The organism is Metabacillus rhizolycopersici, from assembly GCF_020075705.1.
This window is the reverse complement of the sequence record NZ_JAIQUM010000041.1, coordinates 1-50,800: the sequence shown is the minus strand read 5'-3', so window position 1 is coordinate 50,800 and position 50,800 is coordinate 1. Positions and strand designations below refer to the sequence as shown.

Genomic DNA, 50,800 nt, shown 5'->3' with positions numbered 1-50,800 from the left:
AAAATCGTTTTGAAATGAACGATTATTACACAAATTCAGTTGTTCAGGAAGCAAATGCTTTGATGAAATCTCAAAGTGAACTTAAGAAAATGTACATTTCTACGAAAGAAGAACAAATCAAATCCGTCAAAAAGAAAATCAAATCGACAAAGAGTAGAGTAACCACTTTAACAAAAATCAAACACTCGTTCATCAAAGGAAAACCATCCTTCAATAAAACCTCTTGTGAACAACAAAAAGGAAACTTTTTTGTCGTGGAGTTCAAAAAGAAAACGGATATTTACTATCATGCATATCAATTTGAACATCACTATTTAGATGTCCAAATAAAAGCTCTTAAGGACCGTTTAGGTAGATTAGAATTCCGTTTAGATCGACTTCAGAAACAACTTAAAACGTTAAAAAATAATGAAAAAAGTGTGATTTTTGGTGGCAAAAAGCTGTTCAAAGGACAGCACACCTTACATCATTATCGAAATAACCATGAACTGTGGTTAGAGGATTGGGAACAATCTCGTTACAGTAAAATGACAATTAGTGGTCGTAAGGACGCAAAGTATGGGAATTTTGTCTTTATGTATGTTTCAGAGGCAAAAAATCTCCATTTCACCACTCTAAACGGTGTGGCAGTTGAAATACCGAATCTTGTCTTTCCTTATGGGCAAGAAGACGTTGAAAAAGTCATTCAAACACAAGTAGATAAGCCATCTAATTTGAAAAAGGAACATGGAGATGCAATTGCTTGGTCTGTTGAGGATCACGGTGAGTATTACATATTTAAATGCATATTGGATATTCCTGAAAAGGAAAACATAAACCACAGTAAATCTGATGGTGTAGTTGGTGTGGATTTGAATGTGGACCACATCGCCTGGTCCAACATGAATGTGAAGGGTCAATTGATTAAATCGGGTGTATTTGAGTTCGATTTAGAGGGAAAATCATCGGGTCAAGCAACAAAAATGATTGAAGCAGAAGCGATACGATTAGTAGATTTAGCTGGTAAACTCAATAAACCGATTGTGATTGAAAAGTTAAACACAACGAAATCGAAAGGATCAAATCCATACGGGAATAAAAAGGCGAATAAGAAAATGTCCATGTTTGCTTATCGTAAGCTTATTTCAACAATAACAAACCGTGCGAACAAAATGGGTGTGGCTGTATGTGAAGTAAATCCGGCCTATACAAGTCAAATCGGTAAAATCAAATCTATGAAGCGATTTGGTATTAGTATTCACCAAGCAGCTTCTTATGTCATTGCGAGAAGAGTAATGGGATTCAAAGAAAAGCTTCCACCAGTGTTGCATTCCCTACTACCAGAGAAGATAGTAGGTCTACATCATTGGGCGCAATGGAAGTGGGTTTCAAGATGCCTATCTGACGTACATACCCATTGTTTGTATCAGATAGAACTTTCTATTCCTAGCAAGCATTACTCGATGAGTGATCTTTTTCCTCCAGGGGCTCTCCCAGACTTGGTGGGAAAAGGTTTGTCTAAGAAAGAAAGTAGAAAACCCATTGCCTAGTTGAACGGGCAATGGTCTACTAAGTCACTTAGTAAGTCCTTTATAGGAATCCCCTTCCTCAAAAATTAGGTAGAATTTTAGGTGGGGGTAGTTCAATGTATTTGTGAGGGAGCTCCTTGATTATTCAAGAAAAGGGTGCCATCATGCAACATGAATTGCTTGGTATTAAGGTAGAGGTCATATTAAAGTTATTCCATAATTGGCGCGATCGTGGAGCAACACAGGTAGAAAAATGATTAAACTTTTTTATAAAACCAAAACTTAAATTTGCTAGATAAGAATCCATTTTGATCAATATTTTTTTGAAAATGGATTCTTTTTATTTATCGTAAAATGCTAGCTTGTGAGGTGCATTTGCCCAAGAAGCACAACACATCAATAAATAACGTAAAAGGGCTGACTCCAAAAATAGAGTCAGTCCTTTCATAATAATATCAGAATTTATAAGTTTTGGCTTCGAGAATTAGTCCAGCTGCCCTTCTTAGGTCTACAGCCACGCATGAATAGAAGGCAAAGTACGCCTTCTATTCATGCGCGTCTTATGTCTGTCGGGACTGATCAAGGCACTTCCGCTTTTCTTTTAAACTTTGTACACTTAGCAGTTACTTCCCCCGATATATCTCCAAAATGTACCGTGCTTCGCTTGGACTCTTTCAACTGTTTGTGAAAGGACAAGTTTTTTTAATTCCTTTTCTACCTCTGAAATCGTCATATTATAGACAGTGGCAATTTCAGCGGAAGCAACGAATTGGAAATGCTGTAAAAAGATTTTTAACGGTGGTGTATGTGATGGTTTTATATCCTCACCAATCATTTCCTTTAATACATGTACGTACATATCATAAGAATAATAGCCTGTTATTTTAATACCCTCTTCATCTACATCATGGCTGAAAAATGCAAGTGTCGGTATTTCGTGTACATCCATTTCTGATGTGATTTTTAAATCACATTGTAAGGCATTTGATGCACTTTGAGAATGGAGATCTACTTTAAATTCTAAAACGTCCAAGCCAATAATTTCTGCGATTGAAATTAACATTTCTTCATCTGAAATGTTTTGGCTCTCGATGAATAGCATTTCTTGTAACTTACGTAAATAACGAAGACCTGCTTTTCTGCCTTGTAGTTCAGCAGATTTAATTGCTAGCGATGCAATAAATGGCGTTGATAAGGAAAGTTCCATCCATACATTTCCATCACATGACATGCCGGTTCGACTAGCTGTTTTTTCCCAAGCCTGTGCAAGCTTTTCAGGCCTTTTTCTCTTCGTGATATTCAATGTTGCTAGGCGACCACTAATCACATGCTTTAGTGTGAATAATCGTCCATATTCAATTTGTAGTTTTTTAATAATGGGCTCTAACGCCCAACATTCAGGGCAGAGAGGGTCGATGAACATATAGATTTCTAAAGGCTTTTTTGGATGCCCACTACAATGAGAGAAAAAGAGGGAAGTATCCTTTTTCTCACGATTGTTTATCATAGTTTTTAACCTCTTTCTGTACATTGTCAACATCTGCAGTATTCACCATATGATGCGCAGTAAGTTGAAGACGATGTAGAAGAAAATCCTTTAATTCATCCTCTAATTCAACTTCCTTCATCGCTTCCTTCATGCAACTAATCCATGCATTCGCTCTAGCTGGAGTAATTGGAAACGGAAGATGTCTAGCTCTTAACATAGGATGTCCGTGTTCTTCAGTGTAAACTTGAGGTCCTCCTAAGTACTGCGTCAAAAATTGCTTTTGTTTTCGTGCTGTTTCCGTTAAATCATCTGGAAAGATTGGAAACAGTAAAGGATGCTTTTGTACCTTTCCATAAAAGGAATCAACAAGCCGCGAAAGAGTTTTTTCACCTATCGCTTCATATGGTGTTATGTTTTGGTTCGTCATGTTGATAACTCCTTTATAGTGTTTTGCTTAAATTAGTGTATCTATTATAAATTCCATTAGTACGAATAGAGAATGACTTCTGCAAAAAAATAGTTACATTGAACTACCAATGTATATTTATTTTATCAAGGGTTATAGTTTATCTCAAATAAACCGCTCGGACGACGTTAATAATTTAGTCTTATTATATGTTAAAGGCAGGTTTGTATGAGGGAAAAGGTGCTGGATTCTTTTGAAATCATCGCACTGTTTTGTAATGACTTTACCTTCCTGTGTATACTCGACAATCATATCTCTTTCAAATACAACAAAAACACTCATTTTTAAATTTCTGTAAAAAATATCTTGAATTATAGAAAATTTTTTTGATATATTTAAACAGACTGGTTGGTATGTGGGGTGTGCCACGGAAATGGATAGAAAATCGCTGATAATCGAAATCACGACAAATTTTTTTCAACAGAAAGGATATAATGACGGCTTCAATCGAGGGTGGAATGATGCTTTGTTTAACCCAAAAAAGTGAACCACTAAAAATTATTTCGCAGGGATTACCAAATTTATTAAAGGAGTTCGAATAAGTGAATACACAAATTAAATCAGAATCGATAACGAAACAACAAATCAAAACAGGCCCGATAATGGCTGCTCTTTTAGTCGCAGGCTTTGTCGGACTTTTTAGTGAAACGGCATTAAATATTGCTTTTACAGAATTAAGTCAAATATTTAGTGTTGATGCAACAACGATTCAGTGGTTAGCAACAGGCTATTTCTTAACACTAGGTATTTTAATACCAGTAACAGGTATTTTGATGCAAAAATTCACCACACGTCAAATGTTTCTGACTTCTGTCCTACTCCTCCTTATAGGGACCATTTTAGCCGCAATATCACCTACATTTGGATTTGTATTGACGGGACGTGTTATTCAAGCAGCAGGATTAGCGATTAATTTACCTTTAACACAAAATGTTATTTTTGCGATCTATCCACCACATAAACGTGGTGCCGCTATGGGGATTATGGGCTTAGTTATGTTAGCTGGTCCAGCATTAGGCCCAACATTAGCAGGACTTATTTTAGACACCTTATCATGGCAGTGGATTTTCTGGTTAACCACACCTTTCTTACTGTTTTCTCTTATCTTTGGGATCAAGTTTTTGCCGAATGTGAACGAAGTACGTAACGTTTCAATTGATGCCTTATCGGTTATTCTTTCAACCATTGGATTCGGTGGTATTGTGTACGGATTTAGTGTATCTGGTGCCGGCTGGACGAGTGCACCGGTTCTTGGATCTATCATTGTTGGACTTATTGCAGTCATTCTTTTTGCGATTCGTCAAATGAAAATGGAGACTCCTATGCTGAATTTACGAGCATTTAAATATCCAATGTTCATTCTTGGAGCCGTTATGAGCTTTATCACGTTCTTCAGTATGTTATCAATGCTTGTTATTTTACCAATGTATATGCAAATGGCTTTAGTCATTGCCGCGTTTACAACAGGTCTTATCCTTTTACCAGGTAGCTTACTGAACTGTGTATTAGCTCCAACCATTGGTCGTTTATTTGACAAATATGGTCCGAAAGCGGTGATTACACCGGGAACGATTTTAGTAGCTATTAGTTATTTAATCTATGCCCAATTTGGTACAGAGACAGCATTATGGATGGTTGTAATCACTCATATTGTCATGATGCTAGGTATCGGGGCAGTGCTTGCTTCCACACAAACAAACACGTTAAATTCGCTTCCTAAACAGTATTATCCAGATGGAATTGCGATCACTCAAACGATCCAACAAGTAGCCGGTGCGGTTGGTATTGCCGTCATGGTATCGCTTTTATCATCAAAACAAGGTAGTTACTTAGCAACTGGAAGTGAATTGCCACAAGCGGTAGCAGAGGGATCATCATTTGTGTTTACAATCGCTTTAGTATTATCGGTCATTAATTTTGTATTGTCTTTATTTATGAAAAAAACAGTCCCAGCTGATGTAAAAGTAACATCTCCTGTGAAGGCAACTGAACTTGTACAAGACAGAGTGTAGAATTTCCATTACTAGCATTTTTTAGAGATAAACAGCTTTCAAATTATGTTAAAAGGAGACTAGACAGATGGCAAATCATTATAAAAATATTGTAGTGGCTGTAGACGGTTCAAAAGAAGCTGAATACGCATTTCGTAAATCAATCGATGTTGCGAAGCGTAACGAAGGTTCAATCTTAAACATAGTAAACGTAATCGATACTCGTTCATTCGAAGCTTACGAACTTTCAAGTGTTGAGCGTGCACAGCAGCGATCAGAGGAACTTTTAAATGGCTACAAGGAGCAGGCTGAGGTTGAAGGTATTGAAAACGTAAAGGTAGTAATCGAACACGGATCTCCACGAAATATCATCACGAAAGAGCTTGCTAACTTAGTCGAGGCTGAGTTAATTATCTGTGGTGCTACGGGGTTAAATGCGGTTGAACGTTTCTTAATTGGTTCTGTATCTGAAGCAATCGTACGTTCAGCTAATTGTGATGTTTTAGTTATCCGTACACCTGAGTGATTGTCTTACCCTTAATTGAAAATACGTCATTAATGATAAGATAGAACAAACTCAATTATATCAATCCTTGTTTAAAACGATTTCTATCAACTATGCCAAGAGTACCCCTTCTTCAAAAACAAATGTTTTAAGGAGGAGGAATTGGCGGTTTTTAATTGTTTTCTTCTTTGGTATAGTAGCAAGAAGGATTGGTATGAAGGGGGTGTACGATGAAAATGGATACAAAATCGCTGATAATCGATATTGCGACAACTCTTTTCCAGAAAAAAGGATATTTAGGCGTAGGATTAAACGAAATCTTAAAAGAATGTAACATGTCAAAAGGCTCGCTCTATCACCACTTTCCAAATGGAAAAGAAGAATTACTTATCGCTTGTCTTCATTCATTGGATGAAACGATTACAACGCATATGAAAGAGATATTCCGGGATTATCCAACTACTCAAATAGCTACACAAGCGATGATCGAGAAATTGGTCATTAAATTTGAGCAAGAAGGGATGATTATTGGTTATACAATTAGCAGCATCGTTAGTGAAATGGGAGCATTAAGTGAAGCGGTCAGAAATGCCTGTGCTCTCTCTTTTACAAGGATTCAAGAGATTTATTTGAATAAGTTGGTGGAAGATGGGTTTTCAGAAGAAAAGGCTCATTCAATTTCTTTAATGCTGACGGCTTCAATTGAGGGTGGAATTATGCTTTGTTTAGCTAAAAAAACAAGTGAACCACTAAAAATAATTTCGCAGGGATTACCCAATTTATTCAGGGAGCTTTAATAAGTAAATAACCAAATCAAAGCAGGCCCGATAATGACTGCTTTTTTAGTAGCAGGATTTTTTGGGTTTTTTTTGTGAAACGGTATTAAATATTGCCTTCGGAGAATTAAATCAATAAAGGTAATGTTTTTTTGCTATTTTCTTAACTTGATAGCTATGAGGACAGCCTCTTATTGTTGTCCTGAAATCAATCATTCTAACGGAATTTTAATTATATTAAAATAATGAAAAAAATTGACGTTTACGAACGTGTTTAGAAGCGAAAATGAATGTGTCCCTTTTGTTGTTCCTTGAATTAGTGCTAATCCGATAGTTTAAAAAATCTGTTTATATGCATTGTTTACTGCAAAAAGCATTTTTTTTATACAAATTAAAACTTATTAAATGAAGAGATAGAGTTCAAAAATTTTCAAAGCAATACAAGGGACTTTGCACCCGAACCAAAAATTAAGAGTACACCCAATATGTCTAAGACTTAAAGATTAGAACTCTGCCATCTTTTTAATAGTAACGTTTTTTTGTATTAATATTTTCTAAACAGGTTAGCTTAGAATCAAGCACTTTATGATATAATTTCAGGAGAATATAATTAAAATATTTGAAAAAATATAATTATTTGTAAATTTTTAATATACAGCAGAAGAATTGAAGGGGCTTTTTCGTAGGATAAGAAAGTATAAATTTTTTTGACTAAGTTTTCGTGTCCAGCTCCAGCGCCTAGGCACTCAGGAATTGAAGGCAAAGAACACCTTCTATTCCTGAGTGCCTTATGCTATGCCTGAGGCTGATCAAGGCGCTGGCGCTTTTCTTATCAAAAAAAAAAACCGGACAAATCAATTGATTTGTCCGATTTAAAAAAGCTTTATTTATCCTGGTTAACAAAATAATGACTCTTTCGGTATACCATGGCTTCCATTGTTGCGATTAATTCATTTTCATTTTGCACATCGATTTTGTACCAAGCAAGTTTGTGGTTTTTCTTTATTTCTTTTGCCTTTGCGGTTAAAGTCTCGCCACGATTACCGGCTGATATAAAGTTAACATTCGTTGTGACGCCAACGGCTGTTTTACCATAGGAGTTACTCGCCGCGGCAAATACGTAATCAGCAAGTGAAAAGATAATTGCCCCGTGAACCGTTCCGTGCGCATTAAGCATGCGGTCATCTGGAATTAATTCTGCTTCCGCTGTGCCAAGTCCGAGTTTGGTTAGCTTCATACCGAGAAAAGAAGCGAAGGGCTCGTCTTTTAAAACTTGCTTAATTTCATCGTAATGTAACTCGTGAATGACGTGATCATCTAATTGAATAGTCATAGGAATCTCCTTTTCTTAATGATTTTTTGCTGAGCTTATACCATATCCAGTGTTTGCTTTGAATAGTACTTCCGCAAATGTACTTTCGTCTGTCTTTGTTTTAGACAATACTGTACCTAAATATGCACCGATAAAACCAAGTGGCACAGTAAAAATAGTTGGATTGCTCATTGTGAAGATTGGATCTCCTGTGAAAATTCCTACTCCAGGCTGCGGGTTCCATACATTAGGGCTAAGCATAACTAATACAAGTGAGCTGATTAACCCAACCAACATGCCGGTGATTGCTCCAGTTGCATTAAAGCGTTTCCAGTAAATTGTGCAAAGAATGACTGGTAAGTTGGCGCTAGCCGCGATACCTAGTGCAAGGACTGAAAGGAAAGCAACATTTAGCGATTGTGCGAACAATGCGAGCACGATTGAAATAGCTGCTACACTAACTGAAGCAATACGAGCTACAAGAACTTGCTGTTTTTCGGACATTTTTCCGTCTTTGATAATTTCTCCATAAATGTCGTGAGCGAAAGCGGATGCTGACGTTAAAACTAGACCAGATACTACTGCTAGAATAGTAGCAAATGCAATGGCTGAAACGAAAGCGAATAAAAATTCACCGCCGACGGTTAATGCGAGAAGCGGTGCGGCCATGTTTCCGGCAGAGTTTGCTTCAACTATACGGTCAAAGCCGACAAAAGAAGCAGCACCGAATCCAAGGAAAATGGTCATAATAAAAAATGCGCCAATAAACCAAGTTGAATAGACAACAGATTTTCTTGCTGTCGCTGCATCTTTTACAGTAAAGAAGCGGACAAGCAAATGCGGTAGCCCTGCTGCACCAAGGACAAGTGACATATTAAGTGAAATCATATCAAGTCCATCTGTGTATTTATTACCTGGATTTAAGAAGTTATTTCCTAGCGGTGTTGCAGTCTGAACGTGATGAAACATTTCTGCGATATTAAAATTAAAGCGCGAAAATACAATAAACGTTAAGATAGTAGATCCGCCTAGTAAAAGTGCGGCTTTCGTGATTTGAACCCAGCTTGTCGCTCTCATTCCACCAAAAATAACGTAAATTGTCATTAATATTCCGACGAGAAGAACAGAAAGACCGTAATCAATGCCGAGTAGCAGTTTTATCAATCCACCTGCACCGACAAGCTGAGCAATCATATAAAAAATAGAAATGACGAGAGTGTTCGCTGCTGCGACCCCACGTACCTTTTTTGACTTAAAGCGTGCGGAAATCATATCGGCAAGCGTGTATTTTCCAAGGTTACGAAGCGGCTCAGAAACAAGGTATAACAAGACGAGAAACGCAACTAGATTACCAATGCTCATGTAAAAGCCGTCGAATCCAATTAGCGCAATTGCCCCAGTAATCCCAAGGAAGGAAGCAGCGGACATAAAATCACCAGCTACGGCTAGTCCATTTTGCCATGCAGTCAATCCGCCACCAGCTGTATAAAAGTCGCTAGCGTTATTTGTTTTTTTAGAAGAATAGTATGTTATTGTAAGCGTTAACAAAATAATACCTAAAAAAAGTGTAAGAGATAACGGGCTCATTCTTCAATCTCCTTTCGATATGTAGTTAAGATGTTTTGGGCTAACTTGTCATACTTTTCTGACTTTTTTAAGTATACAAGACCAAAGACCCAAACGACAATAAATTGAAGAAGTGCGTATACCCAAGCCCATGTGATATTGAAAAAGGCTTCTCCGTTTAATATATCTGTGTAAGCAGCTAAAACTGGTAAAACAAAATAAAAAACAAGAAAGAAAGTAGTGACAGGGACAATAAATCTTTTTTTCCTTTGAAGCAAATCCTTGAATTCCACAGTTTCAATCAATTGACGATACGACTTGTTCTCAACTTGTTCTTTGGTTAAATTGTTCGTTTTTACTTGTAATTCCATAATATCCCCCTGTTCGTAATACGTTTTTAAAACGGAAGTGACATAAAATGATATATCACTCTCGATAAAACTATCACAAACCAAATGGTATGTAAATATTAAATTGTATTAATTTTCAGAATATTTTATTCAAATTACAACGAAACCATATTGACAACATAGAAATGTCGTATTAATCTAAAATTACATTACTGATTTTTTTGTCTTCGTTTTAAAATCGTTATAAAAATGCAAAAACAATTGAGGGGGACTGAAACAATGTATAATCCAGAAGTTGAAACAGCTAATCGTGCAGAAATGGAAAAGTTACAGCTAACACGTCTTCAAAAAACGGTAGAAAATGTATTTGAGAATGTACCATTTTACAAAGAGAAGTTTGATGATCTTGGTATTAGACCAGAAGATATTCAACAGTTAAGCGATGTGACAAAACTTCCATTTACAAAAAAGCAAAATTTGCGTGATCAATATCCATTCGGTCTATTTGCAGTTCCTTTGGATGAGGTAACTCGTATTCATGGATCATCTGGAACGAGCGGGAAGCCGACAATTGTAGGTTATACAAAAAATGATATTGAAAACTGGTCAGTCATTGTTGCTCGTGCAATTGTCACTGCTGGCGGAAGGAAGTCTGATATTTTTCATAATGCTTATGGCTATGGATTATTTACAGGTGGGATGGGCCTCCATTACGGAGCAGAGAAGTTAGGCGCTGCAACTGTACCAATTTCAGGCGGAAACACCGAGCGGCAAATTACAATAATTAATGATTTTAAGCCGAGGGGAATTTGTGGCACGCCATCTTATATTCTAAATATTGCTGAAAAGATGGAAGAAATGGGGATGGACCCTAATGAAAATGGAATCGAATATGGTATTTTTGGAGCCGAGCCTTGGTCCGAAGAAATGAGAGCAACACTTGAAAAGAAACTAAAATTGAAAGCGGTTGATATTTACGGGTTAAGTGAAATTATGGGACCTGGTGTTGCGATAGAATGTCATGAGGCACAGGATGGACTACATATTGCGGAGGATCACTTCTTGGTTGAAGTTATTAATCCAGATACACTTGAACAGGTAGAAGATGGAGTAGTTGGGGAACTTGTGTTTACTAGCTTAACAAAGGAAGCGTTACCAATTATTCGTTATCGCACAGGAGATCTTGCTACTATTACTAGAGAAAAATGTAAATGCGGACGTACGACAACAAGAATGTCCCGAATAATCGGTCGAACAGATGACATGATTATCGTCAGAGGTGTCAACGTTTTTCCATCTGAAATTGAGCGAGCATTATTGCAAGTGGAAGGACTCGTTCCTCATTATCAGATTCACCTTGTTAAGAAAGGCACGATGGATAGTGTTGAATTGCATGTGGAAATTGAAAGCGGTTTCTATGATAGAGTTGGCGGGGACTTAACACATGTCGATGTTCATAAATTGAAGAAAACGGTCCAGCACCATATGAAGACTACCTGTCTAGTTACAATGGATATCGTTGTTAACATTCCAAAAGGTATTCCGCGTTCTGAAGGAAAAGCGATTCGTATTGTTGATAAGCGAAACAGTGCTGTGATGAGTCTATAAATGGAGGAGATAAAATGAATAAACAAAATAACCTAGTTGATGTAACGATTATTGGCGGCGGGCCAATTGGACTCTTTACAGCATTTTATGGCGGTATGAGACAAATGACGGTCAAAATAATTGAAAGCTTACCGCAACTCGGCGGACAGTTGGCTGCATTATATCCAGAAAAATTTATTTATGATGTTGCAGGCTTTCCGAAAGTACGTGCCCAGGAATTGGTGGATAGTTTAATAGAGCAAATGAACGAATTTGAACAGGAGATCTGTCTGGAGGAGTCGGTTGAAACAATCGAAAAGCAGGAAAATGGAATCTTTAAGCTGACAACAAACAAAGACATTCATTTTACAAAGACGATCATTATTACAGCGGGTAATGGTGCATTTCAGCCAAGAAAATTAAAAATTGAAACAGAAGAAAAGTTTGAGGGGAAAAATCTTCATTATTTTGTGAATGACTTAAATTCGTTTAGCGGCAAAGATGTTGTTGTGTTTGGTGGCGGTGATTCAGCTGTTGATTGGGCTCTAATGTTGGAGCCTATTGCTAAAAATGTATCGATTGCACACCGACGTGATAAATTTCGCGCACATGAACATAGTGTTGAACGTTTAACAAAATCAGCGGTTAACGTTATGACACCGTATATCCCTGTTGAATTACGAGGAGAAGAAAACATTGAATATGTCGTACTCGAGAATGTGAAAAATGGTGAGGAGACGATCCAAAAGGTAGATTCAGTTATGGTGAACTATGGATTTATCTCATCCTTGGGGCCAATCAAAGACTGGGGACTTAAAATTGAAAAAAATTCGATAGTCATTAACTCTAAAATGGAAACGAACATTCCTGGCATTTATGCAGCGGGAGATATTTGTACGTACGACGGAAAAGTAAAGCTTATTGCAAGTGGATTTGGGGAGGCGCCAACCGCGATAAGCAATGCAAAAGTATATATTGACCCAGATTCAAAAGTTCAGCCGCTTCATAGTACAAGTTTAATGGAGGAAAAGAAAGAACACATCTTGAAATAAAAAATAGGAGGATGGCGGTATGGCGAAATATACAATTGTAAATCAAGAAACGTGTATAGCATGTGGTGCATGTGGAGCGACAGCACCGGAAATTTTTGATTATAACGATGAGGGGTTTGCATTTGTTCTTCTCGATGGGAATAATGGAACAGCAATAGTATCAGAAGATTTGCATGATGATCTAGAAGATGCAATGGATGGCTGCCCGACAGAATCAATTCTAGTGGAGTCGTCACCGTTTAAAGTACCAGTTGAATAGATAAAAGTACTACCATTGCTTTTTATTATTAAAAAATGACGGAAAATTCTTGCTTTTTATATAACAATAAAATATAATAACGTTAAATAAACGTTATATTAAAACAAAGGGGAGGATTTGGAATGAGCGTTCTTTTAGCGGAAATGACAGAACAAGAGAAGATGGAACAATTTGTCGCTAGGATTGAGAATGGAGAGAAAATTGAAGCTGATGATTGGATGCCGGATGAATATCGGAATACATTAATCAAATTAATTTCCATGCACGGCATAAGCGAAATTATGGGAGCGCTTCCTGAAAAGGAGTGGGTGCCGAAAGCTCCGACCTTGCATAGAAAGCTCGGAATCATGGCAAAGGTTCAAGACGAAATGGGACACGGACAATTATTACTTCGTGTAGCGGAAGACTTATTGAAACCATATGGCAAAAAGCGGGACGATTTGATGCAAGATCTTTTTTCTGGAAACCTAAAGTTTCATAACGTTTTCCACATGGAAACGAAATCGTGGGGAGATGCAGGGTTGATCGGTTGGCTAGTTGACGGAGCAGCTATTATTACGCAAACAGATATGCTTGGTGCCTCGTACGGTCCATATGCCCGTGCATTACAGAGAATTTGTGCAGAAGAAGTTTTTCACGCTCAACACGGGGAAGCAATCATAATGGCGCTGGCTGAAGGTACAGATGAACAGAGACAAATGGTTCAAGACTCGATTAATTATTGGTGGGAATCACTGTTACTTTTCTTCGGTCCACCAAGCAAAAATGAAATGGGTGTCTCGAAACAAGATGTGACCTTAAAATACCGAATCAGAACGGGAACGAATGAAGGGTTACGTCAAGCCTTCTTTAGTAAATATATTAAGCGGATTCACTCACTTGGTTTTACTATTCCGGATGAAACACTACGATTCGATGAAGAAACGGAAAAATGGATTTATCAACAGCCTGACTGGAACAAATTGAAGCAGATTGCTAGAAATGAAGGACCTCGTTCACAGGCACGATTGAATCTGAGAAGAATTTCTTACACAACTAACCAATGGGTACGTGAAGCATTAGCGCCGAAAGTCATTTAAGGGAGGGAAAGCAGCATGGAAACTAGGCAAGAAACTTATTTTGAAGAATTCGAAGTCTTTAGCCGCAAGACACAAACTGCTCCGGTCCAATATCAATTTAACTTACTAGCGCCGAATGAAGATATTGCAATCATGATGGCGCAGGAAAACTTTATTCGACGCGAAGCAGTGGAGGATATCTGGGTTGTAAAGCGTCAGAATATACGTAAAATGACTTCGGAGGAAAAGAAAACGCTTCAACGATTGGATAATAAAGATTACCGCACAACAAAAGGATATGGCTATTTAAAGAAAAAGTGGCGGAAGTACGAACAAGAAATGCTTGATGAAAAGGAAATTATGTCTTGGGCAGGAGGCGTGAAAAATGGCAAATAACTCATCATTAGAGAATACCGTAATCAAGGAATTGCTATTCCAATTAGCGGACGATGATTTCATTCATTCATATCGTGGATCTGAATGGTTAGGTCTCGCTCCACATATCGAAGAAGACGTAGCATCTTCCTCGATTGCCCAAGATACAATGGGGCATGCAGCCATGTTCTATCAATTATTAGAAGAACTTGACGAAGGAAATGCTGATCAACTAGCTCATGACCGTCCAGCAAATGAAAGACGTAATGCGGTTATTTTGGAACTTGTTAATGGACCTGGCCACTATATGGAAGAACCAGAATATGATTGGGCTTTTGCAGTAGTGCGAAATTACTTTTATACCCAAGCTAAAATGATTAAAGTTCAATCTTTACAGTCAAGTTCATACAAGCCACTGGCTGAAGTTTCTGCAAAAGTGCAAATGGAACTTTACTATCATCTAATGCACTGGAAAACATGGTTTGTTCAACTGTTAGGATCAGGCCATGAAGAAGCTGTTTCTCGGATGAAAGCAGCAATTGACAAAACGTTGCCAGATTTCCAAGGTGTTTTCTCACTTGGGGAAAATGGAAGTGAAATTGTGGAACAGGGTTTGATTGAAAGCGAAGCGGCTTTGCTGAATAAGTGGAATCAGGCCGTTGCACCTGTATTAGAAAGCGTCGGGTTACAAGGAGCTGTTGAAGTAGGAATGGCTCAAGGTGACGGACGTAATGGGAAGCACACGGAGGATTTAGTGAAAGCGCTCGAAACTTTATGTGAAGTCTATGAAAGTGATAAAGCAGCTTCCTGGTAAAACTGGAGGAAAAGGGGGAGGGGGACTATGTCTACCGCATTGTTAACAACAGAAGACATTTATCAAATACTAGAAAACGTAAAAGATCCCGAAATCGATACAGTCAGTATTCTCGATTTAGGAATGGTAGAGAACGTGACGGTTTCTGGTCCGGAGGTTTCTGTGAAAATACTGCCTACCTTTCTAGGGTGTCCAGCACTTTCTATTATTCAGAAAAATGTGGAAACGACTATTAAACAGCTGTCAGGTGTTGAAGCTGTAAGTGTGGAATTTCTACGTTTTCCATCCTGGACTTCTGACCGGATCTCGGAAAAGGGGAAAGCGGGATTAAAGGCATTTGGAATTTCCCCTCCGCCAAGACAAATGAAAGAAGATGGATCGTGGCACGTAGATTGTCCGTATTGTGAATCAACATATGTCACGATGGAAAATATCTTCGGACCAACAGCATGTCGTAGTATTTTATATTGCAAATCATGTAAAAACCCATTTGAAGCAATGAAACCAATGATTAAATTTATATAAAATTTGGAGGGAATAATTATGGTAAAGCTAATAGCGTTATATAAACAACCGGAAAATAAAGAAGCATTTGATGAGCATTATTTCAATGTTCACGGTCCGATCACAGAAAAAATTCCAGGTCTTCAAAAAATGGAAGTGACGAAAATAGTTGGCACACCAATGGGGAAAGACTCTGACTATTACATTCTATGTGAAATGTATTATGAAACTCATGAAGCACTTCAGCAGGGTATGCGGTCCCCAGAAGGAAAAGCATCAGGAAAAGATTTAATGGGCTTTGCTGGGAATCTTGTAACGATGATGATTGGTGAGGAAGTGTAAGATGGGAATGTTTCAATATATTGAAACATCGATTGAAGATAACATCGGTTTTATCTTTTTAAATCGCCCTAAACAGTTGAACGCGCTAAACCGGACGATGGTCGCTGAAATTGTTTCGGCAGTGGATGCATTCGACCGTGATACCGAAGTGAAAGTAATCCTATTATCTGGTCATGGAAAAGCATTTTCAGCTGGGGCAGATATCGATGAGATGAGCAATGACAATCCCGTAAGTTTAGAATTGTTAAATCAATTTGCTGATTGGGACCGCTTAAGTCTAGTTAAAAAGCCTATTATCGGTGCAGTCAAAAGCTTTGTATTTGGCGGTGGATTTGAACTTGCTTTATCATGCGATCTACTTATCGCGGCGCATGATACCCAGTTTTCCTTTCCAGAGGTAACACTTGGAGTTATGCCTGGCGCTGGTGGAACACAAAGACTGACGAAACTGGTAGGAAAAACAAAAGCCCTTGAATGGATTTTGACTTCCGAAAGAATCAATGCACAAACAGCTTTAAACTATGGCATTATTAATAAAATTGTCGCCCCTGAACTATTGATGGAAGAAGCCATCGACTTTGCCAAAAAGATTGCAGTACAGCCTCCTTTAGCTGTCAGAATGATCAAAGACTCTGTTAATAAGGCAGTAGATTACAGCTTATATGAAGGAATGCAGTATGAACGTAAGAATTTCTACATACTTTTCGCTTCAGAAGATCAAAAGGAAGGAATGAAAGCGTTTGTAGAAAAACGAAAGCCTAATTTTACAGGCAGATAAGGAGTTATGCAATGTACGAAACAATCACTTTTCGGATTGAAAACGGGGTGGCTTGGCTCAGTTTAAACCGACCAGATAAACTAAATGCTTTTACATCACAAATGAATAAAGAGATCCAACAGGCTATTAAAAAGTCGGCAAGTTCAGATGAAGTTCGTGCGATTGTCATTACTGGAGAAGGCAGGGCCTTTTGTTCAGGGCAGGATTTAGCGGATGTGGATGAAAGCATGAATTTAGGACAAATACTCCGTGATCAATACGGTCCGATGATGAAGCAGATCGCATCCTGTGAAAAGCCAATTATTGCGGCAGTAAATGGTGTGGCTGCAGGGGCAGGATTCAGTTTGGCATTAGCATGTGATTTCCGACTTGTATCTGAAAAGGCTAGTTTTTTAAATGCTTTTGTCAATATTGGGCTGATACCTGACTCGGGGAATCTGTATTATCTTTCACGGATTGTTGGCCACGCTAAAGCATTGGAACTATCTGTGTTTGGCGAAAAAGTACCTGCCGACATGGCGGAAAAAATGGGTCTCGCCACAAAAGTAATTGGTGTGGAGGATTGGAACGAGCAAGTGACAGCCTTTGCTGAGAATATTGCAAACAGGCCAACGAAAGCGATTGGCTTAATCAAAAGATATTTAGAGGCCTCCTACCATCTTTCCTTAGAAGAATATTTGGAAGTAGAAGCGGAAGGTCAAAGGATTGCTGGATTAACAAAAGATCATATTGAAGGTGTTACAGCGTTTGTAGAAAAACGAAAAGCTCAATTTATTGGGAACTAACATAAAAAGGGAGTGGAATGACATGGTAAAAGTACAAGAAGCAAAAACATTTGAAAAGGCAGAAATTAAGCGTGATTATTACCACTTAGTGATCAATGGTGAAAGAGTTGAAAGTTCAAATGGAGCGACGATTGATGCTTACAACCCTGCCACTGGAGAAATTATTGCCAAGGTTGCAAAGGCTACACAAGCAGATGCAGAAATAGCGGTACAAGCGGCACGTGAAGCATTTGATAACGGAAAATGGAAAAGAACGCCGATCAATAAACGCTCTCGTGTTTTAAATAAAATTGCAGCGATTATGCGTTCCCGTTTTAATGAATTAGTAGAATTAGAAGTATTAAACAGCGGTAAATCCATTACAGCTGCACAAGGTCAAGTTATGCAAGCTGTTGAAGTTTTTGAATTTTATGCAGGTGCGATTATCAGTCATCGTGGCTCAGTAAATAATATGGCAGGTCAATTCCAAAACTATACAGAAAAAGAACCACTAGGGGTTTGTGCACAAATTATTCCTTGGAACTATCCAATGATGATGGCAGCGTGGAAAATTGCACCGGCCATCGCGGTTGGTTGTTCTGTTATCGTGAAGCCAGCTTCGTTAACTCCGTTGACTGCTATTGTTTTAGGAGAAATCTGTATTGAAGCTGGAGTTCCTGCTGGTGTTGTTAATATTACTCCTGGTTCTGGATCAGAAGTTGGTAATTATCTAGTTGAACATCCGAAAGTAAATAAAGTAGCATTCACAGGTTCTACGCCAATTGGTAAAGATATCATGGGAAAAGCTTCTGAAACGTTAAAGCGTGTAACCTTGGAGCTAGGCGGGAAATCTCCGAATATCGTATTCGAGGATGCTGATATTGAAGCGGCTGTAGATGGTTCCGTATTCGGTATTTTCTATAATACAGGACAATCTTGTGAAGCGAGATCACGATTATACGTACATGAGGATATCTATGACGAATTTGTTACTAGATTCGTAGAAAAAACAAAGAAGCTTAAATTAGGCAATCCGTTAGAGAAAGAAACACATGTTGGGGCAGTTATTGATCAGGGTCAACTAGATGTTGTTGAGAGCTATGTTCAATCAGCTATTGCTGATGGAGCTGAAATCTTAGCAGGTGGAAAGCCAGCAATAGTTGAAGGATTCGAAGGCGGATATTGGTATGAGCCGACGATCATTGCTAATGTAAATCATGAGATGAAAGTAGTAAAAGAAGAAATCTTTGGGCCAGTTGTCGTGATCATGAAGTTCAAAGATGAAAAAGAGGCAATTAGACTAGCAAATGACACTGAGTTCGGTCTTGGTTCCGCTCTTTGGACGAAAGATGGCGGTCGTGCAACTCGTGTGGCTAACCAAATCGAAGCAGGAATTGTCATGGTAAACTGCCCATTCTCGGCTTTCCCAGGAACACCATTCGGTGGTTATAAACAATCAGGATTCGGACGAGAGCTTTGTATTGAGACGTTAGATCTTTATACAGAAACGAAAAGTATCATTTCTTATTATGGAAGTCGTCCACTAAATCCATTCGGCATTTAATACGGTATCACCCTCTGTTGGGATTTAACTAGGAAAAAAAGAGATTGAATTAGGGCTGGCTAAAAAATATTTCAGAAACGTTATTCGGTTTATCTGGATGATAGTCTGAAATAATCGCAGCCAGCCTCTATTTTTTGGAAGGAGAATGTTAGATGATTACAAATTTAGTAGTCGTAGGCTCTGGAGTAATGGGCAGAGGGATTGCCTATGTTGCAGCAACTGGAAATTTTGATGTAACATTAGTAGATGTGAACCCATCTGCATTAGAAAGTGCGAAAAAAGAGATTGAGAGAGTCTTTGAAAAAGGTGTAAGCTATAATAAAATTACCATTGATGAAGCGAATGCAGCAAAAAGTAAATTATTCTATTCTTCCAATTTAGAAGATGCAGCTTCACAAGCAGATTTAATCATCGAAGCTGTTCCAGAGCAGGCAGAAATTAAGAAAGCTGTTTTTGAAACAATCGAAAAACATGCGCAAGCTCACTGCTATTTTGCTACGAATACTTCCACTATGAGTCCCACTGAAATTGGTTCCTATGGGAAGCGACCTGAACAAACGATTGCCATGCATTTCTTCAATCCTGTACAGAAAATGCCACTAGTCGAAATTGTCCGTGGCTTGGAAACGAGTGATGAAACAGCAACAGCTATTAAAGCGGTTGCTGAGAAAATGGGAAAAGAGACAGTGGTTATTAATGAGTTCCCAGGTTTTGTAACGAGTCGTATTAGTTGCCTAGTTGGAAATGAAGCGTTTTATATGCTCCAAGAAGGGCTTGGAACACCTGAAGAAATTGATAAAGCAATCAAGCTTGGGTTGAATTATCCAATGGGGCCATTTGAATTGGTGGATTTAGTAGGACTTGATGCCCGTTTAAATAATTTACGTTACTTACATGAAAAGCTTGGTGAGAAATATCGTCCGGCTCCACTTCTTGAACAGTATGTAAAAGCGGGAAGGCTTGGTCGTAAATCTGGTAAAGGTGTATACGACTATACAAAAATGGGAGAGTTGGTGAAAAAATGAGGGACGTTGTGATTGTTGATGCAGTGAGAACACCTATTGGGAAATATAAAGGAGCTTTAAAAAGTGTACGTCCAGATGATCTTGGAGCGATTGTAATTAAAGCGCTAACAGAGCGGAATCCTGGGCTACCACCGGAGCAAATTGAAGATGTCATCTTCGGTAATGCGAATCAGGCTGGAGAGGATAACCGAGATGTGGCAAGAATGTCAGCACTTTTGGCAGGACTTCCGGTGGACGTAGCTGGAACAACGATTAATCGTTTGTGCGGTTCAGGACTAGATGCGGTGATGTATGCAGCACGATCGATCGCTGTAGGGGAAGGCGATATTTACATCGCTGGGGGAACGGAAAGTATGACAAGAGCGCCATATGTCATGGCAAAACCTGAGATTGACTTCCCACGGGGGTCGATGGAGCTTCAGGATACAACAATCGGGTGGCGATTTACGAATAAAAAGCTAGAAGAGATGCATGGAACAGATTCCATGCCGAAGACAGCTGAAAATGTCGCACAGCGCTTCTCAATTTCACGGGAAGATCAGGATCAGTTTGCTCTTCAAAGTCAGCAACGGGCAAAAAAGGCAATGGAATCTAATCGTTTTGCGGAAGAAATCGTACCAGTTCGTTTCCATGATCGCAAAGGTAACGAAGTTGTTATCGATCAAGACGAGCATCCACGTCCTGATACAACGATTGAAAAACTTGCGAAACTTCGTCCAATTTTTGAAGGAGGCACAGTTACAGCAGGTAACGCATCAGGTGTAAATGATGGTGCATCCGCTTTGCTATTAATGAGTGCGGATAAAGCAAAAGAACTTGGGTTAAAGCCACTTGCAAAATATGTGGTTGGAGCAGTTGCTGGTCTCGAGCCGGCTGTTATGGGCCTCGGTCCAATTTACGCTACGAGGAAAGCGCTTGATCGGGCAAACTTATCAGTAAATGATCTCGGTCTTATCGAATTAAATGAAGCTTTTGCATCACAGGCATTAGAGTGTGTGCGACAGCTTGAGCTTGAACAGGATAAGGTAAATGTAAATGGCGGTGCAATTGCATTCGGGCATCCATTAGGTGCAAGCGGAGCGCGTATTTTGACAACGCTTTTATATGAGATGAAAAAACAAAATGTGCAATATGGATTAGCGACAATGTGTGTAGGTGTCGGTCAGGGGATAGCCGCCATTATTGAAAATATAGATTAAGAACGAAAGAGGCTGCCTCAAATACGAGAAAAGGCCTCTATTTTAAAAGATAAGAGTATAAATTTTTTGACTTAGTTTTTGTGTCCAGCGCAAGCGTCCGTCCCCGAAGCACAGGACGTGCAAGTGCAGTCAATGCGACAGGACGTCGCGTTCTTGACTGCCTCTTGGGTCTAAGCCACTCAGGAATTGAAGGCAAAGAACACCTTCTATTCCTGAGCGTCTTATTTGCCCGAGGCTGAACAAGGCGCTTGCGCATTTCTTAAAAAAGAGAGGGATTGTTCATGAAAAACGTCTTATTTGAAGTGAAAGATCATATCGGATATGTAACAGTAAACCGCCCGGACGTATTGAATTGTTTTAACTATGATACACTTCGCGAGCTGCAGGTGGCTGTTGATTCTATACATGTAGATCCTGAGGTACGCGTCGTTATTTTTACAGGAGCAGGTCAAAAAGCATTTAGCGCCGGTGCAGATTTAAAAGAAAGAAAGACATTGAATGAAGCGGAAGTAAGACGAAATGTGAAAGCGATTCGGGATGTTTTTAACAGTATCGCAGCCTTACCACAACCGACAATCGCAGCTGTTAACGGTTACGCGCTGGGGGGAGGTTTTGAATGGCTATTATCGTGCGACTTTGCAATTGCAGCAGCGGGTGTATCAATGGGGTTGACTGAAACAAGCTGGGCGATTATTCCAGGTGCAGGTGGGACACAGCGTCTGCCGCGGCTGATTGGTGAAATGAAGGCCAAAGAATTAATTTTCACGGCGAAAAAAATCTCATCTCAGGAAGCGCTCGATCTTGGGATTGTATTAAAAGTAGTGCCACGAGAAGAGCTTTCTGATGTATGTAAACAATTTGCTGACAGTATGATGAAAAATGGACCTGTAGCGTTAAAACAGGCGAAATATGCGATCGTACAGGGAATGAATACGGATTTACAGACAGGGCTTGCGATTGAAGCGAAGGCTTATGAGCTGACGATTCCAACAGAAGATCGGATCGAGGCTCTCAATGCGTTTAGTGAAAAGAGAAATCCTAAATTTTCAGGAAGATAATAATACGCTTCCAAAATATGATATAATAGATTATATACGTTGTGTTCAAAAAGTGTAATAATAGGGAAAACAGAAAGAGTGAAGTAGTATGGGTGCAAACACACAATCGATGATTTTCACCATTTATGGCGATTATATACGTAATTATGGAAACAAAATATGGATTGGCAGCTTGATTCGATTATTGAAAGAGTTTGGGCATAATGAACAGGGCGTTCGGGTCGCTATCTCTCGGATGGTGAAGCAAGGCTGGATTCAGTCGGAGAAGCAGGGAAATAAAAGTTATTACTTTTTGACTGACCGAGGAGTTAACCGGATAGAAGAAGCTGCAAACCGGATTTATAAAATGAACCCTAGTGAATGGGATGGGAAATGGCGTATTTTAATGTATACGATTCCGGAAGAAAAAAGACAAATTCGTGATGAACTTCGTCAAGAGCTTTTATGGAGTGGATTTGGAAGCTTCTCCAATTCGTGCTGGATTTCGCCGAACAATCTTGAAAAAGAAGTGAAGCTTTTAATTGAAAAGTACGATATAAGTGAGTACGTTGATTTCTTCGTATCGGATTATATAGGACCGAAAGATAATCAATCACTTATGGAAAAAAGCTGGCCACTTGAAGAAATCAAGAGTAAGTATGAAGAGTTCATTTCTAAATATAGTAAGCAATTTATTGTCCATCAAAGTGTGATAAGCAGGGGAGAAATGTCCGACTCAGAGTGTTTTGTGGAAAGAACGAAACTAATTCACGAATACCGAAAATTTTTGTTTATTGACCCAGGCCTGCCAAAGGAACTTTTGCCGCCAATGTGGAGTGGAGACCATGCTACGTTGTTGTTCAGTCAATATTATAAAATTCTAGCTGAACCAGCCAGCCGTTTTTTTGAAGATGTCTTTCAAAAGGATAATGATTTACGTAGAAAAGATAAATCATATGATGCGAATGATCATTTCTTGATAATTAAATCAAAATAGTAAAGCTGCCGCAAAAGTCAACGAATGTAGGACTTTTCCAGGCAGCTTTATTGGTTTTGATGAAAGTCTCGCATTAAAAAGATTAGGATAGGACAAAAAATGTTTTAAAGCGGGCTAGTTCCACCCGTAATTGAAGCAGGGCTAGTAGTTATAACAAAAAATCCAGTTATGTAACTCTGAAACTACTTATTTAAGGATTTCTTTAAATTCTCGACCTTTTTGTACATAAGAATCAATGGATAGGCGAATTAATTCTAGGTCCTTATCTGTTAACTCTCGGACCACTTTTCCTGGCGAACCAACGACTAGAGAACGAGGGGGGATCTTTTTGCCAGATGGGATCAGTGTATTCGCACCAATAATGCATTCTTCACCGATTTCGGCATTATCCAAAATGGTCGAGCCCATGCCGATAATTGAGCGTTTTCCGACTTTGCAGCCATGCAAAATGACGTTGTGTCCGACCGTGACCTCGTCTTCTATAACGACAGGACATCCACCGTATAAGTGAATGGTAGCGTTATCTTGGATGCTGCATCTTGCACCAATGGCAATCGAATCATCATCCCCCCGTAAAACAGCATTAAACCAGATTGTAGATTCTTCTTTTATCGTAATATCACCAATTATGTGAGCCCCAGGTGCTACGAAAACCGATTCATGGATGGAAGGGGTTACACCATTGTAAGGAATAATCATATCATTCTCTCCTTTTTTAAAATATCAGAATTGTCTTTCTATTAATAATAGTATAACATAAATTCCATAGGGGGTTTTAAAAATGAAACATATATGTGAACTTTTATCTATTCAATATCCAATCATCCAGGGGGGGATGGGGAATATTAGCAATGCACAGCTTGCGGCTGCTGTTTCAAATGCTGGAGGTCTAGGTACTATAGGATGTGGTACGATGACTCCTGCTCAGGTTGAAGCTATTATTCTTGAAACAAAGGCAAAAACAAAAAACAGTTTTGCCGTGAATATACCAATTAATGTTAGTCCTTATACAGAAGAAATGATCAGTCTTGTATTAAAACATGAAATACCAGTCGTGTCATTATCGGCGGGCAATCCGGCTCCATTTATTCCGCTTTTGCAAGAAAATAACGTAAAAGTAATTGTGATTGTCGCGTCTGTCAAACATGCGCAAAAGGCAGAGGCACAAGGAGCCGATGTGTTGGTGGCAGAGGGGTTCGAAGCTGCAGGCATTAATTCAAATATGGAATTAACTACATTTACGCTCATCCCACAAATTAGTCGCCATGTCACAATTCCGGTTGTGGCCGCAGGGGGGATTGGAGATGGTAATGGTTTGGCTGCGGCTTTAATGCTCGGAGCAGTGGGAGTACAGTTAGGCACCCGCTTGATTGCAACGAAAGAAGCACCATTCCATTCATCTTATAAACAAAGGCTTCTGGATGCTGCAGATAACGAAACAATTATTTTGGGAAGATCGATCGGACAAGTTAGACGCGTATTAAAAGCACCATATGCCGATCGCATAATTGAATTGGAACAAAGCGGACTGGTTCCTGAGCAATATAGTAAAATGACATCTGAGGATTATCATATTAATGGTGCGATCCAAGGAGATACTGAAAATGGTTTCATGAATAGCGGTCAGGTAGCCGGACTCATTGACCATATTCCAACAGTGAAAGAACTGCTCGAAGGCATGATAAAAGATGCTCGAACCCAAATGGAAGATCGATTAAACGGCTTTACTGTGACAGTAGGATAAAGTTGAAATACGCAAACAGAGATAGCCATTTTTTCGCTAATGAACTAACGCCACTTACCATTCTGTGAAAACATCTACTATGACAGTGATTGTTAGATAGAAACTGCACTTTTTTTAAGATAAGAGGGAGTATAAGTTTTTATACTTAGTTTTGCTGTCTAGCGCAAGCAGCCTAGCCCCTCGAGGTCATAAGCCAATCAGGAATTGAAGGTAAAAAACACCTTCTATTCCTGATCGTCTTATGCTTGTCGGAGCTGAACAAGGCGCTTCCGCTTTTCTTAGTCATCAACGACTGGCTAAACAGTGAAAGTAGAGGTGATTTTTCGTACATAATTTCGTGTTTCTTTAAATGGAGGGATCCCACCATATTTATCAACGTTTCCAGGACCAGCGTTGTAAGCAGCTAAAGCTAATGAAACATCACCATCATAACGCGTTAGCATCTGCTTTAAATATTTTGTTCCACCTTCTACGTTTTGAACGGGGTCATAAGGATCAAGAACGCCGAGTGAGCGAGCTGTTGCTGGCATTAATTGCATGAGGCCCATTGCACCAGCTGGGCTTTTAGCAGTTGATTTAAAACCAGATTCTTGTTGGATGACTGCTCGAATCAGCTTTTCATCAATTCCATACTTTTCGGCAGTTTTCACAATAATTTCATCTATGCTTCCAGATTGGATAGGAGATGATTCGCCTTTGGTCGATGACAAGCCGACGAATGAAGACGGGGTTGCTTGCATATTTGAAAAGGAGTTTATGTTCATCGGAACGATAGACTCTTTCGGTTCATTGCCAACAGATGATGAACTTAAAAAGGATTGCAAGAGCTCTTCAAAGTCTGTTTCAAAATTGGAAGATTGTCCTGTAACTTTTTTATTGTCAAAGTTGCGTAAGGCTTGTAGCTCTAATAACGTTTTATAATAGTGCATTTTTATATCCAGAATTCTTACCCCATTTCCTCATATTTTTGCTCATAAAAACGGCGAACCTTATTTTTAGTATGACGGATTGGAATATCGAGTTCGTTTAATAATGTTTGGAAATCCATTTTCCCTTCGACTTCGTTCTGCACCTCATATTCAAGCTCATAATCTTCTACCGTTAAATAGTTACTATGGTCGAGAACAAGTAAACCATTTCGGTATTTTTTTTCCGCTCGAATTGTCGCAAGTGTTCCGAAATAGGTCATCTTATTAGCGTCTACACCTAAATGGAAAAGACGTTCGACAATTTGTCCTTTTACTAGCTTTCCTGTTTTGATCATTTCAGAAGCGACTTCCTCTGTGATCATTTGATGTGTTTCTAATAAACCAACTTTTGCCGGTTCCTTTAATGTCATAACAAAGTGCTCTAGTTTTTTTCTGATTCGAAGTGCAGCTTCAAGTTCTTTTAAAGAAAATTGAGGTGTATCAAAATAATGGTTTTCTTGCAAAATAAATTCATTATCTTCTATTTGAAATGCAGCTTTTATTTTTAAAAATTCAGCTTCGGTAAGTAAATTTTTAAATTCAATTTCAATTTCTTGTGACATGTTTAAAATCCCCTTATCTAACCTGTAGTAATTTGTATAGGTTTCAATGCTTTCAATGCTCTTTCCTTATTATCTCTTGAATTAAAACAACTCGCAATGTTATCATGTGACTTTTTAATATGGTAAAATAATCATGAATGTGCAATGGGAGGAGAAACATATGAATACACGAATTGAACTAACAGAAGCAACAATTGAAAATAATAGGTTAATCCTACAGTCCGCTTCCTTATCAATAGAGGCAGAACAATTAAAGGCAAAGGGACAAATGCTCGCTGATTCTGATCAATTGGCTTTCATTTATATTTTAGAATCACCCGATGAGTTTGTCTATGCTGGATTACCTCATACGATTTGGACAAAATTAAAAGAAGCAAAAGAGAAAGATCTACCTGTGATCTTACAAATAAACGAAAATGAAATAGAATTGACTGATATTGTTCCTGAGCTTAATTATCTTTTGGAAAATATCAAGGGGAATGCGAATTATGGAGAGGAAATGGAGAACAAGGTAGTCGAGTTGTTTTTCTAATACTTGACCATTAAGGTGACAAGGGAGAGAAAATGGGCTAGGTATGTACTTGGTTTTCGTATCACTTGCCCAAGGCTAAACGAGGAACTTTCGCTTTTATAGAATGACTTTAAGCGGTTTCTTAAGGGGGATTTTTATGCAAAATAATGAACAATGGAAGTTATTTTTGGCTCCATATAAACAGGCGGTAGAGGAGCTAAAAGTAAAGCTGCGAGGAATTAGAACACAATATGAACTGCAACATTCGAATTCGCCAATTGAATTTGTCACTGGCCGTGTAAAACCACTAGCGAGTATTCTAGATAAAGCGAAACGCAAAGGAATTCCGTTGGAGGATTTGGAAGTCGGTATGCAGGATATAGCTGGAATTCGAATGATGTGTCAGTTTGTGGATGATATAAAAGTAGTTGTAAATATGCTCAAAAATAGAAATGATTTAGAAATTATCGAAGAACGTGATTATATTACGAATAAAAAGGAAAGTGGTTATCGTTCTTATCATATTGTCGCTAAATATCCGGTCCAAACGGTAGAGGGTGAAAAGAAACTACTCGTGGAAATTCAAATTCGAACATTATCGATGAACTTTTGGGCGACGATTGAGCATTCAATAAATTATAAATATGGCGGGAATATTCCTGATGAGATAAAAATTCGGTTAAAACGTGCTGCCGAAGCGGCATATTCTCTAGATGAAGAAATGTCTCAAATTAGAGGAGAGGTTCAAGAGGCCCAAGCGATCTTCTCGCGAAAAACAGAAAATAAGGGTACATAATTACGGGCGCGATACGTAAAGTTCAGTTTGCATGAAAAGAATATTATTGATAAGGGGGTAAAAGTGTATGAAGTTTGCCATTTCATCCAAGGGTGATCCAGTTTCAAACTCTATTTTGCAAAGAATGAAAACCTATTTATTAGATTTTCAATTAGAATATGATGAAGATCGTCCAGATATTGTTATATCTGTTGGTGGGGATGGGACTCTGTTATATGCATTTCATCGTTACCGGAGCAGACTTGATAAGACTGCTTTTATTGGCGTACATACAGGACATCTTGGTTTTTATGCAGATTGGGTACCTGATGAAATTGAAAAGCTTGTCATCGCGATTGCGAAAACACCTTACCAAGTTGTGGAATATCCTATTTTAGAGGTTATTATCCGTCATAATGATGGTGGACGAGAAGCAAGATATTTAGCCTTAAATGAATGTACTGTAAAGAGTATTGAAGGTACCCTCGTCATGGATGTTGAAATTAAGGGGCAAAAATTTGAAACGTTCCGTGGCGATGGTTTATGTATGTCTACACCTTCAGGAAGTACAGCCTATAATAAAGCATTAGGGGGAGCGATTCTACACCCTTCAATAAGGGCTATTCAGTTGACTGAACTAGCTTCAATAAATAATCGCGTATTTCGAACGATAGGGTCACCGCTAATATTACCGGAACATCATACATGTATGTTAAAGCCTGTTAACGACGTCGATTTCCAAGTCACCATTGATCATTTAACACTTTTGCATAAGGATGTTAAATCGATTCAGTATCGAGTTGCGAATGAAAATGTAAGATTTGCTCGATTTAAACCTTTTCCTTTTTGGAAAAGAGTACGAGACTCCTTCGTTGGCGATATAGGGAGTGAAAGGTAAGTAGGTTTTTTTATGAAAACATTTCAACTACAGTGGATCATTTCAAAGAAGGATGTAGGCAAGCTTGTCTTTGATTATGTGAAGGAAAAGAAAATTTCTAAGCGAGCTTTAACGGATATAAAATTTAATGGAGGGGATATTTTAGTGAATTCTCAGCATGTAACTGTTCGTTACTGTTTAAAGGAGAATGATATCCTCACCGTTATTTTTCCTCAGGAAGTAAGGGGAACAAGCCTTGTGGCTGATGATGTTCCATTTGAGATTGTTTACGAGGATGATCATTGTTTAGTGATCAATAAACCACCCTTTATTCCTTCAATCCCATCTCGTGAACATGAAAAAGGTACGTTAGCGAATGGATTAATAAAATATTATCAACAAAAGCAAATTCCATCTACTATTCATATCGTGAATCGGTTAGATAAAGATACATCAGGATTAATGCTCGTAGCAAAGCATCGGTTTGCACACTCTTTATTTTCTGAACAGCAAAAGAAAAAGGAAATTCATCGTACATATGAAGCGATTGTTCATGGTGTTATTGATCAATCAGTTGGGGTAATTGAGAAACCAATTGGACGTAAAAATGACAGTATTATCGAGCGGGAGATTTGTGAAGATGGTCAAGAAGCAATCACGCATTATCAAGTTCTTCATACCTATCAAAATAAATCTTATCTTAAGCTAGTTCTTGAAACTGGGAGAACGCATCAAATTCGTGTCCATCTTTCTTCAATTGGTCATCCCCTCTGTGGTGATACATTGTACGGTGGAGACATAGCTGAAATTAGAAGACAAGCACTTCACAGCTCACAGCTTTCATTTTGGCATCCTTTGTTAGAAAAGGATTTCCATTTTAAATCAGAGTTGCCTGACGATATGAAAAATCTAGTAAACGAGAACCCACTTACGAAATAAGTGGGTTCTTCGGGTTTGGGAAGCTATAAAATTCTTGTACTGTGGATAAGCTCACGACAGCAAGCGTAAGCGCTGTTGCCCCGAAGCACAGGACGTGCAAAGAGTGCAGTCAAATGCCACAAGGACGTCGCGTTCTTGACTGCCTCTTAGGTTTACAGCCACTTTTGTTTCTATCTAAATCTCGATTCATCATAAGGAAGTGAAGAATCAACGGAGATAAGCTGATCTTCCGGATAACGAAATGCCGTCAGTTTGTTCCCGAATACTGCCCCTGTGTCAATATTAATCGTTCGCTTCGTTCGCCGAGGCTCTTTTACTGGGGTGTGTCCATAAACGATTAGTGCATTTCCATGGTAATGCTGAGCCCAATCTCGACGTTCAGGAGTTCCATCCGGGTTCTTTTTACCTGTAATATCGCCGTATAAAACAAAGGTTTTTACTGCATTACTTGTTTTTCCAATATACTCTTCACGAATCCCTGCATGTGCGACAATTAAGTTTCCTTTATCAAGTACTTGATAAAGAGGTGATGATTCATAAAGCCAAATAAACTGCTTTTTAACCTCTTCTTGTTTAGGACGAGAAAGTGTTTCATATTCTGCGACTGTGGTTTCAAGACCGTGTGAAATTTGAACATTATTTCCAAGAAAATAACGATAAAGCTTATTACAATGATTTCCAGGTGAGTAAAAAGCTTTCCCCTCCTTAACCAAATGAAAAACTACTTCAATTACTTTTAGTGATGAAGGTCCACGATCCGTTAAATCTCCTACAAATGAAAGTTTTCTATTTTCGGGATGAACAGGAATCCCTGATGACCAATCATACCCAAGTTTCTCCGTTAATGATTCAAATTCATTAAAACATCCATGTATGTCACCAATAATATCGATTTTCATTGACTCACCTCTTCTTTGCGGATAAGAACAAAAGCGTAAGCGCCTTGATCAGCCTAAGGCAGGCATAAGACGCGCATGAATAGAAGGCGTACTTTGCCTTCAATTCATGCGTGGCTTATGATCCCGAGGGGCTAGGCGCTTATGCTTGCTGTCGTGCGCTTATCCACAGTACAAGAATTTTATAGTACGCTAAACAACGAAAAAGGCACCCATTATATAGGGTACCTTTTTTTCAATCAAACATGTATTTTCTTGTCCGTGATCGTACATTAAGGACGATGCCAATCGCAACCATATACGTAGCGAGCGAGCTTCCACCGTAACTCACAAATGGTAATGGGAGACCGGTGATTGGAAGAAGACCGATTGTCATTCCGATGTTTTGGAATACTTGGAACGTAATCATGCCCATTATACCTGTACATAAGTAGCTTCCAAATGGATCATTGCTTTCTAGTGAAATATGAATCATTCGATAAATCAGCAAAAAGAAGAGTGAAACGACGATACTTCCTCCGATAAATCCAAATTGTTCGGCGATAATCGAGAAGATAAAGTCAGTATGTGCCTCAGGTAAATAGACCTCAAGGTTTTCATAGCCTTTCCCACCTAGTTCACCTGAGCCAATCGCAAGTAAGGATTTTACAAGTTGGAAGCCTTGATCACCAGCATATTCAAATGGGTTTAACCAACCATAAAATCGGCTGAGCTGATATTCTTCTCCTCGTAAGATATACGTAAGAAAAAAATCAGGGAATTTAATAAAGATAAACAAGCCTGTTCCAATCACAACAAGCGCTGAAATAGCAGCGGGTAAAATAATCCGCCATTTAATACCAGAAATTAAAACGAGTGAGGCAATGATTGCACAAACGACCATTGTCATCCCCATATCTGGTTGTCTTACTAAAAGTAGAACAGGTGGTGCTGCGGTTGCAGCTAGTTTCCCAAGTAAAAGAAAATCATCTGTTACAGTATTATTTGGGTATTTTTCACGATGGTCAGTAATAACTTTACTCAGTACGATAATCAAAATGATTTTCATCAATTCCGAAGGCTGAAAGTTACCTAAAGGTCCAAGTCGATACCAACTAGTTGCTCCTTTAATTGTTTGAACAATTCCTTCAGGTAGAATTTCTAAACCAAGTAACAGCAGTAATCCAAATCCATACAAATACCAGGAAAGCTGTTTTAAACGATCGTAATCAATAAGCATTGTAATAATAACAGCAACCGTACCAATAATATACCATTGTACTTGTTTCAGAGAAAAATTAATGCCCTGCAAAACAGGAGGCAAAGTTGCTTCTGCACTGTTAATCGCAATTGTACTGACAAGCGCTAATAAAAACATAATAAAGATTAGCGTATAATCTATTTGTTGTTGAGGGGATTTTTCAGTTGTCATAGTCGATCCCTTTCTATTTTTTAAGCTTGAAAATAACGTTATTGTCATTGTATCATTAACCATCTTAATTGATTGTGAACGATTTGCAAAGAATACTTTATTATAGCTTTGATTTTGAAAATTTTTAATCCCATTCTTTATGAGTTTTAGAACAACTTCCTGAAAGAGGCAAGGGAATCAAAGAAGATAGGGCAGGGATAAACGGACCAAAAGGCCCGCATCATAAAGGTTTAAATTGTTTATTGTATTAAACCACTGACTTCATATAAACTATTATAGTAATTATACTTAGTAGTGCAAATGTAAAGGTCAACTACCCACCACTTAGCTAACGCTTGAAGTGGGGCTTTTAAAAAGTCCTAGTTGTCTAGCCTAAGTCCTTCGAGGACTACACGTTATCCTTCATATAGAAACATACGGATGATTCCCTCGTCTGTAGCTCTTTCGTGGCTCTCTAAACAGTTCTGATGGGAAGGAACGGTGAACCACAATACGAAGGTTTGGATAACATTGGCGAAGGGAAAACACTCCTAATAAGGAGGAACACTTTATACTAGTGTTCAAAATCTGCAGGCTAACACCTGACTGAAATTCATCCCCTCCCTACTCATTGGGCTATGCCCTTCCCATTCCTTGAGGAAGAGGACTTCTTTCGGAAAATAAGTTAAATAAAAAGGCTAAGCTCTATTTTACACTAATTATATGCTTAATAAATAAACAAATTATTACATTTTGAGAGAGGAGGGCTTGAAATGTCAGATGAAAGAGAAAAAGTTGAACTTGAAGAAGGAGCTTTACTTACTTCATTATCAAGTCAAAATATAGACGAATTTCGCGATGTCTTTTTAGAGCAGCATCCTTATGATCAAGCAAAGTTCTTTGTTAAGTTAGAAGAGCAGGACCGTTTTACAGTCTACCATTATCTCTCTCCTGGAGAAATGGCCTCTGTTTTTGAAAATATTGAGGATGAGAATGATCAATACGAAGTGTATTTGTCTGAGATGGAACCGACATTTGCAGCACAAATGCTCGCACAAATGTATGCCGATGATGCGGTTGATGTATTAAATGAGCTAGATAAAGACCAAGTAGCTAGTTATTTAACGATTATGGATGATGAAGCTGCTGAGGAAATCAGAGAGCTGCTCCATTATGATGAATATACGGCGGGAAGTATCATGACAACGGAGTTTATTTCCATTCATGCGAATCAGACCGTCCATTCCGCAATGCAGATCTTAAAAAATGAAGCGCCTAATGCAGAAACCATTTATTACATATACGTCATTGATGAAGACAAAAAGCTTGTTGGTGTTATCTCGCTAAGGGATTTAATCATTAATGAACCAGATACAATGATAACTGAAGTGATGAATGAACGTGTATATTCCGTAAGTGTAGCGGAAGATCAAGAAGAGGTTGCCCGCCAAATGAAGGACTATAATTTCTTAGCACTACCTGTTATAGATTTCAGGGGTCACTTACTGGGCATTATTACAGTAGATGATATCGTTGACGTTATCGATGAAGAAGCTAGTGATGATTACTCTAAGCTTGCAGCGATATCAGATGTGGATTCAAATGATGGTGGACCGTTTTCTGCTGCAAAAAAAAGACTTCCGTGGCTAATCATTCTTTTATTTTTAGGAATGTTTACAGCTAGTCTAATTGGAAGATTTGAGGAGACACTAGATAAAGTAGCCATTTTAGCCGTTTTTATTCCATTAATAGCGGGGATGGCTGGTAATACTGGCACACAGGCTTTAGCTGTAGCTGTTAGAAGAATTGCAGTCGGTAATGCAGAAGAGCATAGTACGTTTAGGATGATTCTTACGGAAGCTGGAACCGGTCTGATTACTGGAACAATCTGTGGAATTCTTGTGACGTTGGTCGTGTTTGTCTGGCAAGGAGATATCTTTTTAGGAATATTAGTTGGGATTTCAATTTTAGCAACTTTAACAGTTGCAACGATTGCAGGAGCCTTTATTCCGCTCGTTATGCATCGGTTAAAAGTCGATCCTGCAGTCGCCTCAGGCCCTTTCATAACAACAATAAATGATATTATAAGCATTTTGATTTATTTTGGAATGGCGACATTATTTATGCAATACTTAATTTGAATTCAATGATCGTTTTCTTTCAACTGTTCAAAGCTCAACGCAAGAATGAACATATATAGACAACTCTATATTAAATGGGAGGGATATGATGCATGGAGCATCTGTGATTTCATTAGTAATCGTTATTCTTGCTGCGTTTCTAACACCTATTTTATTACATCGTTTAAAAATGAATTTTATGCCTGTCGTCGTGGCAGAAATTATTGTTGGTTTAATTATTGGGAAAAGTGGGTTTGATCTAGTTTCACAGGATACGTGGCTTGAAACGCTGTCGATGCTAGGATTTATTTTCTTAATGTTTTTAAGTGGCCTTGAAATTGATTTTTCTGCTTTTGCTGGAGGTAAGAAGAAGGAAAAGCTCCCTTCAGGTAAAGATGCACCGAATACTTTTATGGTATCTTCTATCATTTTTGCTGGGATCTTTGTCCTTTCCTTATTGCTTTCATATCTCTTTGTATTGGTTGGTTTAATAGACAATGCGTTTTTAATGACGCTTATTATTTCTACGATTTCTCTCGGGGTCGTGGTACCTACTTTAAAAGACGCGCAAATCATGAAAACGAACATTGGACAGATTATTCTCCTTGTAGCTGTTATTGCTGATTTAGTTACAATGGTTTTACTTGCTGTCTTTGCATCGATTTATGGTAATGGCGACAGCAATACGTGGTTATTATTAATTCTTTTTGGTGCTGGAGTTGTTTTCTTTTTTATTGGGAAAGTGTTCAAACATCGATCGTTTATAGAAACAATGTCAAAGGGAACAATCCAATTAGACATGCGCGCGATTTTCACACTTATCATGGTTTTGGTAGCTATTTCTGAAACAATTGGTGCCGAAAACATCCTTGGTGCCTTCTTAGCAGGTGTACTTGTCTCACTTTTATCACCGAATAAGGAAATGGTCCATAAGCTTGATTCGTTCGGTTATGGATTCCTAATTCCGATTTTCTTTGTCATGGTTGGCGTAGACCTTGACATATGGGCATTATTTGAGGATCCAAATATTTTATTATTAATTCCTTTACTATTGATTGCCTTATTAATTTCGAAAATTATTCCGATCCTTTATTTAAAACGCTGGTATGATATGAAAACGACACTTGCATCAGGTTTCCTATTAACCTCAACACTTTCATTAGTGATTGCAGCAGCAACGGTAGGGGAACGAATGGAGATTATTACTTCAGAGGTGTCGGGGGCACTCATTTTAGTGGCTGTTATCACGAGTATAGTGACGCCGATTTTCTTTAAAAAGCTGTTTCCAAAGCACAAAAACGTACATAAAAAAATGAAGGTTGCATTTATCGGTGCAAATCAACTGTCATTACCTGTTACAAGGGAGCTTAATCCAGACCTTTATGAAACAACAATCTTCCATACACAGCAAGATAAAATTGATAAACAAATAGCTGAATCATTGTTTGAAATTAAAGAAATCAATGATTTTCGGGTTGAAACTTTAAAGGAACAACATGCGTTTGATGTGGATTTAATTGTTGTTGCAACAGGTGATGAAGAAAGAAATGCAGAAATTTCCTTATTTGCAAAAGAAGAGCAGGTGAATCGAATCATTGCAAGTGTTGCTTCACCTGAATGGGGTGCAAAACTGAAGGAAAATGACATTGATGTTTTTTCGACATTGCTATCGACAAAAACGATGCTACGTGCACTAATTGAAGCACCAGGTGTTATGAAGATCTTAACAAATCAAGAAACAATGCTTTACCAAATAAACTTTAATAATGCAAAATACGATCAAATTTTGTTACGTAATTTTCCGTTCACTGGAGATGTTATTTTCGTTCGAATCTTTAGAGGAAAGGATTCAATTGTGCCCCATGGAGACACTGATCTGAAGCTTGGTGATCGCTTAATTGTTACAGGATCAAGAGAGTATGTGAATGAACTAAAACAAGAGCTTGAGCTACGATCGTAGATTAACGGTTAGTAAACCCTGACTTTAAGTCTTTGGGGAGAATAAGACTTGAAGTCAGGAATAAACCGCTCGTAGAGGCTAAAGTAGGTCTCACTTATTTTAGTATCGTGAAAGAAAAAAATTATCCTTGAAAGATTCAAAACATTTGGTATTATAAGTATAAGTAAATAATATTGATAACCGCTAGGGGTGCCCTCATAAAAGGGCTGAGATTAAAGTGTTTCTTTAAGACCCTTATAACCTGATCTGGCTTATACCAGCGTAGGGAAGTGGGTTCGGCATATATAGACTATGCATGTAACCACTTTCTTACTAAGGAAAGTGGTTTTTTGTATTAACAAAGAAATTACAAGAAAAATGAATAGGTGAAAAAATTGGAGATTCATATCATTACTGATGGAAAACAGCCAGTGGGAGAATTAACAAAACGAATTTTAATGATTCATGAAGAAGCAGATTATATTCATATTCGTGAAAAAAAGAAATCAGCTTCAGAGATAATGGAGATTGTCTCGATCTTAATAAGCAATGGTGTTTCAAAAAGTAAACTTGTAATCAATGATCGACTTGATGTAGCACTAGTAAATCAATTACCAAATATCCACTTACCAGGACATAGCTTTTCAGTAGGAAAAGTGAGGGAGTTGGAACCTTCATTAAGGATTGGTCGTTCTGTCCATTCATTGTCAGAAGCACTTGAAAGTGAAAAAGATGGGGCAGATTATCTCTTGTTTGGTCATGTTTTTGAAACGAATTCAAAAGCAAACTTAACACCACGGGGAATAAAACAGTTAGCTGAAATATGTCAAAGTGTCCAGATTCCAGTGATTGCAATCGGTGGAATCGTCCCTAATACGATTTCGAAACTACCGGGTGTGAATGTGAGCGGAATTGCGGTTATGTCATATGTGATTGCAAGTGAAGACCCACATCATGCTTTACTCGAAATAAAAGATAGTTTAAGTAAGGGGGGATTTGATGAAAAAACATTTTGATGTTGGAATTATTGGTGGAGGTATTATTGGCCAATCGATTGCCTATCACCTAGCAAAAGAAGGTGTTTCTGTCCTTGTCTTAGAAAGTCATAAAATTGGGACAGGTGCAACAAGTGCTGCAGCTGGTATGCTTGGTGCAAATTCAGAGCTTGAAAACAATGATGCATTCTTTCAGTTTGCGAAGGAAAGTCAACGATCCTATCATATTTTGCGAGATGAACTTTCAGAATTATCTAACATAAATATTCAACTCGTCGATAATGGCATGTATAAGCTAGCGATGACAGAAACAGAAGCTGAGTCTTTAAAAGCAGTCGTGAAGAAACATGAAACGGTGGAGTGGCATCCAAAAGAGGTGGTACTAGAGAGAGAACCGACTCTATCATCATTGATTAAAGGTGCACTTTACATTCCTGAGGATGGGCATGTATCACCCACACATGTATGTGCGGCATTTTCTAAATCTGCTAGTTTACTAGGAGCAACAATTCTAGAACATACACCTGTCCATTCCATTACGAAAACAGCTACGAACGAGTACGAATTATCAACTCCGGTTACTGATTTTATCTGTAATCATGTCGTTGTTGCGAATGGGGTTTGGAGTGGATACTTTTTTAAGCAATTAGGCATAAATGCTGGTATGAAGCCTGTAAAGGGAGAATGTCTCTCTGTTAAAAGCAATGAGATAAACCTGGAACGAACGATTTTCTATGATCATTGTTATATCGTACCAAAAGGTGATGGCAGGTTCGTCATCGGTGCGACTATGGTTGAAGATGATTGGAATATAGTGCCTACAATCGGTGGAATTCAGTCATTAATTGATAAAATAAAGCCAATCATGCCTAGCATTTCGTCCGCGCAGTTAATTGATACATGGGCTGGATTAAGGCCACAATCTGATGATGGAAGACCTTATATTGGCCAGCATCCAGAAGGTGAAAAGATTTATTTTGCAACAGGTCATTATCGCAATGGAATCCTCTTAGCACCGAGAACTGGGATGATGGTTAGGGATCTCATTTTAAATAAGCAACAAAATGAAGACTATATGAACGCATTTTCGCTTACACGAAAACATGCACAGACCATGAGGTGATAAAATGAGCATTAAATTGAATGGTGAAATAGTAGACTTAACGAATGGAGTTCAGACGATTCAACAATTACTAGCACTTTATAAGTTAGAAGATCGGCTAGTAATTGTTGAGCATAATAGAGAAATTATTTTAAAAGAACAATACGAGTCAACTGAGTTACATTCCGGTGATGAAGTCGAGTTTGTTCATTTTGTAGGAGGAGGATGATACAATGTTAAAAATTGCAGATAAAACATTTCATTCAAGATTATTATTAGGTACGGGAAAATACCCATCATTTGAAATCCAGAAGGAGGCAGTTGCTAGGTCTGAGTCTGAAATCTTAACATTTGCGGTCCGTCGCATGAATATTTTTGAGGAATCACAACCTAACTTTTTGGAGCAATTAGATCTTTCGAAATATACTTTATTACCTAATACTGCGGGAGCGAAAACGGCTGAAGAAGCAGTAAGAATCGCTAAGCTTGCAAAAGCATCTGGCTTATGTGACATGATAAAGGTAGAAATAATTGGCGACGAACGCTCTTTACTTCCGGATCCAATTGAAACGTTAAGAGCGAGTGAAATGCTTTTAGAAGAAGGTTTTATCGTCTTACCTTACACGTCAGATGATGTTGTGCTAGCAAGAAGATTAGAAGAATTAGGTGTCCACGCAATCATGCCAGGTGCATCACCAATTGGATCTGGTCAAGGGATCATTAATCCATTGAATATCAAATTTATCATTGAACAATCACAAGTTCCTGTTATTGTAGATGCAGGAATCGGCTCACCGTCAGATGCTGCCCTTGCGATGGAGCTTGGTGCTGATGGAGTGTTATTAAATACAGCTGTTTCTGCTGCACAAGATCCTGTGAAAATGGCGGTTGCTATGAAGCTTGCAATTGAAGCTGGTAGATTAGGCTACGTGGCTGGTCGAATTCCGAAAAAGGAATATGCAACAGCAAGCAGTCCAACAGAAGGAATGATGACAACTTAATGGAACGTTATTCTAGACAAATGTTATTTGCTCCAATCGGAGAGAGCGGTCAAGAAAAGATTAAAAATAAACATGTATTAATTGTCGGTGCTGGAGCTCTTGGAACAGCTAATGCTGAAATGATTGTACGAGCTGGTATCGGAAAATTAACGATTATTGACCGGGATTATGTCGAATGGAGCAATTTGCAAAGACAGCAGTTATATGTAGAAGCGGATGCGACGAATCGGATTCCGAAGGCGATTGCTGCCAAAGCTCATTTAAATGAAATTAATTCAGAGGTTGAGGTTCAAGCATTCGTAGAAGATGTGACGTCAGCAAATATTGAAGGTTGGATTGACGATGTCGATGTAATTGTTGATTCAACAGACAATTTTGAAACAAGATTATTAATCAATGATGTTTCATTAAAGCATAATATCCCATGGGTGTATGGTGGCATTGTTGGAAGCTATGGCCTAACATTCACAGTGATTCCGGAAGAGACACCTTGTCTTCATTGCTTACTAAAGCATATTCCATTTGATGGGGCCACATGTGATACAGTTGGTGTTATTTCACCAATTGTGGGTATGGTGACTTCCTACCAAACAACAGAAGTGTTAAAGCTCCTAGTTGAAGATAAGGAAAACATACGAAGTAAGCTAGTATCAATCGATCTTTGGAAAAACCAGTATTCAGCCATTAATATGGATCGCTTAAAGAATGATGCATGTCCAACTTGTGGAACAAACCCTGTATATCCTTATTTAACAGCTGAGAAGGAAACGAAGGCAGCGGTACTTTGTGGAAGAGATACGGTTCAAATTAGACCTACTGACGGAAAGCAAGTGTCTTTTGAAAGAATTTCAGAACGGGTTAAACCAATAGCCGATGCATTTTTAGAAAATCCATTTTTAATGTCATTTACTTTTGGAGAGCAAAGAATCGTTCTCTTTAAGGATGGGCGCGCACTTATTCATGGAACGAAAGACATTGCCGAAGCGAAAAAGATCTACCATCGGTACGTCGGTTAGGAAAAAAAGAAGGGACTGACTTATACATTTCTGAGCACATAATGACTTTTTAAAAGTCTGTTTGTGTACAAGAATCTGTATTGGAGTCAGTTCTTTTTCTGATTAGAAACGAGGAAATCGTCATGAATATTGCTAAGGTATTTAACTTGTGCATTGTTCATGTGGTCAGAAAGATTTTGTGGGATTAATCCGGAAAAAACACTATAAGAAACGCCAGAAAAAGGCATTTCCTTTTTTATAAGGGGGCACCGAGTTTCCTTATACTCTTTCCTGAAAACAAGGATTGAAAAGAATGGACGGACGAAAGGTGATGCAAACATGACTGAAAAAAGATTCAAAAACACGTTTAGTATCATAGATAGTTTTAAATGTTTTTTTAATTTTCTTGCATAAAACTCCACTTTTTTATGCAGCCAAGAGGTTTCTAAAGAAGCCAGAAACGCTGATAAATCAACAATGTATAAAAAGGTGTATAAACGATAAAAAAACGACAAAGAGCCAATCCCTTGATCCATATGGGTTTGGCTCTTTTGCTCTCTTTCTAAAATTGTGATTATGTTAACTAGAAATGAATATCGTATACATTCTATGACTCTTAAATGTATTGAGAATAGGAAAGTAGGGGAGGATGAATAAATAACTAGATGAGATGTACAAGCGTGCGGATTAAATCATTGGGGAAAGAGGGGGAGCTCCTAGACAGTGGAGAAAGCAAAAAATTAGTACCATTCAACTATTTGCCATGATGTTTCTGTTTGATCTGGGGACTGCACTAGTCGTAGATTATGGAATAACGGCCAAGAAAGACGCCTGGCTAGCCATTCTTTTAGGAATGGGCGGAGGAATGGTCTTATTTTTTATTTACTACTCTTTATTTCGTCAATATCCAAGTCTGCCACTTACCGGATATGCTAGAAAAATTTTTGGTAAATACTTGGGATGGATCATTGGTTTGTTATACATTCTCTACTTTTTGTATATTGCTGCCAGAATTGTGCGTGATTTCGGCGATTTGCTGCTTTCATCGGCATTGTCGAAAACACCATTATTAGCAATCATTATCTTATTCGTTCTTGTCATTTGTTATTTACTTTACCTAGGAATTGAAGTATTGGGGAGAACAGCAGAAGTATTTATTGTCATTTTGCTCCTGTTTGGGGTAGCAGGAAACTTTTTTATCCTTGTTTCGGGTGATGTTAATCTTCAAAATTTGCAGCCGTTTCTTGAAAATGGATGGAAACCAATCTTAACGACAGCTTTTCCGACTATTATTTCTTTTCCTTTTGGTCAAATGCTTATCTTTATGATGCTGCTTCCTTATTTAAATCGTCCTAGATTAGTGAAAAAAGTTTGGCTGTCTGCCTTGATTTCAAGTGGTCTTATCTTATGTTGGACAGCAAGTTTAAATATCGCTGTTCTCGGTGTCGAAGTAACTGAGAGAGCTACGTTTCCTACGTTAGAAACACTTCGAAAAGTCAACTTTTTAGAGTTTATCCAACGACTTGATGCCATTGTTGTTTTTTCCATGTTGATTACAATGCTTTTCAAAGCATCTATCTTGCTGTATTGTGCCTTAATCGGAATGGTCGATTTGTTTAAATTAAACAACTATCAAAGCATTCTTTTACCATCCGGGGTGATCCTCATCTTTTTCTCAATGATCATTGGCTCCAATTATTCAGAAATTAGGGAAGACGGTGGAGACGTTTTATATTATTATCTTAACATTCCTCTTCTTATAATTATTCCCTTGCTAATGCTGCTTGTTGTCATGATTCGTAATGGTTTCAAGAAGAAAGGTAGATCGAAATTAAATGAAACGTAATAATTATTATGTTTCATTCCAAAGCCATCGGGTTTAAATAAATAAATAAATAAATAAATAAATAAATAAATAAATCCGCCGGCTTTTTTGAAGTATGAATTTTTGGTCTATCACAATTACTTTATTATTTTTATTTCTATACTAATCTCCTTACTCCTTGCTCTATGTATTGCACTCGATATAATTGTTAGTATGAGTAAATTAAGCGAAATGCAGGACTTTTAATGAACTAGTATAAATATATGAACGTAAAAGCAAAATGAAAGTAGGTGGTTTTTACGTATGCTAGTAAATGAAATTATTCATAAAATTATGATGAAAGAAATGACTATCAAAGAACTAGCAGAATTGTATCGTATAAGTGCTCGAACGATTCAAATGAAGATTAAAAAGTTAGGTTATGAATGGGATAGCAAGTAGAAAAAAGTTATCATTTGAACCTTGTTCAACTTCAAGGGGGTATTTTGATTAGCTTTGTCCATGAGGGTGACGAAGATGAGAAGGGAATTGGGAAATATTATAAGGAAGATGCGTCGGATATAAAACAAACATTCAATTTAAAATTAGAATCTAAGATCATACATTAAGTAAGTTGTGAACACCGTATAAAGTTTCCTTTATCCGATTCTTATCGGGAGTAAAATCTACCTCAAGATTCAAGAGAAGCAAAGAAGATAGGTGGGGGATAACTGCCCGTAAAGATTAAGAGAAGTCTCGCATTATAGTAAATGATGATATTGTCCTGTTAAAAGTGGAAGTTAATAAGCGGCATAGCACTTTAGAAAAATTAATGCTATAATTACAACCAGGTACTAATAACATGTATTAATATTAGGAGGATGTACATGAACTTATCACTTAATGGACGCAATATTGTGGTTATGGGAGTAGCAAATAAACGTAGTATCGCATGGGGAATTGCACGCTCTTTACATAACGCTGGTGCAAGATTGATTTTTACATATGCAGGAGAACGATTAGAAAAATCTGTTCGTGAATTGGCAGATTCTTTAGAGCGTAATGATTCGATTGTGTTACCTTGTGATGTAACAAATGATGATGAAGTGAAAGCATGTTTCGCAACAATTAAGGATGAAGTCAGTGTGATCCACGGCGTTGCTCACTGTATCGCTTTTGCTCATAAAGAGGAACTACAAGGTGAATATTTAAATACAACACGTGATGGCTTTTTACTAGCACACAATATAAGCTCATATTCTTTAACTGCTGTTGCGAAAGAAGCAAGACCTTTAATGACTGAAGGTGGAAGCATTGTGACGTTAACATATCTTGGTGGAGAACGTGTGTTACAAAACTATAACGTTATGGGTGTAGCTAAAGCTTCATTAGATGCAAGTGTAAGATACTTAGCTAGTGATCTTGGGAAAGCTGGAATTCGTGTTAATTCTATTTCTGCTGGTCCAATTCGTACACTTTCAGCGAAAGGAATTAGTGATTTCAACTCAATCTTAAAAGAAATTGAAGAACGTGCACCATTACGTAGAACAACAACTCCAGAAGAAGTTGGAGATACAGCATTATTCTTATTTAGTGACCTATCAAGAGGAATGACTGGCGAAAATCTACATGTCGATTCAGGATACCATATTATGGCATAGAACTTAATGAACCCCTAATCCAATAAAAAGGATTAGGGGTTTTCATTATGTGTAAAATGGTGATTTTTGGTCCTTTTAGAGGAGCGAGCTTGCAGGCTGACGTTTAATTTCAACCCCATTTTGAACAAGGATGATGTCATCAGAAATATCAACGGTTACAGACTTACCTCTATTTTTCAGTTCAAACAAGTTCAAATATTGTTTTGCATTTTCACTTATCGAAGGTATTGGATTATCGGGGCGTGCAATAAAAAAGCCTTGACCATACACAATTCCTAAATCGATAATTCGGCGAAGTTCGTCCTCTGTTTCAATTCCTTCTGCAATAATTTCGCAATTCATTTTTTTTGTGAATGACACAAATGCTTCTAAAATATTCGACTTTACCTCATTATGATCTATTCCGCTAATTAACGAGCGATCAATCTTAATATAATCAGGCATTAGTTCTGAAATAGATTGTAAAGAAGAATATCCTGCCCCAGCATCATCAATAGCAATTTGGAAACCTTGTTCTCGATAATGATTTAAAACATTCCTAAAAGCAGCAAAGTCGTGAATGGCATTCCTTTCGGTAATTTCAAATACAACGTTTTTCGGGTTAATCTCAAACTGCTGTAACAAAGAAATGGTATGACCTGGAGTAAACTGACTATCATAAATAACCTGTGAATTTAGATTAATAAATAGTTTTTGTTCTTTTGAAATACCTCTACTTTCTTCAAAAGCTCGTTCTCTTGCAACTTTTTCTAGAGTGTAAAGCAATCCTTCTTTTTCTGCATATGGAAATAATCGAGAAGGACTATAAAAAAAACTATTAAAAGGGCCTCTCGATAAGGCCTCAAACCCATAAGTTTGATGGCTGTGAAAATGAACAATTGGTTGAAAATGAATGGTGATGAGTTTATTTTTAAGAATATTTAAAAATTGATCTTTAATCGAAATCCTTTCACTAATAGTGTCTGGACTTATATTATTCATTATAGTTCTCCTTTGATCTAACAAACTAAGGGTTATAGATCCTTTAGTCATAATGTTGATTTTACAGTATATGTAATTATTAACTGTCTTTTCTATATCAGCCTAGATAGGATTTGCAATATTTTCTTCATAATTCGACAATAACAAGAAAATGTTAAGCCAGTGTACAATAAATGTAAAGATTAATTGTTTTATCAGAAAATAATTGTAATGTAGATTAACGGTCAATTCCCCCACATTCTATGGAAGTTATCCATTAATGTTAGTGAAAGTTGTACCATATTATGATAAGCAAAAGACTTTTAAGGAATGTGATTCATTGTAAGAATTAGGCACAATCCTTACTCCACGAGCATATTATGTTGAGTGTGAATCTTTTTTACTACGGGAGGTATTGAAATGGCAAGTAAGCAAAAACAAAATTATCAGATAAAGCCTCTTATGTATATTGTTCAGCCCGACAATCAAGATATTGATGTTCATATGCAATCATTCGTTGTGAAAAAGGTAAGGACAAAGGCGGCAGTGAGGACTGAAAGCGTCGATTCAGGAGTGAAAAAAATTGTAAATGAATCGATTCAAAAAGAAAAGACATTGGAAGAAATTCCAGAAGAAATTCCAGATGAAATAAAATCTAATGAAGATGTACAGTCAGTTCAAGAAATCCAAGAGAATCAGGTCGAGCAAAGACAAGAGCAATCTGTAAAAGAGTATCGAAAACAAAGGAAACCTCTTACGCAAATGAATGTAGCGGAAAAGGTTGAGTTTTTCACAAACCTACCGAAAAACATGCCACGGACACTGTGTCAAATTGAAACGACAGATGAAAATTATCGTGGTGTCATTATGTCTGAAGAAGATGGAATTGTCACCATTCGCTCATTAACACATGCAAAGCCGATTGATCTACCTGTTGCAAATATTATCGCAATCAATTTATTAGGATTTTAATTATGACGTAAAAAAGTTAGATACAAAAGGTGTCTAACTTTTTTACGTCAATATTTATTTGCTACCAATCTAGGTGATAAACACTGGATGGCACAGAAGCATGTAAGATCAACTTCAACACAGTTTTTTGTTTTTACGAGTCTTTCAACATCACAAATTTCATGTGCAATGTGATTATGACAGTCTAGCGGTAGTAAGAGCCGAAGCGTTGTGCAGCAATGATTTATATGCTCAACTCTAAAAAAAGGAGTTTTGAAGCAATTTCCACCAACATTGCCAAATGCTTTAAATAAAGTTCCGTTTTCATTAATTAAAATGAAGGGAATTGTATCCCCAAGACTTTTCACTGGATTAAGGAGGTTGCTATAGCAGCTAGTAGGACAGCGGTCTTTAACGGCATCTTGTTGATCTAAAATATGTTCAACTGTATCACAAACACAATTTTTTTTGCTCATAAATTTTCCCCTCCCACTTAACATTCTTACTATTAGTATAAGAAGCTATGTAGAAAAAGGTGCTATGTGAATTGTTTATTTTCGAAGCGTTTGTATAAAATTACCAAACAAAAAGAGACTGCTGATTGTCAGCAGCCTTTATAGGTGATTTATTTGTGGTGATGTTTTCGATCAGCAATGCGGTCAACTAATTCTGGTGATAGGCATTGAATCGCACAGAAGCAATCAAGGTCTACTTCAACACAAAAGTCTGATTTTTCAAGACCGAAGAAATCCTCGTCACAAGGATCTGTTACGCTTTCTGTGTTTCCATCAATATCAACCGGACGAAGTAATGACAATGTTGCACAGCAATCATCTAAAGCTTCAACACGGAAGAAGATTGTTTTAAAGCAAGTCATGTCACCAGTTAAGCCACCAACATTACCAAATGCTTTGAAAAGATCACCCTTTTTGTTAGTTAAGATAAAAGGAATCGTATCTTTAGTACCTGCAACAGGGTTTAATAAGTTACTGAAGCAGCTAGTCGGGCAAGTGATTTCTTCTACAGCTTCTTGTTCAGCTAAAATTTGTTCAACAGCATCACATACACAATTATTGTCGCGGTCTTTTTTATCTTTGCAACCCATTGATAAGTCATCTCCTTAAATAATATCAATATTTGACTTTAGTCCTTAACAGACTATGTGTGTAATAACTAGTTGGTGTGGGTATTCGTCTATACTTGCTCAATCAAAAAAAAGAATTTAGGTAAATGGTATGTAGAAAAATGAAGTAGGTTTTTAGTTAGCCTTTTTCAAATAAGACAAATTAGTTCAGGTCCTAACATATTAAAAAGCAGGGGTTTTCCCCCTGCATACATACAAATCTAGTCACTGTTGTAGTGGATCCTTTGTACAATCTATTTCAACTTCTTCATTCACTAGTTATACCTGGCTTGAGCTTTTGTTCCTGTCTATCCCGCATTAATTAGCAGTAATCCCCCCATTGACGGAAGTATCGTTTTATATTAGATCGATTCTACTTGTTGTAACAATTTTTGTGTTACGTTCTTAGCACGATCGCTATCGTCAACCGTTAGGTCAATTAGTTTTTCTACAAGTTGCACGATTTGAGTTATGTTGTCAGATGGAATTTGTTCGATATTACTTTCTTGCTCTTCAGTTTGAACAACTGTTGCGACGTTGTTAAATCCTTGCTCTTCAGCTGGAACAACTGTTGCGACGTTGTTAAACAAGATGTTGACCCATTTATAAGGTGTAGCTTTCATCGTTTTTCCCCCTTTCAATGTACTATTATTAAATGATTGAAATCTAATTTTGTATAAGACAAACATCTTGGTACATAAAACCATTTTTAGGATAATTGTCTTTTGTTTGTTTTCTAACAATATACGTCTTGCCAATTTCTTTAGTGATTCCCCTGTATCAGTAACTTTGAGGCGATGATAAAGAAAACGACCATTGCTACATGTATCACAAAAACTTGTATTTGATTATTTCAGAAACTTGGTGTTTTGTTTATGGTATTTCACTTTTGACTGTCTGAAAACATCTTTATTATATGTTTCTACCTATTTTTCAGCGAATGCACTATGATGAACATCGTACAAAGATTTCCACATGGCATTAATTGGCATAAATGTCGATTTACACATAGCTTTTTTATCTATTTTGCGAAGGTAACATGTCTATCATCATAATTAAGAAATTATTTCATAAATTATAAGGATTATGGTTTAGTGAGGTGGGGGAGATGACAACCTGGTTACAACTTATCATCTTTGTATTCGCGTCTTTTCGATTAACAAGACTTATTGTTTTTGATAAGATTACAGCATTTATACGTCGTCCTTTCCATAAAGAAGTTGAAGAAATAGGTGATGATGGTGTTGTTGAAGTCTTTTTAGAAATGAAAGGCAAGGGATTGAGAGCGTGGATTGGTGAACTATTAAGTTGCCATTGGTGTACAGGAATTTGGTGCTCAGCATTTTTGTTCGTTGCTTGGATGTTATGGCCGCAAGGAGCTGAACCCGTTATTTTTATTTTAGCAATTGCAGGTTTTGCTGGAATGATAGAGTCTCTTGTGATGAGACTAATAGATTAGGCAATTGCCTTAGAAACAATTAACTTCTTTCACATAAAATGAGATATAAAGGCTGAATATTTTTCTATGCTATAGCTATAAAATTCTTATACTGCGGATAAGCGCACGACATCCAGCTCCAGCGCCTAGCCCCTCGGGGTCATAAGCCACGCATGAATTGAAGGCAAAGTACACCTTCTATTCATGCGCGTCTTATGCCATGCCTAAGGCTGATCAAGGCGCTTGCGCTTTTGTTCTTACATCGCTTTAAATGTGTTGACTAAAAAAGGAAGGTGGGATAAGGCGTGTATAGATCAAACATAAATCCTTCCCAAAGACCAACTAACTCAAATCAAACAATTTCTAAATCTACTTCTTCTAGAACAAAAAAAGTTAAAAAGAGTGGTTGTGGTTGTGGGAAAAACAAAAGAAAATCATAATCATTAACCTGTTCAGCTTTTTATTGTTCATGATGTAATGAGGGGACTGACTTCAATGACAGTTCCCTATTCATGCATCTAAAAGTGATGTTACATAATAAGTATAAATTTTTTTGACTTAGTTTTCGTGTCCAGCGCAAGCGCCTAGCCCCTCTTGGGCAAATAAGACGCTTGCGCTTTTCTTACATAAAAAAATCTCAATTGATTCATACTAAATGATAGTTAAGATGACTGATGAAGGAGTAGATTTATGCCTGAATGGATTGAGATTATTATTCGAACAACCCTAATTATATTAGGGATTTTTTTTATCACGAAGCTTTTAGGAAAAAAACAACTATCAAAGCTCTCCTTTTTTGAATACATTTTAGGGATAACGATAGGAGATATTGCTGGAACAATTTCGATGGATATCGAATTGAATGTTGTGAATGGAATTATCTCAATTCTCATTTGGACATCGGTGCCGATAATTGTTTCATATTGTTCAATCAAGAGTAAAAAGTTTCGTGATGTTGTTGAAGGGAAGGCTACAACATTTATACAAGATGGAAAAATTTTGGAGGGGAATCTGAGGAAGGAAAATTATACTACAGATGCATTGCTTGAGCAACTACGCAAAAAGGATATTTTTAGTGTTGCTGATGTCGAATTTGCCATTCTTGAAACGAATGGCGAATTGAGTGTTCTATTAAAGAAGGAAAAGCAAAAGGTGAGTTGGGGAGATTTGTTTGGTCAAGGTGCTGCTGTAAAGGTTCCGCTAACAGTGATAATGGACGGTGAGCTTTTAGAGGAAACAATCTATGGTGCTGGTTTCAGTATTGATTGGATAAAAAGTAAACTTAGCCACAAAGAAGCAACGGTCGAGGAAGTATTTTTAGGTCAAGTTGATGTTGATGGAAATTTATATGTAGATCTCTATCATGACAATCTAGAGAAGAAATAGGAGGGGGAAAATGGATCTTATTGAACGAGTATTTAGCGAATGGATACAGAGGAACTATCGACAACATGAGCTCATTCAAAGGAATGAAGACAAAAAACTTAAAAATAAATCAGTCGAATTAGCAAAAATAGATAGGTTAACTGAACAATTTGAACAGAGGATGGATCTAAATGCACAAGAAATGGAACAGTGGCTAATTAAACACATGAGATAATAAAAAAGTGAAAAAAATGTCTTTTTCAACAGACGATTCGTCCAAACGGAACAAAGACTTATTTCATATAGTATAGGGATGATAGGGAAGAGGAGGTGCATGGCACATGAGTTACTGCTACGGTGGTGGTTATGGTGGCGGTGGTTATTACGGTAACAGCTTCGTTTTAATCGTTGTTCTATTCATCCTATTAATTATTGTTGGTGCAGCTATCTGGAACTAATCTAAAAGGAAGCTAAGTATTTTTTTAAGTACGAGCAATGGCTGCTCGTGCTTTCTTTTTTAACAATATCAGAATTTATAAGTTTTGGCTTCGAGAATTGTCCAGTGCAAGCGTCCGGTCGCTCTTGGGTCTACAGCCATTCTTGAATTGAAGGTGAAAAACACCGTCTATTCAAGAGTGTCTTATTTGCCTGAGGCTGAACAAGGCGCTTGTGCTTTTCTTATCACGTTTTGCCTAGATAGTCATAAGATATATCATTAATTAAGGAGGTTTAGAAAATGGATAATAAATTTTTTAAAAACCTTGAGAATAAAACAGGTGTAAACATGAACGATGTGTTTTCATTGGCTAATTCTTTACAAGGTGCAAACTTTAAAGATGAACAAACAGTACGTAATGTTATCCAACGTGTTTCACAAATTGCTAATAAACCAGTTTCAAAGCAAATGGAAGATAAAATCGTAAAATCCATTGTTAATGGTGATGAAAAGTTAGATTTTAGTACAATTTCCAAAATGATGGGTAAAAAGTAGTAGCAAGCGAAGTTTCGTTGTTTCATAAAATAAAAGTCTGCTAATTTTCTACGGTAGAAAATGAAACACCCGACAGCTGAAGAGACCAATTATCAGCTGTCGGGTGTTTTTATTAGGCTCTTTTTTAAAAGATTGTTGTTTTTAAACATAAAAAGATTAACAGCATTTACAGAGCGGGACGAAAAAAATGTCGAAAATTGAAGGTTGGTCGATACCTTGGTGATTTCGGACAATAAAATTCAAAACTAGACAATAAAACCTTGAGCTTGGACAAAAAATCTCAAGTTCTGACAATAAATCATGATTATGGACGATACATCATTTCGAGAAGTTGAATTAGAAATCAAGTAAGTTTAAAAACAACAAAGTTTACT

The 50,800-nt window shown here is 37.6% G+C and carries 55 protein-coding genes, 1 pseudogene and 1 riboswitch; of the genes and pseudogenes, 40 read left to right on the top strand and 16 right to left on the bottom strand.

What is annotated here, in order from left to right; translation table 11 throughout:
- On the top strand, positions 1 to 1,529 hold a 1,529-nt coding region (locus K9V48_RS17045), incomplete at its 5' end, for an IS200/IS605 family accessory protein TnpB-related protein (RefSeq protein ID WP_224140230.1).
- Positions 1,530 to 2,124: 595 nt separating this feature from the next.
- Here K9V48_RS17045 and K9V48_RS17040 read toward each other — a convergent pair.
- The 3 genes and pseudogenes from K9V48_RS17040 to K9V48_RS17030 form a co-directional block, all read right to left on the bottom strand.
- Positions 2,125 to 3,015, bottom strand: a complete 891-nt coding sequence (locus tag K9V48_RS17040; RefSeq protein WP_224140229.1) for a ClpXP adapter SpxH family protein — start codon at positions 3,013 to 3,015, stop codon at positions 2,125 to 2,127.
- A complete protein-coding gene (locus K9V48_RS17035) occupies positions 2,999 to 3,424 on the bottom strand; it encodes a globin domain-containing protein (RefSeq protein WP_224140227.1) in 426 nt (141 codons plus the stop codon). Before K9V48_RS17035 ends, K9V48_RS17040 begins: the two co-directional genes overlap by 17 nt.
- Positions 3,425 to 3,655: 231 nt before the next feature.
- Positions 3,656 to 3,745 (bottom strand): annotated as a pseudogene (locus K9V48_RS17030) (recombinase family protein); the annotation flags it as partial.
- A gap of 320 nt (positions 3,746 to 4,065) precedes the next feature.
- Between K9V48_RS17030 and K9V48_RS17025 the strand changes: the two are divergent.
- From K9V48_RS17025 to K9V48_RS17015, 3 genes are all read left to right on the top strand, one after another.
- Complete coding sequence (locus K9V48_RS17025) at positions 4,066 to 5,475, top strand: DHA2 family efflux MFS transporter permease subunit (protein ID WP_224140233.1); 1,410 nt, start codon at positions 4,066 to 4,068, stop codon at positions 5,473 to 5,475.
- Positions 5,476 to 5,542: 67 nt separating this feature from the next.
- Positions 5,543 to 5,980 (top strand): universal stress protein, encoded by a 438-nt coding sequence (locus K9V48_RS17020; protein ID WP_224140225.1) that lies wholly within the window; start codon positions 5,543 to 5,545, stop codon positions 5,978 to 5,980.
- A gap of 209 nt (positions 5,981 to 6,189) precedes the next feature.
- Positions 6,190 to 6,756 carry a TetR/AcrR family transcriptional regulator gene (locus tag K9V48_RS17015; protein WP_224140224.1) on the top strand — a complete coding sequence of 189 codons (567 nt, stop codon included), beginning with the start codon at positions 6,190 to 6,192 and terminating at the stop codon, positions 6,754 to 6,756.
- An 862-nt stretch (positions 6,757 to 7,618) separates the two neighbouring features.
- Here the strand turns inward: K9V48_RS17015 and K9V48_RS17010 are convergent.
- Genes K9V48_RS17010 through K9V48_RS17000 form a run of 3 tightly spaced genes read right to left on the bottom strand, consistent with a single transcriptional unit; the run spans position 7,619 to position 9,984 of the window.
- Positions 7,619 to 8,068: a PaaI family thioesterase gene (locus K9V48_RS17010; RefSeq protein ID WP_224140222.1), complete on the bottom strand. Its 450-nt coding sequence runs from the start codon at positions 8,066 to 8,068 to the stop codon at positions 7,619 to 7,621.
- Between the two features lie 15 nt (positions 8,069 to 8,083).
- The gene (locus K9V48_RS17005) at positions 8,084 to 9,634 is read right to left on the bottom strand and encodes a solute symporter family protein (RefSeq protein WP_224140221.1); all 1,551 of its coding nucleotides are present in this window, start codon (positions 9,632 to 9,634) and stop codon (positions 8,084 to 8,086) included.
- Positions 9,631 to 9,984: a DUF485 domain-containing protein gene (locus tag K9V48_RS17000; protein ID WP_224140219.1), complete on the bottom strand. Its 354-nt coding sequence runs from the start codon at positions 9,982 to 9,984 to the stop codon at positions 9,631 to 9,633. The genes K9V48_RS17005 and K9V48_RS17000 overlap by 4 nt, the downstream gene beginning before the upstream one ends.
- Before the next feature lie 258 nt (positions 9,985 to 10,242).
- Here K9V48_RS17000 and K9V48_RS16995 point away from each other — a divergent pair, with 258 nt between their 5' ends.
- The 15 genes from K9V48_RS16995 to paaX all read left to right on the top strand — a co-directional run bounded on the left by K9V48_RS16995 (position 10,243) and on the right by paaX (position 23,318).
- The gene (locus K9V48_RS16995) at positions 10,243 to 11,571 is read left to right on the top strand and encodes a phenylacetate--CoA ligase family protein (protein ID WP_224140218.1); all 1,329 of its coding nucleotides are present in this window, start codon (positions 10,243 to 10,245) and stop codon (positions 11,569 to 11,571) included.
- A gap of 14 nt (positions 11,572 to 11,585) precedes the next feature.
- On the top strand, positions 11,586 to 12,602 hold the full coding sequence (locus K9V48_RS16990) for an NAD(P)/FAD-dependent oxidoreductase (protein ID WP_224140217.1): 1,017 nt from the start codon (positions 11,586 to 11,588) through the stop codon (positions 12,600 to 12,602).
- Between the two features lie 19 nt (positions 12,603 to 12,621).
- Complete coding sequence (locus K9V48_RS16985) at positions 12,622 to 12,861, top strand: ferredoxin (RefSeq protein WP_224140216.1); 240 nt, start codon at positions 12,622 to 12,624, stop codon at positions 12,859 to 12,861.
- 122 nt (positions 12,862 to 12,983) lie between these two features.
- A complete protein-coding gene (gene paaA / locus K9V48_RS16980) occupies positions 12,984 to 13,940 on the top strand; it encodes a 1,2-phenylacetyl-CoA epoxidase subunit PaaA (RefSeq protein ID WP_224140215.1) in 957 nt (318 codons plus the stop codon).
- A gap of 15 nt (positions 13,941 to 13,955) precedes the next feature.
- Positions 13,956 to 14,315 carry a 1,2-phenylacetyl-CoA epoxidase subunit PaaB gene (gene paaB / locus K9V48_RS16975; RefSeq protein WP_224140214.1) on the top strand — a complete coding sequence of 120 codons (360 nt, stop codon included), beginning with the start codon at positions 13,956 to 13,958 and terminating at the stop codon, positions 14,313 to 14,315.
- A complete protein-coding gene (gene paaC, locus K9V48_RS16970; RefSeq protein ID WP_224140213.1) occupies positions 14,305 to 15,108 on the top strand; it encodes a 1,2-phenylacetyl-CoA epoxidase subunit PaaC in 804 nt (267 codons plus the stop codon). The genes paaB and paaC overlap by 11 nt, the downstream gene beginning before the upstream one ends.
- A 27-nt stretch (positions 15,109 to 15,135) precedes the next feature.
- The gene (paaD, locus tag K9V48_RS16965) at positions 15,136 to 15,633 is read left to right on the top strand and encodes a 1,2-phenylacetyl-CoA epoxidase subunit PaaD (RefSeq protein WP_224140212.1); all 498 of its coding nucleotides are present in this window, start codon (positions 15,136 to 15,138) and stop codon (positions 15,631 to 15,633) included.
- Positions 15,634 to 15,651: 18 nt separating this feature from the next.
- On the top strand, positions 15,652 to 15,954 hold the full coding sequence (locus K9V48_RS16960) for an EthD family reductase (RefSeq protein WP_111615796.1): 303 nt from the start codon (positions 15,652 to 15,654) through the stop codon (positions 15,952 to 15,954).
- A 1-nt stretch (position 15,955) separates the two neighbouring features.
- Complete coding sequence (locus K9V48_RS16955; RefSeq protein WP_224140211.1) at positions 15,956 to 16,732, top strand: enoyl-CoA hydratase/isomerase family protein; 777 nt, start codon at positions 15,956 to 15,958, stop codon at positions 16,730 to 16,732.
- 11 nt (positions 16,733 to 16,743) lie between these two features.
- Positions 16,744 to 17,517, top strand: a complete 774-nt coding sequence (locus K9V48_RS16950) for an enoyl-CoA hydratase-related protein (RefSeq protein ID WP_224140210.1) — start codon at positions 16,744 to 16,746, stop codon at positions 17,515 to 17,517.
- 22 nt (positions 17,518 to 17,539) lie between these two features.
- Positions 17,540 to 19,060, top strand: coding sequence for an aldehyde dehydrogenase family protein (locus K9V48_RS16945; RefSeq protein ID WP_224140209.1), 1,521 nt, complete (start codon positions 17,540 to 17,542; stop codon positions 19,058 to 19,060).
- A 152-nt stretch (positions 19,061 to 19,212) separates the two neighbouring features.
- Positions 19,213 to 20,085, top strand: coding sequence for a 3-hydroxyacyl-CoA dehydrogenase (locus K9V48_RS16940; RefSeq protein ID WP_224140208.1), 873 nt, complete (start codon positions 19,213 to 19,215; stop codon positions 20,083 to 20,085).
- Positions 20,082 to 21,284, top strand: coding sequence for an acetyl-CoA C-acyltransferase (locus tag K9V48_RS16935; RefSeq protein WP_224140207.1), 1,203 nt, complete (start codon positions 20,082 to 20,084; stop codon positions 21,282 to 21,284). Before K9V48_RS16940 ends, K9V48_RS16935 begins: the two co-directional genes overlap by 4 nt.
- Before the next feature lie 281 nt (positions 21,285 to 21,565).
- Positions 21,566 to 22,342 carry an enoyl-CoA hydratase-related protein gene (locus K9V48_RS16930; protein WP_224140206.1) on the top strand — a complete coding sequence of 259 codons (777 nt, stop codon included), beginning with the start codon at positions 21,566 to 21,568 and terminating at the stop codon, positions 22,340 to 22,342.
- Positions 22,343 to 22,430: 88 nt separating this feature from the next.
- Positions 22,431 to 23,318: a phenylacetic acid degradation operon negative regulatory protein PaaX gene (gene paaX, locus K9V48_RS16925; RefSeq protein WP_224140205.1), complete on the top strand. Its 888-nt coding sequence runs from the start codon at positions 22,431 to 22,433 to the stop codon at positions 23,316 to 23,318.
- Between the two features lie 186 nt (positions 23,319 to 23,504).
- On the opposite strand, the gene K9V48_RS16920 is transcribed toward paaX, so the two are convergent.
- Complete coding sequence (locus K9V48_RS16920; protein ID WP_224140204.1) at positions 23,505 to 24,017, bottom strand: gamma carbonic anhydrase family protein; 513 nt, start codon at positions 24,015 to 24,017, stop codon at positions 23,505 to 23,507.
- An 82-nt stretch (positions 24,018 to 24,099) separates the two neighbouring features.
- On the opposite strand from K9V48_RS16920, the gene K9V48_RS16915 reads away from it, so the two are divergent.
- The gene (locus tag K9V48_RS16915) at positions 24,100 to 25,062 is read left to right on the top strand and encodes an NAD(P)H-dependent flavin oxidoreductase (RefSeq protein ID WP_224140203.1); all 963 of its coding nucleotides are present in this window, start codon (positions 24,100 to 24,102) and stop codon (positions 25,060 to 25,062) included.
- Between the two features lie 296 nt (positions 25,063 to 25,358).
- Here the strand turns inward: K9V48_RS16915 and K9V48_RS16910 are convergent, their stop codons facing one another.
- The gene (locus tag K9V48_RS16910) at positions 25,359 to 25,997 is read right to left on the bottom strand and encodes a lytic transglycosylase domain-containing protein (RefSeq protein WP_224140232.1); all 639 of its coding nucleotides are present in this window, start codon (positions 25,995 to 25,997) and stop codon (positions 25,359 to 25,361) included.
- A gap of 11 nt (positions 25,998 to 26,008) precedes the next feature.
- Positions 26,009 to 26,593: a CYTH domain-containing protein gene (locus tag K9V48_RS16905; protein ID WP_224140202.1), complete on the bottom strand. Its 585-nt coding sequence runs from the start codon at positions 26,591 to 26,593 to the stop codon at positions 26,009 to 26,011.
- A 160-nt stretch (positions 26,594 to 26,753) separates the two neighbouring features.
- Here K9V48_RS16905 and K9V48_RS16900 point away from each other — a divergent pair, with 160 nt between their 5' ends.
- The 4 genes from K9V48_RS16900 (at position 26,754) to K9V48_RS16885 (ending at position 29,695) form a co-directional block, all read left to right on the top strand.
- The gene (locus tag K9V48_RS16900; RefSeq protein WP_224140201.1) at positions 26,754 to 27,125 is read left to right on the top strand and encodes a UPF0738 family protein; all 372 of its coding nucleotides are present in this window, start codon (positions 26,754 to 26,756) and stop codon (positions 27,123 to 27,125) included.
- 136 nt (positions 27,126 to 27,261) lie between these two features.
- Entirely contained in the window at positions 27,262 to 27,900 is a 639-nt protein-coding gene (gene yjbM, locus K9V48_RS16895; protein WP_224140200.1) for a GTP diphosphokinase, read from the top strand.
- A gap of 67 nt (positions 27,901 to 27,967) precedes the next feature.
- A complete protein-coding gene (locus K9V48_RS16890; protein WP_111615811.1) occupies positions 27,968 to 28,777 on the top strand; it encodes an NAD kinase in 810 nt (269 codons plus the stop codon).
- Positions 28,778 to 28,789: 12 nt separating this feature from the next.
- Positions 28,790 to 29,695 (top strand): RluA family pseudouridine synthase, encoded by a 906-nt coding sequence (locus tag K9V48_RS16885; protein WP_224140199.1) that lies wholly within the window; start codon positions 28,790 to 28,792, stop codon positions 29,693 to 29,695.
- A gap of 170 nt (positions 29,696 to 29,865) precedes the next feature.
- On the opposite strand, the gene prpE is transcribed toward K9V48_RS16885, so the two are convergent.
- Both prpE and K9V48_RS16875 read right to left on the bottom strand, forming a co-directional pair.
- Entirely contained in the window at positions 29,866 to 30,594 is a 729-nt protein-coding gene (prpE, locus tag K9V48_RS16880; protein WP_224140198.1) for a bis(5'-nucleosyl)-tetraphosphatase PrpE, read from the bottom strand.
- A gap of 232 nt (positions 30,595 to 30,826) precedes the next feature.
- Complete coding sequence (locus K9V48_RS16875) at positions 30,827 to 32,002, bottom strand: FtsW/RodA/SpoVE family cell cycle protein (protein ID WP_224140197.1); 1,176 nt, start codon at positions 32,000 to 32,002, stop codon at positions 30,827 to 30,829.
- 752 nt (positions 32,003 to 32,754) lie between these two features.
- Between K9V48_RS16875 and mgtE the strand changes: the two genes are divergently transcribed.
- From mgtE to K9V48_RS16840, 7 genes are all read left to right on the top strand, one after another.
- Positions 32,755 to 34,122, top strand: coding sequence for a magnesium transporter (mgtE, locus tag K9V48_RS16870; protein WP_224140196.1), 1,368 nt, complete (start codon positions 32,755 to 32,757; stop codon positions 34,120 to 34,122).
- Between the two features lie 85 nt (positions 34,123 to 34,207).
- Entirely contained in the window at positions 34,208 to 36,061 is a 1,854-nt protein-coding gene (locus K9V48_RS16865; RefSeq protein ID WP_224140195.1) for a monovalent cation:proton antiporter family protein, read from the top strand.
- Between the two features lie 175 nt (positions 36,062 to 36,236).
- Positions 36,237 to 36,346, top strand: a riboswitch (TPP riboswitch).
- A gap of 89 nt (positions 36,347 to 36,435) precedes the next feature.
- On the top strand, positions 36,436 to 37,056 hold the full coding sequence (locus K9V48_RS16860; protein ID WP_224140194.1) for a thiamine phosphate synthase: 621 nt from the start codon (positions 36,436 to 36,438) through the stop codon (positions 37,054 to 37,056).
- Entirely contained in the window at positions 37,040 to 38,158 is a 1,119-nt protein-coding gene (thiO, locus tag K9V48_RS16855; RefSeq protein WP_224140193.1) for a glycine oxidase ThiO, read from the top strand. The genes K9V48_RS16860 and thiO overlap by 17 nt, the downstream gene beginning before the upstream one ends.
- A 4-nt stretch (positions 38,159 to 38,162) precedes the next feature.
- Entirely contained in the window at positions 38,163 to 38,366 is a 204-nt protein-coding gene (gene thiS / locus K9V48_RS16850) for a sulfur carrier protein ThiS (RefSeq protein WP_224140192.1), read from the top strand.
- Positions 38,367 to 38,370: 4 nt separating this feature from the next.
- Positions 38,371 to 39,138 (top strand): thiazole synthase, encoded by a 768-nt coding sequence (locus K9V48_RS16845; RefSeq protein ID WP_224140191.1) that lies wholly within the window; start codon positions 38,371 to 38,373, stop codon positions 39,136 to 39,138.
- Positions 39,138 to 40,154, top strand: a complete 1,017-nt coding sequence (locus tag K9V48_RS16840; protein WP_224140190.1) for a thiazole biosynthesis adenylyltransferase ThiF — start codon at positions 39,138 to 39,140, stop codon at positions 40,152 to 40,154. Before K9V48_RS16845 ends, K9V48_RS16840 begins: the two co-directional genes overlap by 1 nt.
- Before the next feature lie 86 nt (positions 40,155 to 40,240).
- Here K9V48_RS16840 and K9V48_RS16835 read toward each other — a convergent pair whose 3' ends face one another.
- Positions 40,241 to 40,669 carry a hypothetical protein gene (locus tag K9V48_RS16835; protein ID WP_224140189.1) on the bottom strand — a complete coding sequence of 143 codons (429 nt, stop codon included), beginning with the start codon at positions 40,667 to 40,669 and terminating at the stop codon, positions 40,241 to 40,243.
- A gap of 155 nt (positions 40,670 to 40,824) precedes the next feature.
- Between K9V48_RS16835 and K9V48_RS16830 the strand changes: the two genes are divergently transcribed.
- The 3 genes from K9V48_RS16830 to fabI all read left to right on the top strand — a co-directional run bounded on the left by K9V48_RS16830 (position 40,825) and on the right by fabI (position 43,598).
- Positions 40,825 to 41,979, top strand: coding sequence for a GerAB/ArcD/ProY family transporter (locus K9V48_RS16830; RefSeq protein WP_308012592.1), 1,155 nt, complete (start codon positions 40,825 to 40,827; stop codon positions 41,977 to 41,979).
- Between the two features lie 282 nt (positions 41,980 to 42,261).
- Positions 42,262 to 42,399: a helix-turn-helix domain-containing protein gene (locus K9V48_RS16825; RefSeq protein ID WP_224140188.1), complete on the top strand. Its 138-nt coding sequence runs from the start codon at positions 42,262 to 42,264 to the stop codon at positions 42,397 to 42,399.
- 425 nt (positions 42,400 to 42,824) lie between these two features.
- Positions 42,825 to 43,598: an enoyl-ACP reductase FabI gene (gene fabI / locus K9V48_RS16820; protein WP_224140187.1), complete on the top strand. Its 774-nt coding sequence runs from the start codon at positions 42,825 to 42,827 to the stop codon at positions 43,596 to 43,598.
- Between the two features lie 75 nt (positions 43,599 to 43,673).
- On the opposite strand, the gene K9V48_RS16815 is transcribed toward fabI, so the two are convergent.
- Complete coding sequence (locus tag K9V48_RS16815; protein ID WP_224140186.1) at positions 43,674 to 44,579, bottom strand: EAL domain-containing protein; 906 nt, start codon at positions 44,577 to 44,579, stop codon at positions 43,674 to 43,676.
- Between the two features lie 399 nt (positions 44,580 to 44,978).
- Between K9V48_RS16815 and K9V48_RS16810 the strand changes: the two genes are divergently transcribed.
- Positions 44,979 to 45,530 (top strand): CotO family spore coat protein, encoded by a 552-nt coding sequence (locus K9V48_RS16810; RefSeq protein ID WP_224140185.1) that lies wholly within the window; start codon positions 44,979 to 44,981, stop codon positions 45,528 to 45,530.
- Between the two features lie 47 nt (positions 45,531 to 45,577).
- Here the strand turns inward: K9V48_RS16810 and K9V48_RS16805 are convergent, their stop codons facing one another.
- The 3 genes from K9V48_RS16805 to K9V48_RS16795 all read right to left on the bottom strand — a co-directional run bounded on the left by K9V48_RS16805 (position 45,578) and on the right by K9V48_RS16795 (position 47,255).
- Entirely contained in the window at positions 45,578 to 45,985 is a 408-nt protein-coding gene (locus K9V48_RS16805; RefSeq protein WP_224140184.1) for a CotY/CotZ family spore coat protein, read from the bottom strand.
- 149 nt (positions 45,986 to 46,134) lie between these two features.
- A complete protein-coding gene (locus K9V48_RS16800) occupies positions 46,135 to 46,614 on the bottom strand; it encodes a CotY/CotZ family spore coat protein (RefSeq protein ID WP_224140183.1) in 480 nt (159 codons plus the stop codon).
- 380 nt (positions 46,615 to 46,994) lie between these two features.
- A complete protein-coding gene (locus K9V48_RS16795; RefSeq protein ID WP_224140182.1) occupies positions 46,995 to 47,255 on the bottom strand; it encodes a hypothetical protein in 261 nt (86 codons plus the stop codon).
- 485 nt (positions 47,256 to 47,740) lie between these two features.
- On the opposite strand from K9V48_RS16795, the gene K9V48_RS16790 reads away from it, so the two are divergent.
- The 5 genes from K9V48_RS16790 to spoVIF all read left to right on the top strand — a co-directional run bounded on the left by K9V48_RS16790 (position 47,741) and on the right by spoVIF (position 50,426).
- A complete protein-coding gene (locus K9V48_RS16790; RefSeq protein ID WP_224140181.1) occupies positions 47,741 to 48,091 on the top strand; it encodes a DUF1360 domain-containing protein in 351 nt (116 codons plus the stop codon).
- Positions 48,092 to 48,760: 669 nt separating this feature from the next.
- Positions 48,761 to 49,456 carry a DUF421 domain-containing protein gene (locus tag K9V48_RS16785; RefSeq protein WP_224140180.1) on the top strand — a complete coding sequence of 232 codons (696 nt, stop codon included), beginning with the start codon at positions 48,761 to 48,763 and terminating at the stop codon, positions 49,454 to 49,456.
- Positions 49,457 to 49,466: 10 nt separating this feature from the next.
- The gene (gene yjzK, locus K9V48_RS16780; RefSeq protein WP_224140179.1) at positions 49,467 to 49,670 is read left to right on the top strand and encodes a protein YjzK; all 204 of its coding nucleotides are present in this window, start codon (positions 49,467 to 49,469) and stop codon (positions 49,668 to 49,670) included.
- Positions 49,671 to 49,776: 106 nt separating this feature from the next.
- Complete coding sequence (locus tag K9V48_RS16775) at positions 49,777 to 49,893, top strand: YjcZ family sporulation protein (protein WP_224140178.1); 117 nt, start codon at positions 49,777 to 49,779, stop codon at positions 49,891 to 49,893.
- A gap of 278 nt (positions 49,894 to 50,171) precedes the next feature.
- Positions 50,172 to 50,426 carry a sporulation-specific transcription regulator SpoVIF gene (gene spoVIF / locus K9V48_RS16770; RefSeq protein ID WP_224140177.1) on the top strand — a complete coding sequence of 85 codons (255 nt, stop codon included), beginning with the start codon at positions 50,172 to 50,174 and terminating at the stop codon, positions 50,424 to 50,426.
- Positions 50,427 to 50,800 lie beyond the last annotated feature (374 nt).

Bases quoted from the DNA above. Each gene is read 5' to 3' on its own strand.
- K9V48_RS16930 (WP_224140206.1), top strand. From the start codon at position 21,566: ATGAAAAACGTCTTATTTGAAGTGAAAGATCATATCGGATATGTAACA.
- K9V48_RS16815 (WP_224140186.1), bottom strand. From the start codon at position 44,579: ATGAATAATATAAGTCCAGACACTATTAGTGAAAGGATTTCGATTAAA.
- mgtE (WP_224140196.1), top strand. From the start codon at position 32,755: ATGTCAGATGAAAGAGAAAAAGTTGAACTTGAAGAAGGAGCTTTACTT.
- K9V48_RS16920 (WP_224140204.1), bottom strand. From the start codon at position 24,017: ATGATTATTCCTTACAATGGTGTAACCCCTTCCATCCATGAATCGGTT.
- K9V48_RS16985 (WP_224140216.1), top strand. From the start codon at position 12,622: ATGGCGAAATATACAATTGTAAATCAAGAAACGTGTATAGCATGTGGT.
- paaB (WP_224140214.1), top strand. From the start codon at position 13,956: ATGGAAACTAGGCAAGAAACTTATTTTGAAGAATTCGAAGTCTTTAGC.
- K9V48_RS16945 (WP_224140209.1), top strand. From the start codon at position 17,540: ATGGTAAAAGTACAAGAAGCAAAAACATTTGAAAAGGCAGAAATTAAG.
- yjzK (WP_224140179.1), top strand. From the start codon at position 49,467: ATGGATCTTATTGAACGAGTATTTAGCGAATGGATACAGAGGAACTAT.
- K9V48_RS16835 (WP_224140189.1), bottom strand. From the start codon at position 40,669: ATGGATCAAGGGATTGGCTCTTTGTCGTTTTTTTATCGTTTATACACC.
- K9V48_RS17020 (WP_224140225.1), top strand. From the start codon at position 5,543: ATGGCAAATCATTATAAAAATATTGTAGTGGCTGTAGACGGTTCAAAA.
- K9V48_RS16845 (WP_224140191.1), top strand. From the start codon at position 38,371: ATGTTAAAAATTGCAGATAAAACATTTCATTCAAGATTATTATTAGGT.
- K9V48_RS16790 (WP_224140181.1), top strand. From the start codon at position 47,741: ATGACAACCTGGTTACAACTTATCATCTTTGTATTCGCGTCTTTTCGA.
- K9V48_RS16915 (WP_224140203.1), top strand. From the start codon at position 24,100: ATGAAACATATATGTGAACTTTTATCTATTCAATATCCAATCATCCAG.
- K9V48_RS16810 (WP_224140185.1), top strand. From the start codon at position 44,979: ATGGCAAGTAAGCAAAAACAAAATTATCAGATAAAGCCTCTTATGTAT.
- K9V48_RS16890 (WP_111615811.1), top strand. From the start codon at position 27,968: ATGAAGTTTGCCATTTCATCCAAGGGTGATCCAGTTTCAAACTCTATT.
- K9V48_RS17025 (WP_224140233.1), top strand. From the start codon at position 4,066: ATGGCTGCTCTTTTAGTCGCAGGCTTTGTCGGACTTTTTAGTGAAACG.
- K9V48_RS16805 (WP_224140184.1), bottom strand. From the start codon at position 45,985: ATGAGCAAAAAAAATTGTGTTTGTGATACAGTTGAACATATTTTAGAT.
- prpE (WP_224140198.1), bottom strand. From the start codon at position 30,594: ATGAAAATCGATATTATTGGTGACATACATGGATGTTTTAATGAATTT.
- thiO (WP_224140193.1), top strand. From the start codon at position 37,040: ATGAAAAAACATTTTGATGTTGGAATTATTGGTGGAGGTATTATTGGC.
- K9V48_RS17005 (WP_224140221.1), bottom strand. From the start codon at position 9,634: ATGAGCCCGTTATCTCTTACACTTTTTTTAGGTATTATTTTGTTAACG.
- K9V48_RS16800 (WP_224140183.1), bottom strand. From the start codon at position 46,614: ATGGGTTGCAAAGATAAAAAAGACCGCGACAATAATTGTGTATGTGAT.
- thiS (WP_224140192.1), top strand. From the start codon at position 38,163: ATGAGCATTAAATTGAATGGTGAAATAGTAGACTTAACGAATGGAGTT.
- K9V48_RS16960 (WP_111615796.1), top strand. From the start codon at position 15,652: ATGGTAAAGCTAATAGCGTTATATAAACAACCGGAAAATAAAGAAGCA.
- paaA (WP_224140215.1), top strand. From the start codon at position 12,984: ATGAGCGTTCTTTTAGCGGAAATGACAGAACAAGAGAAGATGGAACAA.
- K9V48_RS16875 (WP_224140197.1), bottom strand. From the start codon at position 32,002: ATGACAACTGAAAAATCCCCTCAACAACAAATAGATTATACGCTAATC.
- K9V48_RS16905 (WP_224140202.1), bottom strand. From the start codon at position 26,593: ATGTCACAAGAAATTGAAATTGAATTTAAAAATTTACTTACCGAAGCT.
- K9V48_RS16840 (WP_224140190.1), top strand. From the start codon at position 39,138: ATGGAACGTTATTCTAGACAAATGTTATTTGCTCCAATCGGAGAGAGC.
- K9V48_RS16775 (WP_224140178.1), top strand. From the start codon at position 49,777: ATGAGTTACTGCTACGGTGGTGGTTATGGTGGCGGTGGTTATTACGGT.
- spoVIF (WP_224140177.1), top strand. From the start codon at position 50,172: ATGGATAATAAATTTTTTAAAAACCTTGAGAATAAAACAGGTGTAAAC.
- K9V48_RS16885 (WP_224140199.1), top strand. From the start codon at position 28,790: ATGAAAACATTTCAACTACAGTGGATCATTTCAAAGAAGGATGTAGGC.
- K9V48_RS17015 (WP_224140224.1), top strand. From the start codon at position 6,190: ATGAAAATGGATACAAAATCGCTGATAATCGATATTGCGACAACTCTT.
- K9V48_RS16935 (WP_224140207.1), top strand. From the start codon at position 20,082: ATGAGGGACGTTGTGATTGTTGATGCAGTGAGAACACCTATTGGGAAA.
- K9V48_RS17010 (WP_224140222.1), bottom strand. From the start codon at position 8,068: ATGACTATTCAATTAGATGATCACGTCATTCACGAGTTACATTACGAT.
- K9V48_RS17035 (WP_224140227.1), bottom strand. From the start codon at position 3,424: ATGACGAACCAAAACATAACACCATATGAAGCGATAGGTGAAAAAACT.
- paaD (WP_224140212.1), top strand. From the start codon at position 15,136: ATGTCTACCGCATTGTTAACAACAGAAGACATTTATCAAATACTAGAA.
- fabI (WP_224140187.1), top strand. From the start codon at position 42,825: ATGAACTTATCACTTAATGGACGCAATATTGTGGTTATGGGAGTAGCA.
- K9V48_RS16795 (WP_224140182.1), bottom strand. From the start codon at position 47,255: ATGAAAGCTACACCTTATAAATGGGTCAACATCTTGTTTAACAACGTC.
- K9V48_RS16955 (WP_224140211.1), top strand. From the start codon at position 15,956: ATGGGAATGTTTCAATATATTGAAACATCGATTGAAGATAACATCGGT.
- K9V48_RS16950 (WP_224140210.1), top strand. From the start codon at position 16,744: ATGTACGAAACAATCACTTTTCGGATTGAAAACGGGGTGGCTTGGCTC.
- K9V48_RS17040 (WP_224140229.1), bottom strand. From the start codon at position 3,015: ATGATAAACAATCGTGAGAAAAAGGATACTTCCCTCTTTTTCTCTCAT.
- K9V48_RS16990 (WP_224140217.1), top strand. From the start codon at position 11,586: ATGAATAAACAAAATAACCTAGTTGATGTAACGATTATTGGCGGCGGG.
- paaC (WP_224140213.1), top strand. From the start codon at position 14,305: ATGGCAAATAACTCATCATTAGAGAATACCGTAATCAAGGAATTGCTA.
- K9V48_RS17000 (WP_224140219.1), bottom strand. From the start codon at position 9,984: ATGGAATTACAAGTAAAAACGAACAATTTAACCAAAGAACAAGTTGAG.
- K9V48_RS16865 (WP_224140195.1), top strand. From the start codon at position 34,208: ATGATGCATGGAGCATCTGTGATTTCATTAGTAATCGTTATTCTTGCT.
- K9V48_RS16995 (WP_224140218.1), top strand. From the start codon at position 10,243: ATGTATAATCCAGAAGTTGAAACAGCTAATCGTGCAGAAATGGAAAAG.
- K9V48_RS16785 (WP_224140180.1), top strand. From the start codon at position 48,761: ATGCCTGAATGGATTGAGATTATTATTCGAACAACCCTAATTATATTA.
- K9V48_RS16825 (WP_224140188.1), top strand. From the start codon at position 42,262: ATGCTAGTAAATGAAATTATTCATAAAATTATGATGAAAGAAATGACT.
- paaX (WP_224140205.1), top strand. From the start codon at position 22,431: ATGGGTGCAAACACACAATCGATGATTTTCACCATTTATGGCGATTAT.
- yjbM (WP_224140200.1), top strand. From the start codon at position 27,262: ATGCAAAATAATGAACAATGGAAGTTATTTTTGGCTCCATATAAACAG.
- K9V48_RS16940 (WP_224140208.1), top strand. From the start codon at position 19,213: ATGATTACAAATTTAGTAGTCGTAGGCTCTGGAGTAATGGGCAGAGGG.
- K9V48_RS16900 (WP_224140201.1), top strand. From the start codon at position 26,754: ATGAATACACGAATTGAACTAACAGAAGCAACAATTGAAAATAATAGG.